At 52.7% G+C, this 57,671-nt stretch carries 51 protein-coding genes (2 of these 51 cut by a window edge); 35 read left to right on the top strand and 16 right to left on the bottom strand.

The features are described from left to right. From dnaA to ACQ0MK_RS16650, 11 genes are all read left to right on the top strand, one after another. On the top strand, nt 1–1,377 hold the 3' portion of the coding sequence (gene dnaA / locus ACQ0MK_RS16700; protein WP_430473566.1) for a chromosomal replication initiator protein DnaA. It extends 183 nt beyond the left edge of the window; the window shows 1,377 of its 1,560 coding nt (coding positions 184–1,560); its start codon lies beyond the left edge, outside the window; it ends in the stop codon at nt 1,375–1,377. A 325-nt stretch (nt 1,378–1,702) separates the two neighbouring features. Next, nucleotides 1,703–2,821 carry a DNA polymerase III subunit beta gene (gene dnaN / locus ACQ0MK_RS16695; protein WP_350042137.1) on the top strand — a complete coding sequence of 373 codons (1,119 nt, stop codon included), beginning with the start codon at nt 1,703–1,705 and terminating at the stop codon, nt 2,819–2,821. Nucleotides 2,822–2,884: 63 nt separating this feature from the next. Continuing rightward, nucleotides 2,885–4,045: a DNA replication/repair protein RecF gene (gene recF, locus ACQ0MK_RS16690; RefSeq protein WP_350161062.1), complete on the top strand. Its 1,161-nt coding sequence runs from the start codon at nt 2,885–2,887 to the stop codon at nt 4,043–4,045. A 19-nt stretch (nt 4,046–4,064) separates the two neighbouring features. Next, nucleotides 4,065–6,521, top strand: coding sequence for a DNA topoisomerase (ATP-hydrolyzing) subunit B (gene gyrB / locus ACQ0MK_RS16685; protein ID WP_430473565.1), 2,457 nt, complete (start codon nt 4,065–4,067; stop codon nt 6,519–6,521). A 289-nt stretch (nt 6,522–6,810) separates the two neighbouring features. Beyond that, on the top strand, nt 6,811–8,148 hold the full coding sequence (locus tag ACQ0MK_RS16680) for an ABC transporter substrate-binding protein (RefSeq protein ID WP_430473564.1): 1,338 nt from the start codon (nt 6,811–6,813) through the stop codon (nt 8,146–8,148). Beyond that, nucleotides 8,145–10,154 carry an ATP-binding protein gene (locus tag ACQ0MK_RS16675; protein ID WP_430473563.1) on the top strand — a complete coding sequence of 670 codons (2,010 nt, stop codon included), beginning with the start codon at nt 8,145–8,147 and terminating at the stop codon, nt 10,152–10,154. Before ACQ0MK_RS16680 ends, ACQ0MK_RS16675 begins: the two co-directional genes overlap by 4 nt. Beyond that, complete coding sequence (locus tag ACQ0MK_RS16670) at nt 10,151–11,509, top strand: sigma-54-dependent transcriptional regulator (RefSeq protein WP_430473562.1); 1,359 nt, start codon at nt 10,151–10,153, stop codon at nt 11,507–11,509. The genes ACQ0MK_RS16675 and ACQ0MK_RS16670 overlap by 4 nt, the downstream gene beginning before the upstream one ends. Nucleotides 11,510–11,719: 210 nt before the next feature. Then, the gene (locus ACQ0MK_RS16665) at nt 11,720–13,075 is read left to right on the top strand and encodes an extracellular solute-binding protein (RefSeq protein ID WP_430473561.1); all 1,356 of its coding nucleotides are present in this window, start codon (nt 11,720–11,722) and stop codon (nt 13,073–13,075) included. 139 nt (nt 13,076–13,214) lie between these two features. Next, on the top strand, nt 13,215–14,945 hold the full coding sequence (locus ACQ0MK_RS16660) for an ABC transporter permease (protein ID WP_430473560.1): 1,731 nt from the start codon (nt 13,215–13,217) through the stop codon (nt 14,943–14,945). Next, the gene (locus ACQ0MK_RS16655; RefSeq protein ID WP_430473559.1) at nt 14,942–16,069 is read left to right on the top strand and encodes an ABC transporter ATP-binding protein; all 1,128 of its coding nucleotides are present in this window, start codon (nt 14,942–14,944) and stop codon (nt 16,067–16,069) included. Before ACQ0MK_RS16660 ends, ACQ0MK_RS16655 begins: the two co-directional genes overlap by 4 nt. Before the next feature lie 78 nt (nt 16,070–16,147). Continuing rightward, complete coding sequence (locus ACQ0MK_RS16650) at nt 16,148–16,819, top strand: histidine phosphatase family protein (RefSeq protein WP_430473558.1); 672 nt, start codon at nt 16,148–16,150, stop codon at nt 16,817–16,819. Nucleotides 16,820–16,994: 175 nt separating this feature from the next. Here ACQ0MK_RS16650 and ACQ0MK_RS16645 read toward each other — a convergent pair whose 3' ends face one another. Further along, complete coding sequence (locus ACQ0MK_RS16645) at nt 16,995–17,270, bottom strand: helix-turn-helix domain-containing protein (RefSeq protein WP_430473557.1); 276 nt, start codon at nt 17,268–17,270, stop codon at nt 16,995–16,997. 149 nt (nt 17,271–17,419) lie between these two features. On the opposite strand from ACQ0MK_RS16645, the gene ACQ0MK_RS16640 reads away from it, so the two are divergent. Then, nucleotides 17,420–18,526 carry a Fic family protein gene (locus ACQ0MK_RS16640; protein ID WP_430473556.1) on the top strand — a complete coding sequence of 369 codons (1,107 nt, stop codon included), beginning with the start codon at nt 17,420–17,422 and terminating at the stop codon, nt 18,524–18,526. An 11-nt stretch (nt 18,527–18,537) separates the two neighbouring features. Here ACQ0MK_RS16640 and ACQ0MK_RS16635 read toward each other — a convergent pair whose 3' ends face one another. After that, nucleotides 18,538–18,816: a hypothetical protein gene (locus tag ACQ0MK_RS16635; RefSeq protein ID WP_430473555.1), complete on the bottom strand. Its 279-nt coding sequence runs from the start codon at nt 18,814–18,816 to the stop codon at nt 18,538–18,540. Nucleotides 18,817–19,132: 316 nt separating this feature from the next. On the opposite strand from ACQ0MK_RS16635, the gene ACQ0MK_RS16630 reads away from it, so the two are divergent. From ACQ0MK_RS16630 to ACQ0MK_RS16595, 8 genes are read left to right on the top strand one after another with little or no spacing between them, the layout of a single operon-like run. Beyond that, on the top strand, nt 19,133–19,603 hold the full coding sequence (locus tag ACQ0MK_RS16630) for an NUDIX domain-containing protein (RefSeq protein WP_430473554.1): 471 nt from the start codon (nt 19,133–19,135) through the stop codon (nt 19,601–19,603). After that, nucleotides 19,600–21,246 (top strand): phosphotransferase, encoded by a 1,647-nt coding sequence (locus tag ACQ0MK_RS16625; protein ID WP_430473553.1) that lies wholly within the window; start codon nt 19,600–19,602, stop codon nt 21,244–21,246. The genes ACQ0MK_RS16630 and ACQ0MK_RS16625 overlap by 4 nt, the downstream gene beginning before the upstream one ends. Continuing rightward, a complete protein-coding gene (locus ACQ0MK_RS16620; RefSeq protein ID WP_430473552.1) occupies nt 21,239–22,126 on the top strand; it encodes a GAK system ATP-grasp enzyme in 888 nt (295 codons plus the stop codon). The genes ACQ0MK_RS16625 and ACQ0MK_RS16620 overlap by 8 nt, the downstream gene beginning before the upstream one ends. Further along, nucleotides 22,123–23,241 (top strand): HprK-related kinase B, encoded by a 1,119-nt coding sequence (locus tag ACQ0MK_RS16615; protein ID WP_430473551.1) that lies wholly within the window; start codon nt 22,123–22,125, stop codon nt 23,239–23,241. The genes ACQ0MK_RS16620 and ACQ0MK_RS16615 overlap by 4 nt, the downstream gene beginning before the upstream one ends. Next, a complete protein-coding gene (locus ACQ0MK_RS16610) occupies nt 23,238–24,215 on the top strand; it encodes a histidine phosphatase family protein (RefSeq protein WP_430473550.1) in 978 nt (325 codons plus the stop codon). Before ACQ0MK_RS16615 ends, ACQ0MK_RS16610 begins: the two co-directional genes overlap by 4 nt. A 2-nt stretch (nt 24,216–24,217) precedes the next feature. Continuing rightward, nucleotides 24,218–24,901, top strand: coding sequence for a histidine phosphatase family protein (locus ACQ0MK_RS16605; protein ID WP_430473549.1), 684 nt, complete (start codon nt 24,218–24,220; stop codon nt 24,899–24,901). Nucleotides 24,902–24,905: 4 nt separating this feature from the next. Continuing rightward, nucleotides 24,906–26,312 (top strand): metallophosphoesterase, encoded by a 1,407-nt coding sequence (locus ACQ0MK_RS16600; RefSeq protein ID WP_430473548.1) that lies wholly within the window; start codon nt 24,906–24,908, stop codon nt 26,310–26,312. Further along, a complete protein-coding gene (locus ACQ0MK_RS16595) occupies nt 26,309–26,584 on the top strand; it encodes an amphi-Trp domain-containing protein (RefSeq protein WP_430473547.1) in 276 nt (91 codons plus the stop codon). Before ACQ0MK_RS16600 ends, ACQ0MK_RS16595 begins: the two co-directional genes overlap by 4 nt. Before the next feature lie 75 nt (nt 26,585–26,659). Here the strand turns inward: ACQ0MK_RS16595 and ACQ0MK_RS16590 are convergent, their stop codons facing one another. Continuing rightward, complete coding sequence (locus tag ACQ0MK_RS16590; RefSeq protein WP_430473546.1) at nt 26,660–27,862, bottom strand: M24 family metallopeptidase; 1,203 nt, start codon at nt 27,860–27,862, stop codon at nt 26,660–26,662. Nucleotides 27,863–27,955: 93 nt separating this feature from the next. On the opposite strand from ACQ0MK_RS16590, the gene ACQ0MK_RS16585 reads away from it, so the two are divergent. The 6 genes from ACQ0MK_RS16585 (at nt 27,956) to ACQ0MK_RS16560 (ending at nt 34,593) form a co-directional block, all read left to right on the top strand. After that, nucleotides 27,956–28,126: a hypothetical protein gene (locus ACQ0MK_RS16585; RefSeq protein ID WP_430473545.1), complete on the top strand. Its 171-nt coding sequence runs from the start codon at nt 27,956–27,958 to the stop codon at nt 28,124–28,126. 87 nt (nt 28,127–28,213) lie between these two features. Further along, a complete protein-coding gene (locus ACQ0MK_RS16580; RefSeq protein ID WP_430473544.1) occupies nt 28,214–30,133 on the top strand; it encodes a transglycosylase domain-containing protein in 1,920 nt (639 codons plus the stop codon). 183 nt (nt 30,134–30,316) lie between these two features. After that, nucleotides 30,317–32,320, top strand: coding sequence for a transglycosylase domain-containing protein (locus ACQ0MK_RS16575; RefSeq protein WP_430473543.1), 2,004 nt, complete (start codon nt 30,317–30,319; stop codon nt 32,318–32,320). Between the two features lie 223 nt (nt 32,321–32,543). Next, nucleotides 32,544–33,044 (top strand): hypothetical protein, encoded by a 501-nt coding sequence (locus tag ACQ0MK_RS16570; protein WP_430473542.1) that lies wholly within the window; start codon nt 32,544–32,546, stop codon nt 33,042–33,044. A gap of 137 nt (nt 33,045–33,181) precedes the next feature. Beyond that, nucleotides 33,182–33,892, top strand: coding sequence for a transposase (locus ACQ0MK_RS16565; protein ID WP_430473541.1), 711 nt, complete (start codon nt 33,182–33,184; stop codon nt 33,890–33,892). A gap of 59 nt (nt 33,893–33,951) precedes the next feature. After that, the gene (locus ACQ0MK_RS16560) at nt 33,952–34,593 is read left to right on the top strand and encodes a hypothetical protein (protein ID WP_430473540.1); all 642 of its coding nucleotides are present in this window, start codon (nt 33,952–33,954) and stop codon (nt 34,591–34,593) included. A 287-nt stretch (nt 34,594–34,880) separates the two neighbouring features. On the opposite strand, the gene argE is transcribed toward ACQ0MK_RS16560, so the two are convergent. Genes argE through ACQ0MK_RS16540 form a run of 4 tightly spaced genes read right to left on the bottom strand, consistent with a single transcriptional unit; the run spans nt 34,881 to nt 39,194 of the window. Further along, entirely contained in the window at nt 34,881–36,059 is a 1,179-nt protein-coding gene (argE, locus tag ACQ0MK_RS16555; RefSeq protein WP_430473539.1) for an acetylornithine deacetylase, read from the bottom strand. Between the two features lie 23 nt (nt 36,060–36,082). Next, the gene (locus ACQ0MK_RS16550; protein WP_430473538.1) at nt 36,083–37,585 is read right to left on the bottom strand and encodes a tripartite tricarboxylate transporter permease; all 1,503 of its coding nucleotides are present in this window, start codon (nt 37,583–37,585) and stop codon (nt 36,083–36,085) included. A gap of 17 nt (nt 37,586–37,602) precedes the next feature. After that, nucleotides 37,603–38,145 carry a tripartite tricarboxylate transporter TctB family protein gene (locus ACQ0MK_RS16545; RefSeq protein WP_430473537.1) on the bottom strand — a complete coding sequence of 181 codons (543 nt, stop codon included), beginning with the start codon at nt 38,143–38,145 and terminating at the stop codon, nt 37,603–37,605. Nucleotides 38,146–38,204: 59 nt separating this feature from the next. Continuing rightward, complete coding sequence (locus tag ACQ0MK_RS16540; protein WP_430473536.1) at nt 38,205–39,194, bottom strand: Bug family tripartite tricarboxylate transporter substrate binding protein; 990 nt, start codon at nt 39,192–39,194, stop codon at nt 38,205–38,207. A 358-nt stretch (nt 39,195–39,552) separates the two neighbouring features. On the opposite strand from ACQ0MK_RS16540, the gene ACQ0MK_RS16535 reads away from it, so the two are divergent. Then, nucleotides 39,553–40,458: a LysR family transcriptional regulator gene (locus tag ACQ0MK_RS16535; RefSeq protein WP_430473535.1), complete on the top strand. Its 906-nt coding sequence runs from the start codon at nt 39,553–39,555 to the stop codon at nt 40,456–40,458. Between the two features lie 105 nt (nt 40,459–40,563). On the opposite strand, the gene ACQ0MK_RS16530 is transcribed toward ACQ0MK_RS16535, so the two are convergent. Next, nucleotides 40,564–41,193, bottom strand: coding sequence for a LysE family translocator (locus ACQ0MK_RS16530; protein ID WP_430473534.1), 630 nt, complete (start codon nt 41,191–41,193; stop codon nt 40,564–40,566). A 26-nt stretch (nt 41,194–41,219) separates the two neighbouring features. Next, nucleotides 41,220–41,936 carry a M48 family metallopeptidase gene (locus tag ACQ0MK_RS16525; protein ID WP_430473533.1) on the bottom strand — a complete coding sequence of 239 codons (717 nt, stop codon included), beginning with the start codon at nt 41,934–41,936 and terminating at the stop codon, nt 41,220–41,222. 275 nt (nt 41,937–42,211) lie between these two features. Here ACQ0MK_RS16525 and ACQ0MK_RS16520 point away from each other — a divergent pair, with 275 nt between their 5' ends. The 3 genes from ACQ0MK_RS16520 (at nt 42,212) to ACQ0MK_RS16510 (ending at nt 46,318) form a co-directional block, all read left to right on the top strand. Then, complete coding sequence (locus ACQ0MK_RS16520) at nt 42,212–43,432, top strand: argininosuccinate synthase (protein WP_430473532.1); 1,221 nt, start codon at nt 42,212–42,214, stop codon at nt 43,430–43,432. A gap of 81 nt (nt 43,433–43,513) precedes the next feature. Beyond that, nucleotides 43,514–44,260, top strand: a complete 747-nt coding sequence (gene truA, locus ACQ0MK_RS16515; RefSeq protein WP_430473531.1) for a tRNA pseudouridine(38-40) synthase TruA — start codon at nt 43,514–43,516, stop codon at nt 44,258–44,260. A gap of 354 nt (nt 44,261–44,614) precedes the next feature. After that, nucleotides 44,615–46,318 carry a methyl-accepting chemotaxis protein gene (locus tag ACQ0MK_RS16510; RefSeq protein ID WP_430473530.1) on the top strand — a complete coding sequence of 568 codons (1,704 nt, stop codon included), beginning with the start codon at nt 44,615–44,617 and terminating at the stop codon, nt 46,316–46,318. A 25-nt stretch (nt 46,319–46,343) separates the two neighbouring features. On the opposite strand, the gene ACQ0MK_RS16505 is transcribed toward ACQ0MK_RS16510, so the two are convergent. The 4 genes from ACQ0MK_RS16505 to ACQ0MK_RS16490 form a co-directional block, all read right to left on the bottom strand. Then, complete coding sequence (locus ACQ0MK_RS16505) at nt 46,344–47,066, bottom strand: LrgB family protein (RefSeq protein ID WP_430473529.1); 723 nt, start codon at nt 47,064–47,066, stop codon at nt 46,344–46,346. Beyond that, nucleotides 47,066–47,443 carry a CidA/LrgA family protein gene (locus ACQ0MK_RS16500; protein WP_350161092.1) on the bottom strand — a complete coding sequence of 126 codons (378 nt, stop codon included), beginning with the start codon at nt 47,441–47,443 and terminating at the stop codon, nt 47,066–47,068. Before ACQ0MK_RS16500 ends, ACQ0MK_RS16505 begins: the two co-directional genes overlap by 1 nt. Before the next feature lie 249 nt (nt 47,444–47,692). Further along, complete coding sequence (arsC, locus tag ACQ0MK_RS16495; protein WP_430473528.1) at nt 47,693–48,028, bottom strand: arsenate reductase (glutaredoxin); 336 nt, start codon at nt 48,026–48,028, stop codon at nt 47,693–47,695. 59 nt (nt 48,029–48,087) lie between these two features. Then, nucleotides 48,088–48,795, bottom strand: coding sequence for a regulatory protein RecX (locus tag ACQ0MK_RS16490; protein ID WP_430473527.1), 708 nt, complete (start codon nt 48,793–48,795; stop codon nt 48,088–48,090). Nucleotides 48,796–48,889: 94 nt separating this feature from the next. Between ACQ0MK_RS16490 and ACQ0MK_RS16485 the strand changes: the two genes are divergently transcribed. The 5 genes from ACQ0MK_RS16485 (at nt 48,890) to ACQ0MK_RS16465 (ending at nt 53,973) form a co-directional block, all read left to right on the top strand. Continuing rightward, nucleotides 48,890–49,684 (top strand): ABC transporter permease, encoded by a 795-nt coding sequence (locus tag ACQ0MK_RS16485; protein ID WP_430473526.1) that lies wholly within the window; start codon nt 48,890–48,892, stop codon nt 49,682–49,684. A 245-nt stretch (nt 49,685–49,929) separates the two neighbouring features. Then, a complete protein-coding gene (locus ACQ0MK_RS16480; RefSeq protein WP_430476039.1) occupies nt 49,930–51,087 on the top strand; it encodes an aspartate aminotransferase family protein in 1,158 nt (385 codons plus the stop codon). Between the two features lie 24 nt (nt 51,088–51,111). Further along, nucleotides 51,112–52,029, top strand: coding sequence for an ornithine carbamoyltransferase (gene argF, locus ACQ0MK_RS16475; RefSeq protein WP_430473525.1), 918 nt, complete (start codon nt 51,112–51,114; stop codon nt 52,027–52,029). 206 nt (nt 52,030–52,235) lie between these two features. After that, a complete protein-coding gene (locus ACQ0MK_RS16470; protein ID WP_430473524.1) occupies nt 52,236–53,219 on the top strand; it encodes an Hsp33 family molecular chaperone HslO in 984 nt (327 codons plus the stop codon). A gap of 157 nt (nt 53,220–53,376) precedes the next feature. Next, a complete protein-coding gene (locus ACQ0MK_RS16465) occupies nt 53,377–53,973 on the top strand; it encodes a hypothetical protein (protein WP_430473523.1) in 597 nt (198 codons plus the stop codon). 86 nt (nt 53,974–54,059) lie between these two features. On the opposite strand, the gene ACQ0MK_RS16460 is transcribed toward ACQ0MK_RS16465, so the two are convergent. The 3 genes from ACQ0MK_RS16460 to acs all read right to left on the bottom strand — a co-directional run. Beyond that, nucleotides 54,060–54,914 carry a universal stress protein gene (locus tag ACQ0MK_RS16460; protein ID WP_430473522.1) on the bottom strand — a complete coding sequence of 285 codons (855 nt, stop codon included), beginning with the start codon at nt 54,912–54,914 and terminating at the stop codon, nt 54,060–54,062. A 32-nt stretch (nt 54,915–54,946) separates the two neighbouring features. After that, on the bottom strand, nt 54,947–56,437 hold the full coding sequence (locus ACQ0MK_RS16455; protein ID WP_430473521.1) for a SulP family inorganic anion transporter: 1,491 nt from the start codon (nt 56,435–56,437) through the stop codon (nt 54,947–54,949). 366 nt (nt 56,438–56,803) lie between these two features. After that, nucleotides 56,804–57,671, bottom strand: the 3' portion of a protein-coding gene (gene acs, locus ACQ0MK_RS16450; RefSeq protein ID WP_430473520.1) for an acetate--CoA ligase. 1,076 nt of this gene lie beyond the right edge of the window; 868 of the gene's 1,944 nt are visible here — the last part of the coding sequence; the start codon falls outside the window, past its right edge; the stop codon is at nt 56,804–56,806.

The raw sequence follows: 57,671 nt of genomic DNA, 5'->3' as shown, positions 1-57,671 counted from the left end.
GGTGTCGAAGCCGGTGTGGCCCGTCTGGGTGCACCAACGCGCGCCATGCGTGACTGGGTAACGCAGCACTATCTCGACCGTATTCAGGCGTTTTGGCACGCCGAAGATGCCAATGTGCATTTCGTCGAAATCAACATTGTTTCCGTTTCCAACAGCAATACCCCGGTCAGCAGCCAGGATGACACCGCGTCCACAGCGCGCGGGAATGGTGGATCGGCCGCAACCCAGACCAAACCTGCATCACACCCACATCAGAATACGCATCAGAACACACATCAGACGTCCGGGCACGCCGCCCCGGCCCCGTCGCAAGGATCGGGCCGCAATGCCATTGCCAGCATGTCTGATGATGGCATCTCGGCGGCCCTTGATCCGCGCTACACGTTTGATAATTTCGTCATCGGCAAACCGAACGAATTTGCTTATGCCGCGGCCCGCCGTTTGGCCGAAGCCGAATCGGTGCCGTTCAACCCGCTGTTCCTGTATGGCGGTGTTGGCCTTGGTAAAACCCACCTGATGCATTCGATTGCCTGGCATATCCGCCGGACGCAGCCGCACCGCACGGTGATTTACCTGTCGGCTGAAAAATTCATGTACCGCTTCATTCGCGCACTGCGCGACAAGAACACGGTCGATTTCAAAGACCAGTTCCGCTCGGTCGATGTGTTGATGGTCGATGATGTCCAGTTCATTTCGGGCAAGGATTCGACACAGGAAGAATTCTTCCACACCTTTAACGCACTGGTCGATCAGGGCCGCCAGATCATTGTATCGGCGGACAAATCGCCATCCGATCTTGAAGACATCGAAGAACGTTTGCGGTCGCGTTTGGGATCGGGCCTTGTGGCCGACATCCACGCAACGACCTATGAACTGCGTCTTGGCATTCTTGAATCCAAGGCCGAACGTCAGCGGGTTGAACTGCCGCAACGTGTCATGGAATTCTTGGCCCATAAAATCACGGCCAATGTCCGTGAGCTTGAAGGGGCGCTGAACCGCGTGATTGCGCATTCGCAGCTGGTGGGTCGCGAGATCAGCCTTGAGATGGTTCAGGACATCTTGCATGACGTTCTGCGCGCATCTGAACGCCGGGTGTCGATCGAAGAAATCCAGAAACGCGTGGCCGAGCATTTCAACATCAAGGTCTCGGACATGCATTCTGCCCGTCGTGCGCGTGCGGTTGCCCGTCCGCGTCAGGTGGCAATGTATCTGTCCAAACAGCTGACCACCCATTCCCTGCCTGAAATCGGCCGGAAATACGGGGGACGTGACCATACGACAGTCATGCATGCTGTACGTAAGATCGAAGAACTCCACAGCACGGATCCGTCGCTTTCCGAAGATATCGATCTTCTGCGCCGGATGCTCGAAAGCTGATCAAACATTGCCGAACCCCGGTGTGAAAGCACCGGAACTCCGGCGGTTTGTCGGGCGGGATCTGGCATCGGAAACCGGGTGGATTTTTCCCTGATTTACATAAACAAAACTGCGAGTTACGCAGTATTTGGCGCTTTGCGCGTTTTGGGCGCATTTCGCCCGGGCGACTCCTTTTATTTGCTTGGGTTTAAGCCGTAAAAATCCTTCGATTTCACGACATGCATGTTATAATGCCTCATCCGCGCCCGTAAGGGTGGGGTTCAGGTGAGAAAACTGATTAAAAATCAATTTGTTAAACGACTACTGACAGACGGATAGGACGGGTATGAAGCTGACCATCGAACGCGCGGCTCTGTTGAAATCGCTGACCCATGTTCAAAGCGTTGTCGAACGACGCAATACCATTCCGATTCTCTCCAATATTTTGCTGCGGGCAGAAAACGATCAGCTGTCGCTGACTGCAACGGATATGGATCTCGAAGTGGTTGAAACGACAACCGCCGAAGTCGCCGAAGCAGGTGCAACCACCACCCCGGCACATACCCTTTATGAGATCGTCCGCAAGCTGCCGGAAGGTTCACAGGTGCAGATCGCCCTTGAACCGGGTGCAGGTCGTCTGACCCTTGCTGCGGGCCGGTCCAAATTCAATCTTGCCGTTCTGCCGGTGGATGATTTCCCGGTCATGTCCGGTGGCGATCTTCCGGTAAGCTTTGGTCTTGCTGCTGCGGAATTGCGCGGCCTGATTGATCGTGCTGAATTTGCGATCTCGACCGAAGAAACCCGGTATTACCTTAACGGGATCTATTTCCACGCAACCGACGCCGAAGGTACGAAAATCCTGCGCGCTGTTGCCACCGACGGTCACCGTCTGGCCCGCGTCGAAGCCCCGTTGCCAGATGGTGCGGAAAACATGCCTGGCGTGATCGTTCCGCGCAAAACCATCGGCGAGCTGCGCAAACTGATTGATGAAACCGGCGAAGCCGTCGATATCGCGCTGTCAGATACCAAAATCCGCTTTGGCTTTGGCAAGGCAATCCTGACATCCAAACTGATCGATGGCACCTTCCCGGATTACGAACGGGTTATCCCGTCGGGCAATGACAAGACCCTTGATATCGAATGCAAGGGCTTTGCCGATGCGGTTGATCGTGTTTCTGCGATCTCGATTGAAAAATCCCGCGCGGTGAAAGTTGTTCTCTCGGGCACGACCCTGACCCTTTCGGCATCGAGCCCGGAACACGGGACCGCGTCCGAAGAACTTGAAATCAATTATGATGCCGAAGACATCGAAATTGGCTTTAACTCGCGCTACCTGCTCGACATTGCCAAGCAGGTCAAGGGCGATACGCTCAATCTTCTGATGTCTGATGGATCGTCACCGACTATTCTGCGCGATACTGACGACCTTTCGGCATTGTACGTTCTGATGCCGATGCGTGTTTGACGGTAAGCACGATACGCTGTGGCTGTTCTTGCCAAAAACCTCATGCCAAAAGACGGTGCGTCGATGACAAGCCGTCTTGCAGTTTCCCGTATCCAGCTCAGTGAATTTCGCTGTTACGAAAGCTTGCGGCTGTCGTTAAACAGCGCGCCGGTCGTCCTGACCGGGCCAAACGGGGCAGGGAAAACCAACCTGCTCGAAGCGGTATCGCTTTTGGCGCCCGGTGGGGGCCTTCGCCGGGCAAAGCTTGGTGAAATTGCCCGGAACTTTCCGCCACGTGCGGATGGTATGACGCGCCCTTGGGCGGTGTCGGCGGATGTTGAAACACCTGACGGGGCGTTTCAACTTGGCTCCGGGCTTGATCCTGCTGCCCTTGAACAGGGGCGTGAACGCCGTGCTGTCCGCATCGACGGGCAGGCACAGCGCGGGCAGGCCGCTTTGGGGCGGGTGTGTGCCGCTGTGTGGTTAACACCGCAAATGGATCGCCTGTTTCTCGACGGGCCATCGGCACGCAGACGTTTTCTGGATCGTCTGGTCTATGGCCTTGATCCGGACCACAGCAGCCGGGTTGCGGCCTATGAACACAGCCTGCGCAGTCGGGTAAAGCTGCTGAAAGAAGGCAAGGGCGACGATAAATGGCTGGCCTCGATCGAAGATTCGATGGTCCGCCACGGCATTGCCGTTGCCGTCGCACGGGCTGAACTTCTTGCCCGCCTCAGCCGGGCCGGGACCATGGCGATCGGGCCGTTTCCCGCAGCACGTCTTGCACTGGCGGGGGATCTTGAAAGCTGGCTGGAAACCTGTCCGGCGGTCGAGGTCGAAGACAGAATGCGGGCTGCATTGCGCGACGGACGGTCACGCGATGCGACCTATGGCGGGGCGGTGGTCGGCCCGCAACGCAGTGATTTGCTGGTGTGGCATGATGCAAAGGGCCAATCAGCCGATCAATGTTCCACCGGGGAACAAAAGGCGTTGTTGCTGTCGATTATTATGGCCAATACCCGCTTGCAGACAAAGGCACGCGGGGCTGGCCCGCTGCTGTTACTTGACGAGGTGGTTGCGCATCTGGATGCAGAACGCCGCAAACACCTGTTTGACGAAATCGTGGCGCTTGGCGTCCAAGCCTGGATGACAGGTACGGACCGGGCGCTGTTTGAAGGTTTGGACGGTCGTGCGCAATTTTTCCGCGTGGAAGATGCCACACTGACCCTAGAAACCACTCCGTGAATGCCGAGGTTGTGACGCTATGACCAACGAAACAGAAACTCCGAACACAGAAGAAATCGTGCAGGAGTACGGTGCAGAATCGATCAAGGTTCTCAAAGGCCTTGAAGCGGTCCGTAAACGCCCGGGCATGTATATCGGTGATACCGATGACGGAACCGGTTTGCACCACATGATCTACGAAGTCGTCGATAACGCGATTGACGAAGCATTGGCAGGTCACTGCGATACCGTCTGGGTTCAGCTCAATGGGGACGGGTCGGCAACCATCCGTGATAACGGCCGTGGCATCCCGACCGACATGCACAAGGAAGAAGGCGTTTCGGCCGCCGAGGTCATCATGACCCAGCTTCATGCCGGCGGTAAGTTTGACCAGAACTCCTATAAGGTTTCCGGTGGTTTGCACGGGGTGGGTGTTTCGGTTGTGAACGCGCTCTCGACCCTTTTGAAATTGCGCGTTTGGCGCAATGGCAAAGAACATTATATGGAATTTTCCGGTGGGGACGCGATCAAGCCGCTTGAAGTCGTTGGCGATGCGCCACTGACCGCAGACGGAACACCGCTCAGCGGGACAGAAGTCACCTTCTATCCTGATGGTGGCATCTTCACCATGACCGAGTTTGATCTGCCAACCCTTGAACATCGTTTGCGCGAACTGGCCTTTTTGAACTCTGGCGTGATCCTGACGTTGCGCGATGAACGCCATAGCGAACCGGTTGAAACGATCCTGCATTACGAAGGCGGTATTCGCGCCTTTGTCGAATATCTTGACCGGAACAAAGTCCGTCAGATCGAAGAAGCCATCGTCATTGAAGGCGAAAAAGACGGCATCACCGTTGAAGTCGCCCTGCAGTGGAATGACAGCTATCACGAACAGACCCTGTGCTTTACCAACAACATCCCGCAGCGTGACGGCGGGGCGCATATGGCCGGTTTCCGTGCTGCATTGACCCGTCAGATCAATTCCTATGCCCAGTCCAGCGGCATTGCGAAAAAGGAAAAGGTCGCCCTGTCTGGTGATGACGCCCGTGAAGGTCTGTCTTGTGTCATCTCGGTCAAGGTCCCGGACCCGAAATTCTCGTCCCAGACCAAAGACAAACTTGTTTCGTCCGAAGTCCGCCCGGTTGTTGAAAACATCGTCAATGACAGGCTGGCACAATGGCTTGAAGAACATCCGCAGGATGCCCGCAAGGTTGTCGGCAAAGTGGTCGAAGCCGCATCAGCACGTGAAGCGGCCCGTAAGGCCCGTGAATTGACCCGCCGCAAAGGTGTGCTTGATATCTCGTCCCTTCCGGGGAAACTGGCTGACTGTCAGGAACGCGATGCGTCCAAAGCCGAACTGTTCATCGTGGAGGGTGATTCCGCAGGTGGATCGGCAAAACAGGGGCGTGAACGTGGCTTCCAGGCGATTTTGCCGCTGCGTGGTAAAATCCTCAACGTTGAACGCGCGCGTTTCGACAAGATGCTTTCAAGTCAGGAAATCGGCACCCTGATCACGGCGATGGGCACCGGGATTGGCCGCGATGATTTCAACATCGAAAAAGCCCGCTACCACAAAATCATCATCATGACCGATGCTGACGTCGATGGTGCGCATATCCGAACCCTGCTTCTGACCTTCTTCTATCGTCAGATGCCGGAACTGATCGAACGCGGCTATCTCTATATCGCACAGCCACCGCTTTATCGTGCGAAACGCGGCAACTCGGTCCAGTATCTCAAAGACGACCGCGAGATGGAACAATACCTGACCGCGCAGGGGACCGAGGATGCTGTCCTGACCCTTGGCGGCGGACAGCAGGTTGCCGGTCCCGATCTGGTGCGTATTGTCGAACTTGCACGTAAGGCCAAAGGCTTCCTTGAGCCGCTTTCCATCAAACTGCCGATCTCGGTGCTTGAACAAGCCACCCTTGCCGGTGCGCTCAACCCGGCATTGCTCGATGATGACACCAAACGCCTCGAAGCCGCCCAGACGCTTGCCAAACATCTTGATACGCTCGAAGAAGATTACGATCGCGGCTGGCAGGGTGAAGCCCCGTTGGACGAAATCGTTCTGTGGCGCATGCTGCGCGGTGTTGAACAGCGCCACGTGATTGATGGCAATATCCTGCGCTCGGCCGAGGCACGGGCCATCGCCAACATCCTTGGCGAGTTGCGTGAACTCTTTGAAAAGGGTGCGGAATTCGTTGCCAAGGACAAAAGCTGGAAAATCAACGGCCCGGTCGATCTGGTCAATGCGGTGATGGAATTTGGCCGTCGCGGCATCTCGGTCCAGCGCTATAAAGGTCTGGGCGAAATGAACCCGGATCAGCTGTGGGAAACCACGCTCGATCCGAATGTTCGATCGCTTCTGCAGGTCCGCGTTAACCATGCCGATGAAGCCGAAGAAGTCTTCTCGACCCTGATGGGTGACGTGGTTGAACCGCGCCGCGACTTCATTCAGTCCAACGCGCTGAAGGTTGCCAATCTCGACGTGTAAAATTCTAGAAGTGTGAATTGACGCATAAAGTTAGAAACACGACAGATAAATTTAGAATCTGTGACGCGTAAAATTAGAACCAAGGGTGCAAGAGATACGCACCCTTGGTTTTTTTGTCGATAAGACCAGCCTTAAAACAAAACTGTTCGAAAAAGGTCGCCATGAAGCGGCTTCCTTTATAGTATCTGGCAACTAGGCGGGGTTGCCCCTGCCTGAAAAACATAAAAACAAATGCCAAATTGGGAGGCGCGAACAGGGGGCTATCACCCTGTTCGTGAACATAAACGCAATGCGTTCGAGACCAGCGAATTCGTTTCGCGTTGTGGTTCGGTTTCTTGTCGGTATGGTGGCATTGATTTCCGTATCCGGCACGGCTGCAGCGTGCGAAATAACCATTCTGACGTCATATCCGTCGTCATTTTACAAACCATTCATCGACTTGTTTGTTAAGCAAACGGGAATGTCAGATGTTTGTGTTCAGAACAAAAACACCATCGGACTGATCTCGCATGTCCGCGAAAATCGTCGACCCATTCCTGATATTGTCTGGGCAAGTTCCCCGGTTGCTTTTGAACTACTCGATCAGCATGGCGCGCTGGCGCATTTCCCCGACAAGCTAAGTGCCTTTTCTGATATGGCCGGGATCATACCCGATTCACCGAATGGCTCGCGCTTTGGGTTTGCACTGTCCACCATCGGGCTGATGTCGCGTGAAGATCAAGCAGCACTAGAGACGGTCGAAATCGCCGATCTGGCATCGCCTGATTATTCGGGACTTCTGGGGATGAGTTCTCCGTCGCGCAGCGGGACAACTCATCTGTTTGTTGAAAGTCTTCTCCAGCAATATGGCTGGCAGGAAGGATGGGCGTTGCTCTCCCAAATTGGGGGTAATCTGGCAACCGTCACGGCGCGCAGTTTCGGAGTGCGCGATGGTGTGGCACGCAGCCGCTTCCGATATGGCATCGGAATTGATTTTCTTGCCCGGGCAGAGTTCCCGTCTGGCGAAGGTCTCGCCTTCCGGTCTTTTGCCCCTGGTTGGTATTTCCCTGCCAGCGTGGCCGTAACCGTCGTTGGTGCGCATAACGCGCTATCGCTTCGGTTCGTTGATTTTCTTAGAAGCTCGACTGCGCAGGAGTTGCTTCTGGCCCCTGAAATTGGGCGCATTCCGATCAATCCTGCGCTTTGGAGCAGGGCGGGTTTTTCACCAACGGTACAAGAACCGCACCATCGTCTTGATTTGGAATTGGCAGCACAGCGTATGGTGGTGGTCAACGCACTTTATGATGACATGATCACTCATCGCCTTCTTGAGCTTAAAAAGCTCTGGGTGGCGTTACGCAGGCTCGAAAACACACCGGTTATCACACAATCAGATTCGATGCGTTCGCTACTTGGCGCCGTACGCGATTCACTTGAAATTGTGCCCGTTGCGGCTTTTATGGCCAATGAAAGCAGCTTCGAACAAGCTTTCTCGGCTGCCGGGCCACCGGAGAATGCGCTTGCGGGGCGCTTGCGGATACAAGACAGCTGGTCGAACGATTTCAGTCAACGTTTCAAAACGGCGCGCGAATTGATTGCCCGGATGGACGCGTTTCAAAACCATCTTGATCCAGGGGCATTGGAATGAAGTGGCGCTTGAGCAGTCTGCGCGCCAAGCTGACTCTGTCGGTCGTGGTGATCGCCAGCGTTTCAGTGATTGCAACAGCGATTTCAAATCTTACCCTTGGTGGTGTCAGTCAAACTGTTGCCGATCTCGCATCTGATAATCTGTCCGTCACAGCAACAAGTGCGCGGTTTGCCGAAATTGGGCAAGTCATAAGGGTCGACACGCCGCGATTGGGAAGTGCATCTACCCAATATGCCCGTCAGGAAGCGCTGGATCGTCTTCAGGTCCATTTTCAGGATTTGAACCGTCTTAGTCAGGAACTTGCCACCTACGCGCCGGATCTTACCGAAACACTTGCACAGCTTCTTGACGCCCTGATGATGAATGTGGAGAAACTTGATGCCAATGTCGCGAGCAAGTTTGAAATGCGTGATGATTTGGGGCGTCAAGTCGCGCGGATCAATCGTCTGCATAGTGATTTCCTGCTCGAAGTTGACCCGCTGCTCATTGATGCCAATTTCAATGTAACTTCAGCGATTGATCGCAGTTTTTCATCTCATGATCAACAATTGCAAACCGATGCTGTCGTCAATGAAGTGCGTTTTACCGAGGCGCTGGGGCGTTTACATGCAGCCTGCAATCTGATTGTCGGGTTGATGTTGCGCGCAGTCGGTGAAGACGATTTCAGTGCGATCGAGCAACTCCGGCTGCGTTTGCTTGAAAGCATCTCCGAAGCTAATGAAAACCTCCCATCCTTGCAGCAAAATAGCAGTTCGATCACCTTGCTTCAAATTTGGTATGAAATTGCATCTTATGGTGAAAGCCCGCGTGATCTGCTTGAACTCAAGCTGCGTAAAACAGCGCTTTTGCGTCAAAATGCCCAGTTGCAGAATGAAAATGCAGTGTTGCTTGAAATTTTGGGGGGGATGGTTGCCGATACTGTCCGTGAAAGCGGTCAACGTACTGAAAACGTATCGTTGCAGATTAAACGTGAAGTGAGAAGTGGACAGCTTTTTGGACTTCTCGCCGGCATTGCGACGGTCGGCCTGTTGGTCCTGTTTTCCGTATTCTTTATCCGTGGGCAGTTGCTACAGCGTTTGATGAGGGTTTTGTCCTCAATGCAAATCATTGCCGATGGTAACTTTGCGCATCGGGTTCTGGTGGAAGGCAAGGATGAGATTGGTCAACTTGCCGATACTGTCCGATTGTTTCGTCACAAGTCACAGGCGCTTGAGACCCATGCCGAAGCATTAGAGGCCTCCAACAACGAGCTGCGCAACGAGGTCACCTTGCGTCAGCAAGCCGAACAGGATTTGCGCGAAACTCAGGCCGAGTTGTTGCAGGCTGCTAAACTGGCGGCTTTGGGGCAGTTATCTGCCAGCATCGCCCACGAATTCAACCAGCCTTTGGCAGCGCTAAGTTCCTATAATCACAATGCATCCCTTTATCTGGAACGCGGCGAGCATGACAAATGCCAAGAAAAACTTGAAGACATCGACAGGCTGGTTAAACGGCTGTCGAAAACATCTAATCATCTTAAAAGTTTCGCTCGGCGTCCGCAGGAAGCTGTAACAAAACATGATGCGATAGAAGTTCTGGAAAATGCGCTATCCCTGTTTGAGGGGCGGATCACGCAAAATGGCGTCAGACTTGATCGAAACTATCCCGATGGATCGGTCTATGTTCTGACCGATCCGGCAAAACTTGAACAGGTTCTGGTCAATCTGCTTAGCAATGCCCTCGATGCCGTTGAAAGGCAGAGCAGCCCGACCGTTCGACTGAAGATCGCCGAAACGGATCGTCAGGCTGTGATTTCTATTGAGGATAATGGTATCGGGTTTACCCCAGATGTGGGTGACAAACTGTTCGAACCCTTCTTTACCACCAAGCCACCTGGCAAAGGGCTGGGACTGGGTCTGTCCATTTCGTTCAATGTTATTCGTGACCTCGGTGGACGCCTTAAGGTTTTACCGGGCAAAGATGCACAAGGTGGAACGACTGCAAGCGTGGAGCTGTTTAAAACGTGAAGAATGACAGTGTAAAATCACCGGTCTTGTTGATTGATGACGAGGCGGAAATTCGACGGGCGTGGGAAGAAACCCTTCATCTGAATGGATTCACACCGCACCCCTTTGAAGATGCGCAGCAGGGGGTTGCATCCCTGCAGGCAGATTGGCCGGGGGTGGTTCTGACAGATCTGCGCATGCCGGGCATGGATGGTTTTGGTGTTCTTGATGCGGTTAAACGTATCGACCCGAAAATTCCGGTTATCATTGTCACCGGACATGGTGATATTCCCATGGCGACCAAAGCGGTCAAGTCTGGAGCATATGACTTTATCGAAAAGCCAGCCGATCCTGAAATGTTGCTTGCAGTGGTCAGGCGTGCTGCGGAATTGCGGCGTCTTGTTCTTGAAAACCGCTGTCTGACAAGCCGCAGCGATGATGGTTATCAGATTGAAAATCACATAATCGGCAATCATCCAAAAATCGACCGCTTGCGACAGCAAACCGCAGTGGTTGCAAGTTCGGACGTTAATACGATCATTTATGGCGAAACCGGCACGGGTAAAGAACTGGTCGCCCGGGCGTTGCATGAACTTGGTCCGCGCAAGGGGGGGCCATTTGTTGCAATCAATTGCGGTGCTTTGCATGAAACCTTGATCGCAAGTGAACTGTTTGGCCACGAAAGCGGTGCGTTTACCGGGGCTGATCGTCGCCGTATTGGAAAGCTTGAACAGGCAAGCGGCGGCACGCTGTTTCTTGATGAAATCGAAAGCATGCCATTGGGACAGCAGACTCAGCTTTTGCGAGCGTTGCAGGGGCAGGTCATCGAGCGGCTCGGGGGTAAATCACAGATCCGGATTGATGTGCGTGTGATTGCTGCAGCTAAGGAAGATCTCGAACTTGCTGCCGAGAAAAATACATTTCGTGCGGACCTCTATTACCGGCTTGCTGTGACAACTCTAACCATTCCACCATTGCGTGAACGGGGCGATGATATCGCTTTGTTGTTTGTCCATTATGTTACCAAAGCATGTCGCAAGCACGGACTGCCTGTTCCCGATATTTCAGAAATCAGTCTTGATGATCTAAGTGGAAAATCCTGGTTGGGGAATGTTCGGGAACTGGTTAATGCTGCGGAGCGCTATGCGTTGCAGCTTGAGAATGCCGGTATGGGATCGGCGACGATGAATACCACGACGGCCTCTTTACCTGACCAGATCGACGCCTTTGAGAAAAAGGTGATTTCATTTGCATTGCAACGATGTTCCGGCCGTATTCAGGAAACGGCCGACCATCTCGCAATCCCCCGGAAGAAACTTTATTTGCGAATGCAGTATCATAATATCGACAAACGGGATTTTGCGGATACTCAATAAAATGTGTCAAAATCAACACATGAATTTGATCTGCTGGGTTAATATTGACCCAAATATCCGGTGTAAGAGAAAAAACAAAATCTTGAATTGTATTTTAATATCAATGATTTAATTGAGAATTAAAGGCGATTTCCTCCTTGGCATAACCGTTGCAATTGTTTTGACGCCGACCCGTGTCGGTCAATGAACAAACCAAATAGGGAGGAACCAATGTCCAAGATGGTTCACAAGACTTTGCGTCGCCTGGGAACAGGTGTTGCGATGGCAGCAATGCTTGCAACTGCAACCGCGCATGCTGCGGATGACAAACTTGTCATCGTAACGTCCTTTCCGTCTGATCTGACGGACGTTTTCAAAAATGCCTTCATGAAGGAAAACCCATCCGTATCGGTTGAGGTTGTTAATAAAAGCACCTCTTCTGGGGTTAAGTACCTGATTGAAACATCGGGAAATAACCAATCTGACATCTTCTGGGCTTCCGCACCGGATGCCTTCGAAGTGCTAAAGGAAAATAGCCTTCTTTCCAAGTATGAGTCAGGCGTTGGTGGTGTTGCCAAGGAACTGAACGGATATCCGATTAATGATCCAGACGGCTATTATTCCGGATTTGCGCTTTCGGGTTATGGCTTCATGTGGAACGAACGCTACATGGATGCTTATGATCTTCCGGAACCGGTAGAATGGGACGATCTGACTAAGCCCGTCTATCATGGTCATGTCGGTCTGTCTGCGCCGTCGCGTTCCGGTACCACCCATTTGACGATTGAAACCATCCTTCAGGGTGAAGGTTGGGAAAAAGGTTGGCAAACCATTCGCGATATTTCTGGTAACGCCAAAACCGTCACCGAACGTAGCTTTGGTGTACCTGATGGTGTGAACAGTGGTTCGTTCGGCATCGGGATCGTGATTGATTTCTTTGGCTTCTCGTCGATGGCATCGGGCTTCCCAGTTGATTTCCGTTATCCGAGTGTCACCGCCCTTGTCCCGGCGAATATTGGTGTTATCGCTAATGCACCAAATTCTGAACCGGCAAAGAAATTTATCGACTTCCTGATGTCAGAAACCGGACAGGGATTGCTGTTTGATCCGAAAATTATGCGTTTGCCGGTTAACGAAGCTGCTTATGTGAATGCTCCCGAAGGGTTGCCGAACCCGTTTGATGGTTCGATCAAATCCGAAGTCGCATTTGATACGGCTGTCTCGCAGGGCCGCTATAATGTCGTCAACTCGTTGTTTGATGTCATGGTCACCTATCGTCTCGATGATCTTCGGGCTGCGACAGTTGCCATTCAGGAAGCAGAAGTTGCACTGGCCGAAAGCGGTGCAGCCAACCCTGAAGCAACCAAACTGATCGAAGACGCAAAGGCATTGCTCCACACCCTGCCGGTTGACGAAGCCAAGGCAAACGATCCGGAATTTGCCGCAATCTTCAAAAGCAAACGTAAAAAGAAAACTGACAAGATTGAAGGCCGTCAGGCAGAAATCGAACAGGAATGGGACAACCAGGTCGTTCAGAATTATCAGAAGGCGGCAGAACTCGCCAATACTGCCCGTTTCATGTTCTGAGGCAATTGACTTCCTGGTGTCATGCAATGTGACTTGGTAGCCGTTGGGGGTATGCCAAGAGCTTGCATGATGCTTACCCTCCCTGCCAGAGAGAGTGAACTCTGGCAGGGACCAGATTTCCCGACACTGGAGAATACTTATGTCATCCGCCGCTTTTGCGCGACCGGTGCGTTTCTCTTCGCTTGGTCCATACATGGTTGCTGGGATTGTGGTCCTGTTTTTAGGGGCTTTCCTGTTGGTGCCGGTTCTGAAGGTCATTCAGGTCGCCTTTCAGGATTCCGCCAGTGGATCGTTTACGCTGGTAAACTTCCAGGACTTCTTCAACAGCGCACTTTTCCGCCAATCCTTCTTTAACTCGGTTTATGTATCGGGCATGTCTGTCGTCTTTGCGTCGGCATTTGCGCTGCCCCTTGCCTATTTTACGACTCGGTTCAACTTTTCCGGTTCGGTAATTATTCAAACACTGGCCTTTGTTCCGTTGATCATGCCGCCCTTTATTGGCGCTGTTGCAATGCAATTGCTGTTTGGGACAAATGGCAGTGTGAACCTTCTTTTGCGTGACTGGTTTGGGATTAATATTCCGTTTATGGAAGGTCTCAACGGGGTGATCTTTGTTCAGTCAATCCACTATTTCCCATTCATCCTGATCAATCTGAGTGCAAGCCTGCAAAACATTGATCGTTCGATGGAAGAGGCTGGTCAAATGCTGGGCTCAAGTGGTTTTCGCCTGTTCCGTCGTATCGTCTTCCCGTTGGCAATGCCGGGTTATATTGCCGGTGCGTCACTCGTTTTCGTCAAAGTGTTCGATGATCTTGGCACGCCGCTTTTGCTGAACGTTAATACGATGCTTGCTCCGCAGGCCTATTTGCGGATTTCATCCATCGGGATCTCGGATCCGATGGGATATGTGATTTCCTGCATTCTGATTATTTTCTCTGTCTTCGCCATGTGGGTCGCTTTCCTTGGCATGCGTGGGAAAGACTATTCGACGACGCAAAAAGGTGGTGGTGGTCTATCCAAACGTGATCTGCGATCACATGAAGCGATACTTTGCTATGTCGTGATTTTTTCGATCCTCGGCATTGTTCTTGCTCCACATCTTGGTTTGGCGCTGCTGTCATTTGGTTCGGTCTGGTCCTTTAGCGTTCTGCCCGACAGTTTCACGACGGCTCATTACGGCACAGCCTTTACTTCAGCCTGGACTTTCATCAAGAACACCCTGATCTATGCCGGTCTTGCAGGGGTGATTGATATTGTTCTGGGTACTGCGATTGCCTATGTCGTGATGCGGACCAATGTAATCGGGCGCAAATGGCTTGATTACTTAGCGATTTCTGCGCTTGCGGTCCCCGGTGTCGTGTTGGGTATTGGTTATCTGCGTGTCTTTTATGGCGTGGAAATGCCAATTACCGGGCAGCCGATGGCAACCTGGTGGGGGATTATTGTCATAGCCCTTGCCGTACGTCGTTTGCCATATGCATTGCGGTCTTGCACGGCTGCCTTGCAACAGGTTTCCCCATCGCTGGAAGAAGCATCCGAAAACCTTGGGGCATCAAAGTTCCGGACAGTACGTCGCATTGTCATTCCATTGATGGCCAGTGGTCTTGTGGCCGGTTTCGTGACCAGCTTCTCGACAGCTGCGGTGGAGCTTTCTGCAACCATCATGCTTGTTTCAACCGAAAATGACGCACCGCTTGCCTATGGACTTTATCTGTTCATGCAGTCGGCTGCCGGTCGTGGCCCTGGTGCTGCGCTTGGTGTCATGGCGGTCATTATCGTCGGTTTGGCAACCTACCTTTCACATCGGATGGTTGACCGTGCACGCCAGCAACGCAGCAGCATGGAACAGGCCGCAGGAGATGCAGCATGACCATAGCAAACAATCCGTCCAATAATCGTCGCGCACAGGAGGCCGACACCATGACCACGATGCAAACTGAACCGGTTCAAATCGACATTGAAAACCTCTCTTTGTCGTTTGGTGAAACCGAAGTTCTCAAAGGGGTGAACCTGGCCATTCGTCCGGGAGAATTCTTTGCTTTTCTCGGACCATCGGGCTCGGGCAAGTCGACCCTGTTGCGTGCGATTGCCGGCTTTGGTCCAACTCCCAAGGGCCAGATTAAACTTGATGGCCAAGACATTGTTGGTTCCGTGCCTTGGCAGCGTAATGTGGGTATGGTGTTTCAAAGCTATGCCCTTTGGCCGCATATGACTGTGGCCAAAAATGTCGCCTTTGGTCTTGAAGAACGCAAAGTTCCGTCATCTGAAATTGGGCCAAGGGTCCGTGCTGCATTGGAACTTGTTGGTATGGGTGACTATGCTGAACGCTTCCCGTCCCAGCTATCGGGGGGGCAGCAACAACGCGTGGCACTGGCCCGCACGATTGTTGTCGAACCGCGCGTTCTGCTTTTGGATGAACCGCTCTCAAACCTTGATGCAAACCTGCGTGTTCAAATGCGTCAGGACCTTTTGAAATTGCAGCGGCGTCTGGGTATCACCACGATCTTTGTGACCCATGATCAGGAAGAAGCTAACACGATTTGTGATCGCATTGCCGTAATGGCAGATGGTGTTGTTCAGCAAATCGGTCGCCCAGATGAGGTTTATGACAACCCTGCCAACAGTTTTGTGGCGAAATTCCTAGGTACTGCAAACATCCTTGACGGGGAGATTGTCCCTGCTGCAGGCGGTAGGTGTTTCGATTGTGGTGCCAACCTTCGTATACCGGTTGGGCCGGATGAAACTCCGGGCAAGGCACGACTGGTGGTTCGGCCCGAAAGTATCGAGTTCAGCAACGAAGGCGCAGAAGACACCCTTTCTGGTTCTGTCGTATCGGCTGAGTTCCTTGGCGGGATGGTGCGTTATGTCATCGATATCAACGGTCAGGAACTACTGGTCGATGAACGTCATACTCGTGGGAAAAAGCGGATGCAAAGCGGCGAGCAGGTTGTTCTGAAACTTGATCCTGTGCAGGCAGTTCTGATCCGCGATTGATGTTAATAAACCCAGGCACCGAACGAATCAAATCGTTCGGTGCCCTCTTTGTGTGACCTGTATTACGAAGGTTCGAAAATGTCAGAAACAAAACTTCCGACCATTTTGCTCGTCCGGCATGGAGAAACCCAATGGAACACCGAAGGACGCTTGCAAGGGTGGCAGGATGCGCCATTAACACTTAATGGCTTTCGTCAGGTTTGCGCGGTTGCTGAGAACATCCGTGAAATGTGGGTTGGTCTGCAAAAAAATGGCAGTGTTAAGTACCACACCAGTAGTCTCGGTCGAGCCCGGCAGACGGCTTCGCTTCTTTCCGATTGTTGGGGAATCCCATATGCAGATTTCGCAACCGACGATGCCATAAAAGAACGTAACTACGGCCAATGGGAAGGCATGACTTTGTCGGAAGTCTCGCGGAGCCGATCAGCGGAATTTGAAGCGCATCAGAATGATCCTTGGGGCTATCTGGTGCCGCGTGGGGAAACCAAACTTGAATTGCTCGCACGTATTGATGCATGGCTTAATCAACTTCCAACCGACCAAGCGCATGTTGTGGTTACACACAGCGGTTGTTTTCGCCTGATCCGTGGCCTTTATGTCGGCGCGTCACATGCAGATATGGACAGTTATCGCGAGCCGCAAACAACGACCTACCTGCTTGAGGATGGACTAAGCTATGAACAGGCTATGCCCGGGAGTCTGATGACCAAGTTCAAATTGAACTCTAAAACTTTAACCGTACAGATTTAAGCGAAACATTTGGATCACCACATCTTGTAAACTGATCCATAAAACTAAAAACGGGCCAGCATCGCGCGGGTCCGATTTTGTACGTCTATTGTGATGAGACGTCTAGGTTGTGACACGCATGTCAGCCCCTTTTTCATTCTGAGCCTGATTCTGAGAGGTTTCACTGATGCTTCTCTTAGCGGGGGAGCCGCTTAGGATCTTCGAGCTCCTGCTCTCGTATCAAGTCTTCCAATGTTGGTCGTCGTGGGGTTGCTGCTTCCGTTGTTAGCCTCAGGTCGAGTATGGCTAATAATGTCTCGATCTTTCTGATTCCCAATTCATGTAATTTTCCATTTTCGAGAGCGTTCAGGGTTGAACGGCTGACACCGGCTTCTACGGCAAGATCTACTTGCCGCACTCCCTTTGCCCTTCTGTGATTTCGGATCGTCTCGCCGATATCGTAAATGTTCATTACCCAAACCAATGTCTAGTATTTTGGACATTCTGCCTGAAATAGCGGAAAATGTCTAATATATTGGACAATTATTTTCCTGTTTTAGGTATTCCCATCATTAATTGAGCCGAATACGATGTTAAATCGGCTCACAAGGGAGTTTTATGATGGGCAAATGGAATTGGCAGTACCGGGATTGGCCCAACTTCACTTGGGATAGGCAGCAGACCCAAGCTCGCTTACCTTCTGTTTATCATAAACAGGGATACGTGGCCGGATTGGTCAACTCGCTGAACGGCAGACGAGCCTTAATCACCAAAGCACTTACCGAGAACATTGTTGCTTCTTTTGCAATTGAGGGCGAGTACCTCGACGCAACTGATGTATCCAATGAAATCGAGCGCGGGTTTGGCCAACCTTCCTCTTACGAGAAGACCAAAAGTGTCGGGCTACTGGAGGGAAACGCCGCTGCTTTAATATCAAACATTTTTGACAAGTCCTCTGAAGTCCTTACTCCGCATCGATTAGGGGTGTGGCAGCGCTGTATGTTCGAGAGGACCTACTCATCGGCTCAAATCGGTCAACCGGCAACATGGCGGACCGAAGATATCCAGGTTGTTTCTGGTGGCAGGGGCAACCGGAAGATTCACTTTGAGGCTCCCGGTCCATTACGTGTTCCAATCGAGATGGAAGCATTCTTGAAATGGTTTTTTTCCAGTCGGAAAAGCAAAGAAATAGACCCCGTCTCGCGAGCAGCTTTGGCACATCTGTGGTTCGTGACGGTGCATCCATTCGAAGATGGTAACGGCAGGAGCGCACGCGCGGTTGCTGACCTGGCACTGTTTCAGTCAGACAAAAATGCTGTCTTGTACCCAATGGCGCCTTACATTTTAGCCGACCGAGAGAACTATTACAGAGTGTTGGAGCGAACTCAGTCTTCCGGTTTGGATGTAACGGAATGGATGATCTGGTTTTTCAAAACTTTGGAAAATGCGCTCGACGGGGCGATAACCAGATTAAGCTGGAGTATTGAAGCGAATAACCTCGTGACAATGCAGCCAGAAAATCGACTTCTGACACAACAAGTTAGAATTCTTGTTTTGCTGCATGATGATGCGGATCAAAATGTCATAAGTGCATCACAATATGCTGCGATTAATAGCGTTAGTAAGGCGACAGCGACGCGCCACCTTACTGACCTGGTCGACAAGGGCTATCTATGCGTTTGCGAAGGACGCGGCCGTTCGACGAAATACCGTTTGTCAGACAAATAATTGATCAGGCATTAGACCCTTCCAAAATCTGGTATGCCCTGACGCATGATTTCGCGAAGGGTCAGGGAATAACGAGAGGGGCGACTGTCTCCTTTTGGACGACGAACAATCTTCATCTCGCCACCCGTTTCATCAAACTCGATGATCCCGACTTGATGAATGTCCAGAGCGTCAATCGCAGCATTAATTTCTTCTGATGGCCAACGGAACGAGTTGTTTCTGCAAAGCCATACGTGGCGGAAAAAGCTCGAGCGATAATCGATATCTGACAGCAGTGTGAATTGACGCATAAATCCGGAATTTGTGACGCATAAAACCAGAAAGCCGGAGATGACGGAATATCATCTTCGGCTTTTTCTTTTGTCATCCTCACGTATCAATAATAGCGCGGTCTTAGCGCCTTCGCACACACCCTGTACGGCGTTAGCCGTGCACAGAAAACATCTCGTCCATAATCAGTTTCATGTAGGTCACGTGTCCAAAGACGGTCGGGTTATGGGTCGAATGCGTGTTGTTATAATTATGTGACAGCGGGTTCTCCCCTTTTTTGCCTGGCTTGGGGATGATATTTGTCATTGCTGCCCCACCGACAGGAGGAATGCGGCAATGAAGGAAAACCTGACGCCGATGATCCGGAACTGCGCACGCGCGGTGATCATCCGTGATGGCGCTATTCTTCTGCTGTGTAAACAAAGCCCGTCTTACGGCACGCGGTATGCATTGCCCGGTGGGGCACAGGAAGAACATGAAACGCTGGAAGCCGCTCTGATACGTGAATGCCAGGAAGAGATAGGGACCACTGTAGCGGTGTCCGGTCTGATGCACGTGGCGGATTTTTTCAAGTCTCGTGGCACCTCTATTGAAATAAATAAGCATACGGTTGAGTTTCTTTTTTCATGCTCGGTCCCCAACAATTACGCGGCAACCAATGGGCCAGCACCCGACAAAAACCAAAAGAACGTCTTCTGGCTGCCGCTGGGTGAATTGGCAACTGCACCTCTTTTCCCTGAAGATCTGCGTCCGTTGCTAAATGCATCGGCACCACAACAACCGTTTTATCTTGGGCGGATCACATGACATCAGCCTTATCCGCCCCAGTGCGCGACAATTTCCGCTTTCTATGGATCGAGGCAAGCACACAAGTCGCAGAGCTCCGTGATGCATTGGAACAGGGATCGGTCGATTTAGCGCGCAAGGTCGTCGACCGAAGCGGCTATGCCGATAATCTGAAAATGCGTGTGCGAGACGGCTGTATCACCGCCATCATGCAGATGCCAAAATCAAGCCCGGATGCATTGATGCTGCGCGCAGTGGAATCCATTGCGATTGATTTGGGACGGCTGACGCGGCTGTGTCGCGAGTGTGTGGCGCAATATGAAACGCTTGAACATGTTCCGCGCCGAAAGCGCCGCCACCACGCAGCCCTTCTGGCCTATGTCGAACAGGGCCTCCAACTGATCGAACAGGCAACGGACGAAGCTGATACCTCAACAGCGGTCAAGGCCATCAAGGTCAAGACCAAGATCGACGAAGATTACAAACAGCTTATTCGTGCCTGTAATGCCGATCTGACAAAACGCAAAGACCCGACGGTCGTGATTGCATCGATCTTCATGGCGCAGCGCATCGAAGAGATGGGCACGATCATTCAGGATATGGGCGATGCGATCATATCGGCCAATATGGGTCAGCAATTGACAGCAGATCGCTACCGGTCTCTTTCGGCAACTGTAAAGCGCCTGCGCGGGAACAGGAAGGCCGGTGACATCACAATCGAACCGCTTGCCCAAACCCGGTCGGGAAGTGCTATTTCCGGTGTTGCCGATATTGGTGCGGACGATGACAGCTATATCGCGGTGTTCAAGGATGGCAAACGCCGGAAGCTTAAGGAAGAACGTCAAAAGGTCGATCGGTGGAACGCGATATATCCCGGTTTGGCGCCAAAGATTTTATCGTTTCACAAAAAACAGGATCAGGCCGCACTGCTGATCGAACATTTGCCGGGACTGACATTCGAGAAAATCCTGCTGCAGGAAGATCCGGCTCTGTTGGACGAGGCCCTAAAGGAATTGAAAAAAACGCTGCGTGCGGTTTGGCGTAAAACACATGCCGAAAAACCAATCGCCGCGCAATATATGACCCAATTGGCAAAGCGGATGGATGCTGTTTACGACATCCATGCCAACTTCAAGGACGATGGGTGTGTGATTGCAGGTCATTCCGTTTTGTCGTTTGATGACCTGATCAAAGCCTGTGCTGCGCGTGAAGCCAAACTCAAAAATCCATACACGGTTCATATTCACGGCGATTTCAATTTCGATAACATCATTTACGATGACGAAACCCGCTCCATACGGTTTATCGATCTGCACCGCTCGACGGATATGGATTTCTTGCAGGATGTTTCGGTTTTCATGGTGTCGGGCTACCGGCTTCAGGCACTTGATGCGGAACGCCGCAGAAGAGTTCATTATGTTATCTCTGACTTCTATGGGTTCGCCCGCCGTTTCGCGCTTAAAGCCGGAGATGATACCTTCCAGCTTCGGCTTGCTCTTGGCTTGGCGCGTTCTTTTGCCACATCGACACGGTTTATTCTGGATCAATCACTGGCACGCAGCATGATGACCCGTGCGCGGTTTTTGCTGGAACGTGTCGTTGCCTCAGACCCAAGAAAACCCCAAGACTTCACCGCCCCGATCGAGGACCTGTTCATTGATTAACAAGAAAATCGCCGTTGTCGGCATTCCCGGAAAATGGTCGACCGAGGCCCTTGCAAACGCGTTGGAGGAAAAAACCGGTTTCCGTCTTGTCGTCGATATGGCCGATGTGACCGCCGATCTTGCGGCCGGGACGGTGATGGCCAAGGGCGTCGATCTAACGGGCCTTGACGGTGTGGTGGTGAAAAAAATCACGGAAATCTACAGCCCGGACGCGCTTGACCGACTTGAGCTGTTGCGCATTGCCGAAGCAGCCGGCGTGCGGGTGTTCAGTCCGGCTGTAAATATTCTGCGCCTGATAAATCGGCTATCCTGCACGGTAACCCTGCGTAATGGCGGCATTCCGATGCCCAAAACCCGGGTGACCGAAAATGTCGATGTTGCCATCGCGGCTGTCAAAGCATTCGGGTCTGCCGTGTTCAAACCGCTTTATTCGACCAAAGCACGCGGGATGACGGTCATAGACTCCATCCAACCCGATGCGGAAATCTTTGATGCAGTCACCGCGTTTAAGGCGGAAAACCCGATGATGTATATCCAGCAGAAATTGTCGCTGCCGGGTCAGGACCTTGGTCTGGTATTTCTCGGCGGTGTCTATCACGGCGCCTATGCACGGGTGGCCAAAAACGATGCCTGGAACACAACGATCAACAGCGGTGGAAAATATGCACCGTTTGAATGCGATAAGGATGTGATTGAAATGGCGCGCCGCGCACAGGCCCTGTTTGACATGGACTTCACCACTGTCGATGTTGCGCTGACCGACCAAGGCCCGATTGTTTTCGAAGTCTCTGCCTTTGGTGGTTTTCGCGGTGCAAAGGAAGGCATCGGTATCGATGCCGCCGCCCTTTACGCCGACTACGTTCTGGATGCTGTGTCATGAGCAATCCTGATACCCGAATGATGTCAAAAGACATTGCCGCGCAACTGGCAGAAGGCGTAAGCCTTCAGCCGGGCAGCCTCTTGCTTGACCTTCCTGATATGACAATCCGGCTGCGCTCCAATTCCACAGCCCTTCTCGAAAAATTGCGGGCGTATTTTAAACATACCGTGATCGATAAGGGTGACGCGACCGTCGAAATTCATGCGTTCGATTGCGCGCCCCCGGACCTTGGGCTTCACTATACCGACTGGCTGCGCGAAGCCGGAAAAACCGGACGTAAAGATGCGGTTTTTGACCTTTCCGATGGTCGCGTCGTCAAAAAGGTACGTACGGGCATGATGTTCCTGCAAAGTTTTGATCACAGGATTGCTGCGGGGCCTTGTCTGGAAAACGACAATCAGGTGATCAATTTCATCAACGCCCAATATATGAGCATGCTGCAACACAACGGATGGTCTATCTGTCATGCCGCCGGTTTGGTTCGCAATGGGTTGGCACTTGGGTTGGCAGGGTTTTCTGGCGGCGGTAAATCAACACTGATGTTGCACATGCTTAATGAAAGCGGCACGGCGTTCCTTAGCAATGACCGCCTGTTCGTCCGGCGCACCGATGACGGTGTCATGGCGGCGGGTATTCCAAAACTGCCCCGGATAAATCCCGGTACGGCGCTGAACAATCCACGTCTTGGCGATATCGTCACCCCTGAGCGACGCGATGAACTGGCTGCATTGCCCTTAGCGGAACTTTGGGACATCGAAGAAAAGTATGACGTCGATATCGAGAAAACCTATGGCCCGGATCGCATCGCAGCGCGGGCACCCTTATGTGGGTTCGTCATTCTGAATTGGTCGCACAGCGCTGATGACCCGACCCGGATCACGGAAGTCGATCTGAATGATCGGCGCGACCTTCTTGCTGCAGTCATGAAATCGCCCGGCCCGTTTTATCAATTGGCCGACGGTTCCATGCATGCCGGTAATTCGGTTCTGGATGAAGAATCCTACCTGTCGACTTTCCAAAATGTGCCGGTTTACGAAGTCACAGGCCGCGTGGATTTTGATCAGATCGCCAAACACTGTCTGGACAGGCTTTTTAACAAAGGCCCGCAAGCATGACCCGTGAATTGCTGATATTGCGCCACGGCAAGGCAAAAGACCCGGAATACAATATTGCTGATCGCGACCGGCCCCTCAGGACCAAGGGAAAACGTCAGGCGCAGCGCATGGGTGCCTGGCTGCAAGAACATGATTTGTTGCCCGATGTAACCATTTCTTCCCCGGCGGAACGTGCCCATGTCACGGCGCAAAAAATGCTTAAGGCCGGTGGTAGGCACGCCCATGATATTGCGGTGGATGACAGAATTTACAATGCATCTGTGGCCGCACTGCTTGACGTGCTTGCCACGTATCCAACCGCCCCGAACAGAGTAATGATTGTTGGGCACAATCCGGGCCTGGAAGGACTGGTGCATCATCTTGCTTCATTGTCTTTGCCCGGTACAGATGATGGGCGGCTGCTTAAAACCGGTACGCTTGTTCATCTGGCCATGCCCGATGACTGGCGGAAATTGTCCGGTGATTGCGCAAAAATCGTTCATTATATTCGGCCCGAGACATTGCCAGATGGGTTTCCCTACCAAACCCCGAACGGCTTGGAATGGCGCGACCGGCCAGCCTATTATTACACCCAGTCTGCCGTGATCCCATATCGCCAAACGGAACGTGGGCTCGAAATTCTTGTGATCACTTCCAGCAGTAAAAGCCATTGGGTCGTGCCCAAGGGAATACATGAACCGGGATTAAGCGCCCAAGATTCCGCCGCCCAAGAAGCCCAAGAAGAAGCAGGTGTATTAGGGCGCGTGCACGCGGCTGCAATCGGCAGCTATACATATGAAAAATGGGGTGCTACGTGCCGCGTGAACGTTTATCCGATGGAAGTAACGGGCGAACTCGCCCCCGAGTTATGGGAAGAAAGTCACCGTCAGCGCCGCTGGTGCGCACCTGATGAGGCCGTCCTGCACATCAAGGAAGACGCGCTAAAGGCGATCATTCTGGATTTTGCGGCGTCACGCGGTGAGGGGAACTCATAATCATGGCCCGACATTTTGCAGCACTTATTCGCCACGGCGATTACCATCAAAGACCGGGCGCACCCAGCGCACATCAGCCCTTCGCCCTGACAGAGCGTGGTGCGCGTCAGGCATACGAAGCCGCCGGGATTCTGACCGATATGGCAACAACGCTTGGGGCCGATATTCATCCCCGGATCGACAGTTCACAAATGCTGCGTGCCTGGGCCACCGCCGACATTATGCGCACGGCCCTGAACGGTGATTTTTCGATAAGCTGTCATGATGCGCTGGCTGAACGAAGTGTCGGTGCGGCGGCAAACCTGCGTGTTGAGGAAATCAAAGAGATCATCGACGCCGACCCAAGATTTGAGCCATTGCCCGAGAACTGGAAATCTGACAGCCATTTCCGTCTCCCCCTTCAAGGGGCCGAATCATTGATGCAATCTGGCGAACGGGTGGCGGCGCATTTGACTGAACGTATGAATGGTTTACCTGCGTGCGACACCATCAAGATCTTTGTCGGTCATGGTGCCGCGTTCCGTCATGCCGCACACCATTTGGGGGCCTTGGCATTTGACGATATCGCACGCCTGAGCATGTATCACGCGCGTCCGGTGTTGCTTGAATATGCGCCAGACGGGACGTGGCGTCATGCCGTAGGCGATTGGAAAATTCGCAGCACTGCGGAACCGCTATTGGATTAAGCCGATGACAGAACCGACCAAACATCAAAATCCGCAGATCGACGTTGCGTTGCCTGAGTATAAAGGCCCTTGGCCGTCATGGCTGTATCCGGAACTTCCCCGTGAAGCCCGCGACTGGACCTTTGGCGGCGATAAATCGTTTGGCGAAGAAAACGGGGATCGCAATTTGCTGCTGGGCGAGCTTGACCGGCTTACAAAGCGCAAATTGTGGACATGGCCAAAGCGCCCGGTTCTGTTCTTTTCCGATTTACATGCCGATCGAAAAGCCTTCGTTGCGTCACTGGTCGCATCGGGCGGGGTGCGTCGTACGGGTCCGGGGGTGATGAATTTCCGCCTGACCAAGCTTGGTCGGCAGGCGACATTCATTATTGGTGGCGACTGTTTCGACAAGGGGCCGCACAATCTGAAACTTCTGCGCGCGGTACGGCGTTTGATTGAACTTGATGCGCGGGTTCGTATTCTGGCCGGAAATCACGATGTCCGAAACCTCCTTGGCATGCGGGTTGTCGGTGCAGATGTGGATCACCGCAACGACCATTTTTTCCTGCGCCTTGGCCCCAAGGTGGTGCCGTTGCTCGTTGAAATCCGCGATGACTATTTGACCGGGCGCGATGCATTTTCCGGTATTCCCGACGAACAAGAATGTCGCCGCCGTCTTATGCCCGGTCCTGACTGGTTTGATGCCTTTCCCAAAATTGCCGCCGCCGATCTTTCGCCCAAGCAGATCGAGGTCGAACTCAAGCGGATTCGCAATAAGCGCAAAAGCTTTGAACCGGCCTGCCATGCTGCCGGACTTTCGATGCGTCACGCTTATGCTGCGGTGATGAAATGGCGTGAATTATTTTTGGAACCTGATGGCGAATTCAACTGGTTTTTCAAACGTATGCGACTTGGGTATCACGTCGGCTCTTTCATGTTTGTGCATGCCGGGTTTGACGACGAGATCGCAGACCTTCTGCATGCGGACGGGGTAAAGGCACTTAACCGGCAATTTCGCGATGCCCTGTCTGGTGAACCGTTTGATCTGTATTACGGGTCAATCGCCAATACCGTCCGGACAAAATACCGCCCGGTCGACCGTCGATTAAGCCGGAAGGGTGTGGAAAAACTGCATGACAGCGGCATTCACGCCATCATACATGGCCATCGCAACTTGCTCGATGGTCAGCGGATCATGCTGCGGCGTGGTCTGATCAACTTTGAATGCGATTCAACCATCGACCAACATTCGCGCCATAAAGAGGGGCTGACAGGGTCTGGCGCTGCCGTCACGGTCGTCCACCCGGAAGGCTATATTTTGGGGATTAGCACGGATTTTCCCTATGCCAAGGCCTTTGATCCGAAACGCACACTGACCGCGCTGAGTTCTGTGCTCAAGTTCGAAGACAAAAGCGGAAAAACGGACCGATGAAACAGATCAAGAAAAAGTTCAGACACGATTCTTTGCAGGATGCAGATTCGATCAAGGCGATCTTGAAAGCCATCACCACCGGACTGGGTAAGGGGAAGGTCGTGCTCAGCGATGATCAGGATGAAATCATCCTCAAGCCCGAAGGCCTTTTGAATCTGAAGGTTTCCGCCTCTCAGGACGAAGACAGAAGCAGTCTGACCCTACGCGTCAGTTGGCACGCTGATCGTGATGTTCCCAAAAACCGAAAACTGGTCGTTGGCGAAACCAAGTAAGCCCCGCCTGGATATAAGAAAACGGGCCCGCATTTGCAGGCCCGTTTTTATATGCGGTCTTAAATCAGGGGGTACTTACCCCACTACGTTGAATTCCGGCCCGTATGGATAGCCGGTGATGTTTTCATTGCCATCTTCGGTGATGACCAGAATGTCATGTTCGCGGTAACCACCCGCACCGGGTTGGCCCTCTGCAATGGTCAGCATCGGTTCCATACTGATCACCATGCCCGGTTCCAGAACGGTGTCGATATCTTCACGAAGCTCCAACCCGGCTTCACGCCCGTAATAGTGCGACAAAACGCCAAAGCTATGCCCGTACCCGAATGTGCGATATTGCAGCAAATCGCGTTCGGCAAAGAAATCATTGATCTTGTGCGTGACCTCGGCACAGGACGCACCGGGTTTTAGTAACGACATGCCATATTCATGTGCGGCCACATTGGCGTTCCAGATTTCAAGGCTGGCATCATCAACGGTGCCGACAAAAAGCGTGCGTTCAAGGGCGGTGTAATAGCCCGAAATCATCGGAAATGTGTTGAGTGATAGAATATCGCCGCGCTGTAATTTACGCGCGGTGACCGGATTGTGTGCCCCATCGGTATTGATCCCCGATTGGAACCAAACCCACGTATCGCGGTATTCCGCATCCGGGAAGCGTTTGGCAATTTCAAGTTCCATCGCATCGCGTCCGGCCATGGCAACATCAATTTCGCGCACCCCTTCTTTGATGGCGTCTTTGATGGCATAGCCACCAATATCGGCAACCTCGGCACCGGCACGGATCAGGGCGATCTCAGCAGGTGATTTATGCATCCGCTGGCGCATGGTTGCAGGCGCGATATCAAGACTACGTGCCGGTGTCAGGAATTCATCAAACAGCGCTTTTTGCGCCAAAGTGATGTGATCGCCTTCAAAGCCGATCACCTTGCCCGGTCCCGTGACCGATAAAATGGCCCGCCAGTAATTGTTTCGCTGCCAGTCGGTATAGGTAATGTTATCGCCATGACAACGGCGCCAAGGCTGTGCCGCATCAATACCCGCACTGATCGTCACACTTTGGGATTTTGTGACCACCAACGCATAGGGGCGACCAAACGCGCAATACAGAAAGCCGGAATAATAGGCGATATTGTGCATCGATGTGAAAACACAAGATTCAACGCCAAGCTTGTCCATTGCATCGAGTAACCCGGCAAGGCGCGCATCATACTCCGCCTCTGCGAACGGCAGGCTGCGGTTTCCCTGGTGAAAACGGTAAAAATCCGGGCGATCCATACGCAAAATCCCTCTTTTGGGCGTTACCGCAAAGGGGGTGGGTGACCTCCCCCTGTCTTGGTAACGACAAAGCAAGATCCCGGCGTTCAGGATATGAATGATGATGAAAAATCGGGCGTGCATTTCGCACTGGCGACGCCATCGCCAACCCATTTTCCCATCTTTGGCGACATGAGCCGGTTTTACAAGGAAAATCTAATGGGTTTGTCAAAGTCTAGGTTTGTTCGCGTCTCGCCAAATTGGTTTGCCGAATTTATGCTGTAAAACCCCGCGTTAAAGTATTTTCTTAACAGCTTGGCGGTTTACTGTTGGGGAATACGATAAAACACGGGCAATTAACGGATATCTGGCGTGGCAGACGAAGACGAAGACGAAGAGCATAGCGGCGGACAATCAGCTGCCCAGTCAGCAATGCGGCGCATTGCCGATAAAGAACTGCGATCCATTCGCCGACGCATTCGCCGGCGACGGTCGCTTCTGATTGGCTTATGTGTGTCGATTATCGCACTTGCCGTCTTTGGTGTGAGCTACTCCATCCAGTCGAACCTTGATCTAAGCCGCAACATGATCCGAAGCCCGGAAGTCCGTATTCTGGGCTATGACGGGGCCCTGCTTGAAACGATTGGCGGGCGCTATAGTCAGGATGTGTCGCTGACAACCTTGCCCGAACGGGTGCAAAACGTGTTTGTCGCCGCCGCCGATCCCGGTTTCTATGACCATATGGGGGTGTCGGGGGCCGATTTTGCCCGCATCTTTAGCGGCACAGCCGGATCGGGATCGACCATCACGATGAAGGTCGCGCGCAGCTTCTTTAAAAACAAGGCCAATGGCCCCGGCCGCCATTTGCAGGAATTCCTTGTCGCCCTGTGGCTGGAATGGAGCTTTAACAAGAAAACCATTCTGCGAAGCTATCTTGAACGCTCTTATATGGGGCGGGGGATTTTTGGCATCACGGCGGCTGCCCGCATCTGGTATGGCGGCCCGTATGAGCGCATGACCCTGCATCAAACGGCCGTTCTTGCCGCCGCCATGAGTGATCCTGAAAAGTTCGATCCGCTGTATAACCCAAGCGAAACTGCGGCCGAAGCAAACGAAATTCTTGCCAAGCTTGGCCGCTATAAATTCATCGAAGCAAACCGTGTTTCGGCCCTGACCCTGGTCAGTCCGAAACTTGATGTGCAATATGAAGAAAACGTGCTCTCGGGCTATGTTGTCGACATGGTACTCGAAGAAGTGGCCGATATCGTTGGCTATAGCAGCCGCGACATTGATGTCGTCACCAGCATTGATCTTAAAGTCCAGAATCTGGCCCAGGACGTCGTTCGCGAAGTTACTAATTTGCGCCTGAAACCGCGCGGTGCGGATGAAGTCGGCCTGATTTCAATCAGCCCCGAAGGCCGCATTCGCGCCCTGATCGGCGGCACGGATTATTCCCCGTTTCAGCGCAACCGCGTCACCGATGTCCGCCATCCGGCAGGCCGCATGGTGAAAATCGCCACTTACTATTATGCGTTAAATGAAAACAGCGATCCGGCCCAATGGGTGCGCGATAACCGCATGGCGGTTGGTGGGTGGCGCCCGATCAACCCGGATCGCGAATATAAAGGGCAAATTTCCCTGCGCGAAGGGTTTGTCCGCGATGTGAATACCGTGCCAACCAATCTGGCCGATCATTATGGGTTGCTCAATGTCCGGCAATATGCCCGCGATATCGGGATCACAAGTCCGCTTTCGACCGATATCCGAACCGTGGTCGGCCTTGATCCGGTCACCGTAAGCGATATCGCCGCCATCCATGCCTTGCCGCAAAATTCCGGCAAGCCGGTTCAGATGACGCTGATCAACAAGGTTTCCTTTAGCGATGATAATGACGCAGAACCGGTTTATCAGCGCGTCGATACGACACAGCTCAAACGCCTGACCGACGAAGCAATTCAGGCATCTTATGTGCTCTATGCCAGCGTTACCGACCCGCAAGTCCGCCTTGATCGCCCGTTTGCCGGATATGGCACCGTGGCCGGTGGGGGAACCGATGCATGGTATGTCGGGTTCTCGTCCGATTTGATTACCGCTGTTTGGGCGGGCAATGATAAACGCCAACGCATGGACGTGCGCGGTGACGTAGAACTTGCGTCTTTGTGGCGGTTATTTATGCTGGATGCCCATGACGGATTACCGATCCGTTCGATGGTGCGTGCATCATCTCAACGGCGTCGCGATGGCGATGGTGTAAAAGACCTGTGGAAACTGGGTTTGAACGACAAAAATTGAAAAAATAGTCACTAACAGTCACTAAACGGGGAGACGGGGGACTCCCTCCTCGGTTGGGACACACGACATATAAAGTACGCCAGATAAGGCGCCCACCTGCTGCCTTGGCAAACCCCGTTGCGGTTTTGTCAAAACCGACAGGTGTGCATACCCTATGTCTGGACCAGACCGATAGGTGCATCTGTGGCCCAAAGAGAATTCAAAAGACGGACAAGCGTTCGCAAAGGTTCATCGGGAACCAAGAAAAAGAAAAAACGCGTCAGCAGTTCGGGTAAAGGCGGCGGCGGTCTTTTTGCGCGTCTGGGCGATATGATCCCGGGCCCGGAAGCCATTGCCAAATTCATCGTACTGGGCAGCATCTGGGTTACTGTGCTGGGCGGGGGTGTTCTTGCCTATTATGGCTATGGCCTGCCCGATAAAATAAGCTTTGACGTTGCGAGTGAACGCAAACCATCGATCCGCATCATCAGTATTGATGGTGCAACGCTTGCTTCTTATGGCAACCGTTATGGCAACCCGGTCGAAGTCCGCAACCTGCCCGAATATGTCGCACAGGCTTTTGTCTCGATCGAAGACCGTCGCTATTACGATCATTTTGGCATTGATGTCGTCGGGATCATGCGCGCGACCTGGGCCAATCTGACCTCTGGCCGGATTGTCGAAGGTGGTAGCACCATCACCCAGCAGCTTGCCAAAAACCTGTTCCTGTCACCTGAACGAAGCTTTGGCCGCAAGATCGAAGAAGTTCTTCTGGCGATCTGGCTTGAATTCAAATTCGACAAACAACAGATCCTGTCGCTCTATCTCAACCGGATTTATTTCGGATCGGGCCTGTATGGCATTGATGCCGCCGCCCGCCATTATTTCGGCACCGACCCGCGCCGCTTGAACCTCTATGACGCAGCTGTTCTGGCCGGTCTGCCAAAGGCACCCAGCCGCTATAACCCGATGGTCGATCCGGTCATCTCGGCCGAACGGGCCAATCTTGTGATCGATGCGATGGTCTCCACCGGCGCACTGACCAAGGCACGCGGTGATCGTGCCAAGCAGTTCCGTGTGCGCACCGCCCGTAAGGCCCAGACAGGCCCCGGGGTGCGTTATTTCTCGGACTGGGTTCTGGATCGTGTACGCGATTATGTCGGCTATGTAGATGAAGACCTTCTGGTGCATACGACCCTTGATTCCCGTTTGCAGGAAATGGCCGAATTCAGCCTTGAACGTACATTGGAAAGCAACAGTGCCAAGGCAAAAAAAGTCTCGCAAGGTGCCATGTTGGCCATGACCCCGGACGGGGCGGTGCGCGCCATGGTTGGCGGACGGGATTATTTTGAAAGTCAGTATAACCGCGTGACACAGGCGCGGCGTCAACCGGGATCGGTGTTTAAACTGTTTGTCTATCTGGCCGGTCTGGATAAGGGGCTGGGGTCCAATGACTGGATGCGCGACGTTGCCATTTCGATCAACGGGTGGGAGCCGCGTAACTTTGACCGTCAGAACCACGGCACCATGTCGATCCGTGATGCGGTGGCAACCTCGAACAATTCCATTGCCGTTCAGATGGCGATGGAAGTCGGTCTGGACAAAGTCATCCAGAAGGCCCGTGATATGGGGGTTTCATCCACGCTCAAGGCTGAACCAAGTCTGGCCCTTGGCACCAGCGAAGTGTCGATGCTTGAACTGACCGGGGCTTACGCGATTGTCGCCAATGGCGGCTTTGCCGTCTTCCCGCATGCGGTCAGCAAGATTGTCGGGCGTGGTGGCGAAATCCTGTATGAACGCACAGATGATTTCCCCGGTCGATTGATGAACCCGCTTCATGCCGGTGAAATGAATAATATGCTGGCTTCCGTCATTGCCAAGGGCACCGGACGTAACGCCATTATTGACCGTCCGTCTGCCGGTAAAACCGGAACCACATCCGATTACCGCGATGCCTGGTTCATCGGCTATACCGCCGAACTGGTTGCCGGTGTCTGGATGGGCAATGACGATGGCAGCCCGATGGATGAAGTCACCGGCGGGCAGCTTCCTGCAACGCTCTGGCATGATTTCATGCTCCATGCCCATCAAAACCTGCCGGTACGGTCCTTGGGCAAAGCCGCGCTGGCCCGCTCGAAAAAAGTCGGCGAGGATGATAGCTGGCGCGACTTTACGGCGGGTTATAGTTCAGGCAATACCAAGCAGTAACCTGCATGGCGAACCACGCACCTCTGTAACACACAACAGGCATCCAATCGGGTGCCTGTTGTTTTATGGTCAATCTGTACAAACACAAAAAAGACCGGCATCGTTGCAAGTTAGGATTGTGGTCACGGCAGATATTCGTACGGGTGAGCGTCGTTTACTGGAATATGTTCTCGGGCCGATAGTTGCGGTATCGGGATGAGAGTTTAAGGGAAAGGTGATTGGTTTGTTCGGACGTTTGTTTGCTGCGCTGTTATTGATCTTCATTACTTTGCCGGGGGAGGCTCAATCTGAGGAGCGCTATGTGAATATTGAAGGAGAAGAAATGAAGTTGGGTGACTTATATGATCATCCTGACGAGTTTGGCGGATTTTACGGGGTTTATGGAGGAGGTGTTTCCTATTTTATTCTTGGTTTAATAAATGGATTGGTTTTGGGCGAAGGAGAGGTTTCTCTAGATGATAATGGTGGGAAATATGTTATATGGTTTTCCAAAAGTGAATTAGATTATAAAAATCTAATATCATCTCTAGGCGGAAATGAAGATTTTAATCGTGGAAATATTGATGCTTTTGTGAGTTCAAATAGATCTTGCGCAATTGTTGGTCTTTCTGATTTGGATGGGATGGTTATAAATTTTTCGATGGTTGTTACAGACGGTAGTTATTATAATTATTACAAATGCTTGGTTATTTACTTTAAAAAATATTCTGATTTATTTAGATAAATCTGGTGGGGATGGTTTTTGTTTCACCATTCCTAAAAAGGGGACAGATTGGACTAAAAAGGGGACAGATTTATTTTTGTAAAAAGGGGACAGATTTATTTTTGAGCGATATACTCCCCTTTTTAAGGTTCATCCAAATGCCCCGCACCGGTCGGATCATCCTCCCCAACTTTCCCCATCACGTTGTCCAGCGTGGCCATAACCGGCAGGCGGTGTTCGCATCGGATGGTGATTTTCAACAATATCGTGATGATTTACGCACGGTCAGCAAGGCGCTTGATGTCAAGGTTTACGCATTCTGTCTGATGACCAATCACGTTCATTTGCTGCTCGACCCCGGTGACGAGGCGGCCAATCTGGCAAAGCTTATGAAGACCCTTGCCGGGCGGATGACCCGCTATCGCAATAAGCTCGAAGGTCGATCAGGCACCCTTTGGGAGGGGCGCTTCAAGTCAAGCCCGGTGCAGCTTGATGGCTACTTTCTTGAATGTTGCCGTTATATCGACCTTAATCCCGTGCGGGCTGGCATGGTATCCCATGCTGCGGATTATGCCTGGTCAAGCTATCGCTATCGCTCCGCCGATAACGTAGACCAATGGCTCGCACCTTTGGCAGGGACAGATCAATGGGGCGAGGGATCGGCTTTTCAGAAGCGTTATGCCAGCTTCGTCAATGAAGGTATTTCCGAGGAACGTTACGACCAGATCCATGCTGCGATCCAACGTAACCAGTTAACCGGAAACCCGAAATTTGTTGATGAAGTTGCCGGGATTATCGGCAGACGCCTGGAGCAAAGAGGACCGGGACGACCGCGCAAAAGCAGTGAAGCTTTTGATGTTCAAAAATAAGTCTGTCCCCTTTTTTGGTCCCCTTTTTTGAGTATTAGATTAGGAACTGAGGTGATCGAATGAATGCAACGGCATTTACAGCCAAGGCATCCCTTACCGCAATTCTCCTGTCTGTATTGATGATTGGCGGAGGATTCCGAACAAGCTTGGCAAACGGAATGGACGGGAAAATCCCCGTCTTTTCTCTCGATAAGTCACCAATCGGGCGGGATTTCCCCGCTGTGTATTTCGTCTTCGATTTCAAGAGTGAGAAGAACAGGCAAGTAGCAGAACTGGTGTACTCAAACTGTCAGTTAAACGTATGTGAAGCTAAGTTTCATTATAATGAAACTTATTCAGAAGTGTTAAAGATAGACAAAAGAGCACGTTCTACATCTTGGGATTTTCATATTGATTTCTTCGATTTCACGAAGAAATCGGGAGCATATGACGGAAACAATCAAAGTCAGTTTCTTTTGTACCGCATGTATATCAATGCAAAAATGAATAAAGACTTTGGTGTTGGGTATATTGGGATAGCTTCTTGCAAAGAGCTTGATTTATGTCGCTATATTGAAGATGTGGTGGATAAAAAATCAATCGACTTTAAGTTCTATGAAAATAACATGATGATGCTTTCAAAGTATAAATTAGGAAACGAAGTTATTTTTGATAGTATTAGTGCGGCATACTCATTTGTGAAATCTCTCGACACCAAATAATACTAGACTGGCCGGTTTGCAAAAAAGGGGACTGAAAAAGGGGACTGAAAAAGGGGACAGATTTATTTTTCTTCTTTCTGCGCGAGCCCAAAAAAAGACCGGCATCGTTTTCACGCGCCGGTCCAAGTTTGGTTTGCTTGCGGCTGCACCCCGTGGGGGGGATGTGATGCAGCCAGGGAGTTCTCACCTGTCGGGCGCTTGAGGTTCAGGGGGCTTTCGGTGTGAAAAGCTCCCTTATGTTTCGCGGCCAGATGGCGCTGAGGGTGACGCAGCGCCGCGGTGAGATATCAGGCAGCTATTGCCTGATCTGTGAGCGCCTCAAGGAAGTCCAGACATTCCTCGATTTGCGAAATTTCAATAAATTCATTGGGCTTGTGGGCCTGTTTGATGCTGCCCGGACCACAAATGATCGACGGGATATTGCCCTGTTTTTCAAACACGCCGCCTTCCGATCCGTAGGATACCTTGCCTGAAATCTCCGGGATAACATTGCGCACATACTCAAAGCCTGCGGCTTCGGTGCAATCACCCATCCCCGGATAGGAAAAGATCTTCTCAAAGCTAAACCCGGTATCGTCGGCCTTTGCCTTCATCTCGGCATCAAGCGTTTCCATGATCGTGGCCTGCAGATCGGCAATCACCGCTTCGGCGTCATGATCGGGCAGATGGCGGATTTCAAAGGTGAATTCGCAATATTCCGGGGTGACGTTGGTGGCCGTCCCGCCGCTGATGGTGGTGGTCAACATCGTGCTGTGCGGCACGGTGAAGTCTTCATCAAACGGGCCGTTTTCTTCAAAATCACGTGCCTGTTGCGCAATCAGATTGATCGCACGGCTGGCATATTCAATGGCATTGACGTGATTGGGCGCAAACGAGCTGTGCCCGGCGGTTCCGGTCACGCCAACCCGCATGGAATATTTGCCCTTCTGGCCATTAATAACCTTCATGTCGGTCGGCTCCCCGATCACTGCCAAACGTGGCGGGGTCTCCATCGCGGCCAGATGATCAACCATCGAGCCAACCCCGATGCAGCCGACTTCTTCGTCATAAGACAGGCAAAGATGGAACGGGATCGCAAGATCACGTTTGACCAGATCAGGGATCATCGCAAGCGCGCAGGCTGAAAAGCCCTTCATATCCGCCGACCCACGACCAAACAGCTTGCCGTCGCGTTCGGTCAACTCGAACGCCGGGCTGATCCAGGTGGTTTCAAGCGCCGGGACAACATCGGTATGACCCGAAAGCGCGATGCCCGGAACCCCTTTGGGGCCGATGGTCGCCAAAAGGTTGGCCTTTTGACCGGTTTCGTCATGAAACAGCGTGGATTCAATGCCATATTGCGCCAGATAGTCGCGGACAAAATGGATCAGACCGAGATTCGAGTTTTTGCTTGTGGTGTCAAACGCAACCAGCTTGCCAAGAAGATCAATGGCAGTGTGAAGACGCGACATGTTGGGTTTGGACATTTCTATTTTTCTCGTTTCTCGGATCAGGAAGCGGTCGATGCAGATGCATCACGCTTTTCACGCCATTTCTTCCATTCGCGGCGAATGGTCAGAATGACGAACAGAACAGTCAGGGCAAAGAAGCCCCATGAAATCCATGATTGGAAGAAGACACCAAGATCACCGCGCGAAATTGCCAATGACCGACGCATATTGTCTTCGAACATCGGACCAAGGATGAAGGCAATCAGGAAAGGTGCAGCCGGGATGTTAAGCAACATCATGGCAAAACCAACCACACCCATCACCAGAAGGACGGTAACGTCAAACGGGCTGGCCCCGATCGAATAGATGCCATAAACGCACAGGATCAAAATACACGGCAGCAACAAAGTCTGGGGAATGCGCGATATTTTGGTAAAGGCACCTGCCGTTGCTTTGCCTGCAATAAACAGGAAGACGGAACTAAACAGGATGCCAACAAACAGCGCATAAACCTCGCCAAGGTTATTCTGGAATAAAAGCGGGCCGGGGGTCAGGCCATGGATCATGAACGCACCCAGCATCACACCGGTAATCACATCACCGGGAACGCCAAGGGCTAAAAGCGGGATCATGGTCGCACCGCAGGCACCGTTATTGGCTGATTCCGATGCCGCGACACCTTCAAGTTCGCCTTCGCCAAACTTATCGCCGTTTTTCGATGTCCGGCGGGCTTCGCTATAGGAAAAGAACGCAGCGGTCGATGGGCCAATACCCGGAATGGCGCCAAGAACCACCCCGATCAGTGACCCGCGACAGATCGATTTAAGCGACCCGCGGAATTCCGAAAGTGTCAGGCGGTTATCGCCAAGTTTCATCGCTTCGGTGTTTTCTTCTGACCGGAACACAATCATTTTGATCAGTTCAGGCAGGGCAAACAGGCCAATCAGAACCGGCACCATACCAAGACCCGATTTCATGTCCTCAGAAAGGGCGAAACGGTAAGACCCATAAATATCTTCGCCAACCGTTGCCAGCAAAAGACCAAGACAGGCCGAAATGATGCCTAAGACCAACGATCGGCCTGAAATACTTGCCACAATGGTCAATGAAAACGCCATCAGCATAAAGAATTCCGGCGGACCGATCCGAAGCGCAAACATCGCCAACGGCATGGCAAGGAAGAACAGCGAAATGTTCGAAATAAAGTCGCCAATACAGCTTGATACCAGCGCCATATTCAGCGCCTTGCCACCTTTGCCAGCACGGGCCAGCGGATAGCCATCAAGAACCGTACAGGCTGCTGATGCAGTCCCCGGTGTTTTGATCAGAATGGCCGAAATCGACCCGCCATAGGTCGACCCTTTATACAGGGCAACCAAAAGAAGGATGCTGGTAACCGGGGGCAGATAAAACGTAAACGGCAATGCCAATGTTACGGCCATTGTTCCGGTCATGCCCGGGATGGCGCCAATAATCACACCGCCCCAAATCCCGGCAAACATCGCCAGAAAGTTCGGGAGCGTTGCCACAGACTGGAAGGCAAAAAGCAATTCATTCCACATAACGATGGGGCTTTCGATCAGATCAGGGTTACGAGGTCAGAAACGTTGCCAGAAGTGCTGTCAGAAAACAGCATGCCTTCGGGGAAGGGCGTATGGGTGACTTCGGTAAAAAGCAGATACAGCAGAACCGGGAAAATGATCGTCAGGCCAAACATCCAGAACTTGCGTTCAAAATTGCCGGTCATGATGAACAAAACGCCCAGCAAAAGAACGGTTGCCGGGACAAAACCAATCACCGGCGCGCCATAGACAAAGGCGCCAAACAAAACCAAAAGGCCGACAAAGCGCGCTATTTGAACCTTATGATGGTTCAAACTGCCGCCAAATCCGGTGACTTGCTTGCGGCTGGCTTCGCGCATTTTGGGAAAGGACAGGACAAGGGCTGAAATACCCATGACAAGGCCAATGATGGCAACGACACGCGGCCACATATTTGGCGGTGGCGCAAATCCGGGGATAAAAGACGGAACCTTCACATAGATCGGGATCAGAACGAACAGGACAAGGGCAAAGAACGCCGTTGCGACCAGTCCAGCATAGAAATCGCGATTTTGGTTCATGGTTCCGTCTCGCATCAAAGTCTTGGATCAACAAACGCAACTTATCTTAAGTGCGCGTCTTACTGGATGTAGCCGAACTTCTGGGCCATGCCGTTGTAAAGTTCGAACTGGCTTTTGACGTAAGCGGACGCATCTTCATCACCGATGACCGAGATCGAACCGCGTTTTTTCGCCAGATCAAGCCACTGTTCGTTGGTCGAAACATTACCAAGAACATCGGTCCATTTTGCAACGACGTCTTCAGGCAGACCTTTTGGTGCATACAGACCGCTCCAGCCGCCAACCTGACCAGCCTGGGTGTAACCAAGTTCTTTGGCCGTCGGGACGTCTGGAAGGGCTTCCATACGTTTTGGCGAATAGACCATCAATGCGCGCATTTTACCGGCTTCGATGTGGGGCATCAAAGAACCAGCGGCAATGGCCAGGAAGTCAACGTGACCGCCAAGAAGAGCAGCGGCAAGGGCAGAGCCGCCTTTATATGGCACGAGGGTGGATGCGGTCAGTGGATCAAGATCAAGGTCAGACAAAAGCGCCTGAACCGTAAAGCCGTCAATCGCGGTGGGGCCGGATGCGGCATAGGTGGTTGCACCGTCGCTGTCTTTGATTTTTGCGATCAGGTCATCAATGGTTTTAACGTCTGAATTTGCATTCACGGCCAAAATCATCGGGGTGGATTCAAGAATGCCAAGGAAGGTGTAATCGTCCCAGCCAACCGGGCTATCGGCATAAACAGCCGGATACAGCGCCATGCCAACGCGCGACAGCAAAAGGGTATAGCCATCCGGCTTCTGTTCGGTCACGAAACGCGCACCGTTCATGCCGCCATTGCCGGTCTTGTTAACAACCACGATTGGCTGACCGTCGGTATAGTTACGCGCGGTTTCAGCAAGTGCGCGACCTGCCAGATCCGATGCGCCACCGGCACCATACGGCACAACAAGGGTGATTGCTTTTTCAGGATAGGCATCTGCTTGGGCGGTCGAAATCATGGTGGTTGTCGCTAGGATGGCGGCAGCTAGGCCGGCTGCTTTTTTGAGCTGACGAAACATTTTCATGTCTCCCTGTTTGGTGGTGGCACGATTGCCGGAGCTCTGACTTTTCTTTTTGTGCCTTCATCCATAGACAAACTATAACCCATGACGCAAAAAATTAATTCCAGTATAACTAATTTACATACTGAACAGCCATGAGCTGATATAAAAAGGCTTGAGCTGATAAGAAAAAGCCCTGAGCTGACTGGGGAATTATCCCTGAGCCGATTAGGAGCAAGCCTTGAGCGGATGGAGAAATTAACCGCGAGCGACAAGCCCTGAACGGCGCGATAGAAAACCTTGAGCCGCGAACCGAAAAATCCTAAGCCGCCAAGCCACGCGCCATGTGCGAACAGACCACCATCGGAGTCCTCGAATGAAACTGCGCGAGCTTGAAAGCTTCAACGCCTTTATGACCTACGGCTCGGTCACCAAGGCGGCACAGGCAATGAATGTCAGTCAGCCGATGGTCAGTCGCTTGCTGAACAACTTTGAAAAATCCGTTGGGTTTTCTCTGTTTATCCGCAAACGAAACCAGTTGGCCGCCACCACCGAAGCCCAACAGTTTCACGCAACGGTGTTACGATCCTTGAACGCGTTTCGCGAAGTCGAAACCCAGGCCCGCGCGATTGCCAATGATCAGTTGGGTTCGATCCGCATTGCCGCTCAGCCGATCTATGTCGACACGTACCTTCTTGATGTGGTGGCAAAGTTCAAAACGGCTCACCCCAATGTGTCGGTCAGTGTCACCGACACCGGTCTTGAAGGCATGCTTGATATGCTGGCAACCCGCGAATGTGACCTTGGCATTGGCATCACCCTTGATCTGCAAGACCCCAATGTCGTGATCACGCCGCTTGCGCAATCCCGTGCGGTTTGTCTGATGCCGGTTGATCATCGGCTGGCCGGGTTTGAAACGATTGATATTGATCTTTTGCGCGGCGAAGACTTTGTCGAACTGTCCATCGGATCGCCCTTGCGCACCAAGATCGACTATATTTTCCAGATTGCCGGTTGGCCGCGCAAAATCGCGGTCGAAGGCCGCACCATCAGAACCATCTCGCGGCTGGTCGAGCGCAATGTCGGCATCGCAGTTAGTGATCCGTTTGCTGCCCTGCTGGTGGACAAGGACAAAGTCGTCGCCCGCACCCTGACCCCGGCCATTGAATGGGATGTTGCGCTTTTCACCGCATCGCGCGAACTCAGTGCGGTCGAAAAAAGCTTTCTGGCATTCTTGCGCGCCGAACTTCCCAATTTGCGTGCGAGTGGCTGTATTGTATGAGGATTTATTTGACGGTTTCGACGGCGTTTCTGCGGGACCGGATCATTCTTCAAAAATGGAGCAGTCCATTATTCACTAATTTTGAATAATGGGCGTGATTATTCATTAACGATTGTCAAAGGCCAGCTTGGCGGCAAGGCCCAAAAACACGCAACCGGTAAAGATCTGAAAGCCGCGCGCGATCTTGGCCGACCTTGATAAAACAGCCCCCAGTTTCCCGGCAAATCCGCCGACCAGACAATTAATAATCGTCCCGCCGATATTTAAAATCAGCCCGAAAATCAAAAACTGCCCCAAAACCGATCCCCGTGATGCATCAACAAATTGCGGGATGAAGGCGAGCACAAAGACAATGATTTTCGGGTTCAAAAGGTTCACCACAATCCCGTCACGCCATGCGCTAAAGGCGCTGGAACGCTTGGTTTTCGCCGGTTCTAGCGTCTGGGTTCCGGCGCGAAACGCGCCAATCGCCAACCACACCAGATAGGCAATCCCGGCCCAGCGCAGGACTTCCAACGCAACCGGATGGGCGGCCATCAAGGCGGCCAGACCAAGACCGGCCAAAAGGGTATGGATCATTGCCCCGGTGGCAATCCCGAAACTGGCAGCATTGCCTGCTTTTGGGCCGGATTTAATCCCCTGTCCCAGACAAAACAGCATGTCATTGCCCGGCGTCATATTAAGCGCCAGAGCGGTCGGGATAAAAATCGCCAGCGTTTCAATCGGGATCAACATCAATGGGCCTCTAACACTTGGGTTTGCTAGCTTCCTTCACCATAACGGTGCAGGGCAGAGCCGTTTCTTTTAAGCCAATGTTGCTGTTTTTTCGATGGCCCATACAGCTCTTCGACCACGGCCCAGAAGCGGGCAGAGTGGTTAAGCTCCTGCAGATGGGCGACTTCGTGGGCAACCACATAATCAAGCACATCTTCAGGGGCTAAAACGAGTCGCCAGCTAAAGGACAGATTGCCATTTGATGAACAACTGCCCCAGCGCGTGCGGGTGTCTTTCAGCGAGATGCGATTGACTTTTTTGCCAAGTTTTTCGGCATATTCATGGGCGCGCGGGGCGATTTCAAGTTTGGCCTGTTTCTTGAGAAAGTCGGTCACGCGGCGATTGGTATATTCGGGCAAACCCGAAACCCAGATAATACCAGCCTCGGCCCAGACACCGCGCTTTGCCTCGGGCACGGCGCGAATGGCGTGGTCTTGGCCCATAAAGGGAATCCACGCACCGGGGACAAATTGCACCCGGTCTGGCAGACGTTGAATATGGGCTGTGACCCAATCGCCATGCTGAAAAAGCATCGAAATCGCGGTTTTGCGCGATACCCCGTTGGGGACAACAATTTCCACCCCGTCAAAAGCCGGATCGATGCGCAATTTGAGTCGCGACGCGCGCGCACTGGGCCGCAATCGCACCGGCAGCGGTCCGATTTTGGGCATATCGATTTCGGTTTCTTCGGTATTTATGAGCATTCGGAGTGGTTTTTTCCAAAAGCGATGCAAAATTTTACAGGTTTTTGTGCCTTTTTGGCATCCAGCCCAATCTTGGGCCTTGCCCCCTGATAGTGTTTTCCTATACTCCGCGCTCAAGGTCTAGGGCTCTTTATGCAAGCTGCCGTGCATTTTGCATAAAGAGCCGCCGGGTGCGCCCGGGACCGAACGCGACAGTTGCGTTGCAAACCCCACAGGACGCAGGCCGATCCGTGCCGCGCCCTGAATTACATCGGAAGAAGAAAGGCGTCACTCCAATGAGCGATCAGGTCAAAAAGGTAGTCCTTGCCTATTCAGGTGGGCTTGATACTTCCATCATCCTGAAATGGCTGCGCGAACAGTATAACTGCGAAGTCGTGACTTTTACCGCCGATCTCGGCCAGGGCGAAGAGCTTGAGCCAGCCCGTAAAAAGGCAGAGATGTTTGGCGTAAAACAGATCTTTATCGAAGATCTGCGCGAAGAGTTCGTGCGTGATTACGTCTTCCCGATGTTCCGTGCCAATGCTCTGTATGAAGGTGTTTATCTGCTCGGAACCTCGATCGCGCGTCCGCTGATTGCTAAACGCCAGATCGAGATCGCCAAGGAAGTTGGTGCCGATGCGGTTTCGCACGGTGCAACCGGCAAAGGCAACGATCAGGTCCGTTTCGAGCTTGGCTATTATGGCCTGAAGCCGGACGTCAAAGTGATTGCGCCTTGGCGTGAGTGGGAACTGAATTCCCGTACCGCTTTGCTGGACTTCGCCCGGAAACACCAGATCCCGATTTCGGCCGATAAAGCCGGTGGCGATGAGCCGCCCTATTCGACCGATGCCAACCTTCTGCATATTTCTTATGAAGGTAAGGCGCTGGAAGATCCGTGGACGAAGCCGAACGAAAATATGTTCATGCGCACGGTTTCGCCGCAAAACGCACCTGATGCGATCACCACCATCGAAATTGAATTCGAAAAAGGTGATCCGGTTGCAATCAACGGCGAACGGATGAGCCCGGCCACTTTGTTGACCGCCCTTAACGAGGTTGCTGGCAAAAACGGTATCGGTCGTCTTGATCTGGTTGAAAACCGTTATGTCGGCATGAAGTCGCGCGGCGTTTATGAAACACCGGGCGGCACGATCTTGCTGACCGCGCACCGCGCAATGGAAAGCATCACGCTGGACCGCAACGCTGGTCACCTTAAAGACGAGCTGATGCCGCGTTATGCCGAGATGATCTATAACGGGTATTGGTGGTCGCCAGAACGTCAGGCATTGCAGCGCCTGATCGATGATACCCAGCGTTCGGTAAATGGTACGGTCCGCCTTGATCTGTATAAAGGCAACGTAACGGTTACCGGTCGTAAGTCACCAAATTCGATCTATTCCGAAGAACATGTCACGTTCGAAGCAGACACGGTTTATGACCAGCATGATGCAGAAGGCTTTATTAAGCTCAATGCCCTGCGTCTGCGTCTTGGCTATGGCAATGACGATCTGAAATAATCGCGCATTCTGTGTGTGATGCGAAACGAGGGGCATTAATGCCCCTCGTTTTCGTTTCCAAGCCCGGATATAAGGCATCCTATGCAACGCTATAAATGCACCGTCGAATATGATGGCCGCCCCTACCACGGCTGGCAATATCAGGACGAAGTGATTTCGGTTCAGAAGGTTTTTGAAACCGCAATCGAAGACTTCGTTGGGGAATTTGTGCGCGTTTATGTTTCGGGGCGGACCGATGCCGGGGTGCATGCGCTTGGTCAGGTGGTGCATTTTGACCTGCCAAAATACTACCCGGCCGAGGCCGTGATGAATGCGATCAATCATTACCTCAAACCGGCCCCGGTTGCGGTCAAAGTTTGCGATGAAGTAACCGAAGATTTCCATGCCCGTTTTTCATCGAAAAAACGCTATTACATGTATCGCATTATCAATCGCCGCGCCCCGCTAACGTTTGAAGCAGGCCTTGCATGGGGCATTTATAAGCCGCTTGATATTGATGCAATGAACGAAGCCGCCCAGCATTTGATCGGCACGTTTGATTTCACCAGTTTCCGGGCCAGCGAATGTCAGGCCAACAGCCCGGTCAAGACGCTGGAAAAGCTTGAAGTCACGCGCAGCCACGAAAACCCGCTTGAAATCCGTGTCCACACCGAAAGCCGGTCATTCCTCCATCATCAGGTCCGCAATATGGTCGGAACACTGGTTCTGGTTGGCAAGGGCAGCTGGAAGCCGATTGATGTGAAACACGCGCTTGAGGCCTGCAACCGTGCCGCAGGTGGCCCGACAGCACCGGCAGATGGATTATACTTCGTTAAGGTCGATTACTAGGGTCTGAACCCTAACCTTTTGAACGGGATTGCGTGCCTTTACCGGTCTGATGTTTTTTCTTCAATAGACAATCTTCATATCCAAATTGACAAGCTGTGTGCTTTGACAGGGCATGGTTTTTGTGTGTTTGGCGCGTGGTCATGTTCGGTTGATGTTTATTGAACCGTTAAAGACTAGATCAGAACCTATTCAATAGTATGGTGTTAAGTCCTATACAACAGGATTAATCCTGTTATTTTATACTTTATAAGGAAGCCAAATTCCGGCGCTAAGACCAAAAGGAAATGTGCCTTAAAATCCATGATTGTTATCCGAAATTTTGATTTAGGTTGCAATGGCGAATAGAGAGTGATCATGTCTAAGAGTCTGATTTTGAAAGTTGCCTTGGCTGCCGTCGCCATCCTTATCGGGGGTGTTATATTGCTTGGTGTGTTGATCATGCAGCGTGTTGATCAACAAGTTGCCAGCGATAGTCTTGCGTCGCAAAAACTTAATCTGCGTGTTGCAGCATTGTTGCTGCAGGATGCCAATCCTGACTTCACCATGACGATTACAAAAGACGGTGAAACATCAAAGCTGGTGATGCCGGAAATCCCGGATTTGTCATCACACGCCTTAATTGACCGGATCGGAACGGCAACGGGCCAGACGGCCACGGTATTCGCCTATGTTCCCGCCGAGAAAGACTTTATCCGCGTTTCGACCAACATCATCAAACCCGATGGCAACCGCGCGGTTGGCACGATGCTTGGCAAAGGCAGTGCTGCATATGCGCCAATCATGTCGGGCAATACATTCCGTGGCGAGGCCTTAATTCTTGGCACCGAATATGTCACCCAATACAGCCCGATCATGACACCGGCTGGTGATGTTCTTGGTATCCTTTATGTCGGGATCAAAAAGGCGGAAGTCGCAGCCGTTGCAGGCGAGATCGAAGCCCGGATTGCAATTGTTGGCGTGATCGTCGGGGTTGTATCCGCACTTCTTCTCTTGTTGTTGCTCCGTTGGCAGCTTGGACCACTCGCCGTTCTCAGCCATACGATTTCGCGGTTTGTGGATCGCGATTTTAGCGAGGAAGTTTCCTTTACCGAACGTAAGGACGAGATCGGCCTGATCGCAAGTGGTCTGGTGCGGTGGCGTGAAACGGCAGCAAAGATCGGCGAAGCCGAAGAAGCACGTGTTGCTGCTGAAAAGCGTTCTGAACAAGAAAATATTGCGCAGCGTAACCGTCTTGCCGAAGACCTTGAACAAACCATCGGGCAGATTGTTTCATCGGTCCGTGCGGCAACGGGTGGCATGTTGAAATCCACCGAGCAAATGCGCAATTCTGCAAATCATTCGGTTCATCAAAGCCAGAAGGTGTCAGAAGCGGCCAATGATTCGGCACGCAATGTTCAGACGGTTGCTGCGGCGACCGAAGAACTATCTGCATCCATTAGCGCAATCGGCGGGCAGGTAAGTGAATCAACTTCGATTGCCGAGGCTGCTGTAGGAGAAGCATCAAGGGCCAATGAAATGGTCGGTGGGCTTGCCGAGGCTGCAGAACGCATTGGTCAGGTTGTTAGCCTGATTAACGATATTGCATCGCAGACCAACCTTTTGGCCCTGAATGCAACAATTGAAGCGGCCCGTGCGGGTGAAGCGGGCAAAGGCTTTGCCGTTGTGGCGCAAGAAGTTAAAAATCTTGCCAACCAGACGGCCAAAGCGACCGAGGAAATTGCCCAGCAGATCGGGGCAATTCAGGGTGAAACCAAGGTTACGGTTGAAGCCATCGAAAAGGTCACCCAGACAATTTCGTCAATCAGCGAGATTGCCAACGGTATTTCGTCTGCCGTGTCTGAACAAAACTCGGCTGTGAACGAAATTGCCAATAGCGCAACCAGTGCCTCAACCGGATCGACCGAAGTGGTCGCCAACATGGATGAGATCCATCAGGCTGCCAGCAGCAGTGGTGCTGCTGCGGGTGAGCTTGACACCACTGTTGGTGATCTGGCGAAACAGATCGATACCCTGCAAGGAACTGTTTCAGAGTTCCTGACCAAACTGCGTGCAGGTTAATGCGTTCTTTCGGGTGAGCTTCGGCTCACCCGAATATCCAATGCCATAAAAACGGAATGGTGATTGCGGTGGCCATGGTATTCAGCCCCATGGCCAAACCGGAAAAGGCCCCGGCGGTTTCATTGACCTGAAACGCACGGGCAGTCCCGATCCCGTGTGATCCGACCCCCATGGCAAATCCCCGCGCACGCCAGTCTTTTAAACCCGCCATATTCATCACCATCGGGCCCAATGTCGCACCGACAATGCCGGTTGCAATCACGCAAACAGCGGTCAGGGCCGGAACCCCGCCAATTTCATCGGCAATGCCCATGGCAACCGGGGTGGTGACCGATTTTGGCGCCAAAGATGCCAGCGTTTCCGGGCTTGCCCCCAAGGCCCATGCCAAAAGAACCGTGCTTGCACTGGCGACCAATGATCCAAACAAAACGCCAAAGACAATGACGGGCATCGCACGTTTCAGGGTTTCGGTCTGACGAAACAGCGGGACGGCGAGGGCAACCGTTGCCGGACCAAGCAGGAAGTGCACGAACTGCGCGCCTTCGAAATAGGTGGCATAGGGCGTATCGGTGATGTTCAGCAGAAACGCGATCAGGGCGATGGCAATCACCACCGGATTGCAGATCGGGTTGCGGTTGCTTTTCTGATACAGCCAGAACCCGATGGCATAGGCAACAAGGGTGATGGTTAACCCGGTCAGTGGTTTGGCTGATAGATAGACCCAAAGCTGTGTGATGTCGGTTTCCATTACGAGGCATCCTTTGCATTGGTCGCAGCGGACGCATCGGTTGGTTTGGGCAGCAGTTTGGACATCAACATCGCCGTGAGAACAATCGCGAGCAAGGTCGATACGATCAGGGCCGCTGCAATCGGCAGCCAGTCGCCCTTAAGGCGGTCAATCTGGGTGACAACGCCGACACCGGCAGGCACAAACAGCAATGAAAAATGGATCAGAAGGTTATCTGCCGCGTCGGTCAGGACTTTGGGCGGCTTGCGGCTGATCAACAGGCCAAAGAACAACAGCACCAGCCCGATCACCGGGCCGGGAACGGGCATGTCGAACAATTCCGATATGACTTCGCCAAATAATTGGCAAACGAGGATCAGGGCGAATGCGGCAATCATCAATGGCCTCCCGATATGTGGTCTTGTTTTGCGTTTCTATCGCATAGACATAATGGCATCGGGAGCGTTCTACTTTAACTAATTACGAAAAACGCCCATGCCGAACGGGCACAGGCGTTTGAAATTGGCGGTGTTTCGCGATCTTAGCTGATTGCCGGTTGTTTGCGGGTGGATGCCCGCCTGCGCAGGCATGACGACAAAATCGTTCGCCGTCGTTCCCGCGAAGGCGGAAACCTGTCGCCCTTGGTGTTACAAAATTTCCAGAACGCTTTCTGGCGGTCGGCCAAGGGTTGCTTTGTCACCATTTACCACAATCGGGCGTTCAATCGCGCGCGGATGGGCACAAAGGGCTTCGATCAGATCATCACCGCGCAAATCAGCAATGCCTTCTTCCCTGGCTTCTTTCTTGCGCAGGATGTCTTCGGGTTTCATGCCGAGCATATCAAGAATGCCCGAAAGCTCCTGCGGGGTGGGTGGCGTATCAAGATAGGCAATCACATCAGGCGTGATGCCCTGTTCTTCAATCAGTGCCAAGGTCTGGCGGGATTTTGAACAGCGTGGATTGTGATAGATGCGGACCATCATGTCTTGAGTCTCCGTATCGGGGAAAAGATGTTTGTTGATAACGGGCATTGGCCGATCAATCAAATGCCGTCGATCATGGACAAAAGATCGCTCAGTTCGTCAAGGTCGCTATTGATGATGCGGGTGGCGGTGTCATAGCCAAATCCCTGGCGGGCGAGGGCGGCCATATCCTTGTCGCGTTTTTCTTCGCGAATATCGGGTCGGCGCCACGGGCCAAGGCGGCGGCGTCTGGCATAGGCGGCGGCCGCGGCAATATTGGGATCGGTGCCGCGTACATCTTCATATGCGGCCTGTTCGGCCTCGGCCTTTAAGTCCGTGATGGCCTGATCAATTTGATGGGCGGCGATGCCGCGTGCGGATAAATCAGCAGCAATCACCCGGATGGCCTTGCCCTTACGCAGCAATGATCGCGCACGGCCCTTGGCATAGGCATCATCATTGATGAAACCGGCTTTCTCGCAGGCCGATAGAACCGAATTCATCCATTGAACGGCTTCGTCGGGATCGGTTCCATATTCGGCCGCCGAAATACGGATTTTGCCACGCATCAGTTTTTCAAGCCGGGCACGCGAGGCGGTAAACCGTTCGAGATACCAGGTGGCATAATTCATCAGATAGTCGCGAGTGACTTTGCGCGGTCGTTTGGGATCGCGTTGCGTGTTCTTTGAATTTTTGGCCCCGGAACTGGCAAAACGGGCGTTGCCGCCAAGCTTTTTTTCAGGCTCTAACGCCACTGTTTCCGGGCCTTGACGCTGTTTATCGTTCATATCAGCCGTCATGAATGAATACGCACCCTTGCAACAAGTACCCCACTCTCCCTATTTTACGCGCAAATGTCTGCATTTTTCCGAAGGAAATTTCATGAACGAATTAGCCCCACGTCAACTGGGTGCGGTGAACTGGCTTGGCCTTTGGACACTTTATGCCAAAGAAGTCCGCCGGTTTCTGAATGTGCATCTGCAAACTGTTGCGGCACCCGTTGTCACCAGCTTGCTGTTTCTTGCCGTCTTCCTGCTGGCCCTTGGCCGTGCGGTTGAAACGGTAAACGGTATTGCGTTTTCCACCTTCCTGGCACCCGGCCTGATCATGATGACAATGGTGCAAAATGCCTTTGCCAACTCATCAAGCTCGATCACGATTGCAAAGGTGCAGGGCAATATTGTCGATGTTTTGATGCCGCCGCTTTCGGCGGGTGAACTGGTTGCCGGATTCGCCTTTGGCGCGGTGACGCGTGGTGTGGTTGTCGGCGTGGTGACGGCGATTTTCATGGCTTTCTTTGTCGAGCTTCGCATCCATAACATCTGGGCGATCCTGTATTTCGGGATTTCGGCATCCTTGATGCTTGCCCTTGTCGGGATTGCCGGTGGTGTGTGGGCCGAGAAGTTCGATCATATCGCAGTTGTGACCAACTTTGTCGTCACCCCGTTATCGTTCCTGTCAGGTACGTTTTACAGTGCGCAAAGCCTGCCGGAAGCCGGTCAGGTGTTGGTGCATTTTAACCCGTTCTTTTACATGATTGACGGGTTCCGTTATGGCTTTACCGGGATTTCCGATGGCACGATCATGACCGGCGTCATTGTGATGGCAGCGGTGAATGCTGCCCTTTGGTTGCTGTGCTATCGCATGATCAAAAGCGGTTATAAGCTTAAGGCATAACACCGCCATATTGTGCCGTTTGGCACCACAGCGAACAAAAAGGACAGCAGCCTTTGATGGATGCTGTCCTTTTTCATTTTCAGTGTCATGTGCGAAACTACGATCTAAGTGCTTTTTGCGACGTTGACAGGGATAGCGAATCTCTTGATACTCCCCGGCTTCCCGGTATTCTGCCGGCATTGACCAAACGGTCAAGAACCAAGTTTTTACCCGAAATAAGGAATGAAAAAGTGATTACTCCCGTCATGCCGACCTATGCGCGGGCCGATTTGGCCTTTGAGAAAGGTGATGGACCTTATCTCTATGCGCAGGGCGGCCGACGATTCCTTGATTTCGGGTCGGGTATTGCGGTCAACACGCTTGGCCATGCGCACCCGCACCTTGTTAAAATGCTGACCGAGCAGGTTGGCAAGCTTTGGCATACCTCGAACCTGTATCGGATTCCCGGTCAGGAAAAGCTGGCCGAACGGCTTGTTGCCAACAGTTTTGCCGATACGGTGTTTTTCTGTAATTCGGGGGCCGAGGCCAACGAAGCCGGCATCAAGATGCTCCGGCGGTATCAGCATGTGTCGGGCACCCCGGAAAAGAACCGCATTTTGGTTGCGACCAATGCGTTTCATGGCCGTACCCTTGGCACGCTGACCGCAGGTTATAGCGATAAATACCGCGAAGGTTTCGGTCCGATGCCCGAAGGGTTCGACCGGGTGGCTTTTGGCAATCTGAACGAATTGCGCGATGCGATCACGCCCAATACCGGCGGGATCCTGATCGAGCCTATTCAGGGGGAAGGCGGCATTTGCCGTCCGCCAGAAGGGTATCTTGAAGGGGTGCGCAAGGCAGCCGACGAGTTCGGCATGCTGGTGATGTTTGACGAAGTTCAAACCGGCATTGGCCGAACCGGTAAACTGTTTGCCTATGAATGGTCGGACATGGTGCCTGATGTGGTTTCCTCGGCCAAGGGTCTTGGCGGCGGGTTCCCGGTCGGGGCGCTTCTGGCCAGTGAAAAGGCGGCTGTTGCCCTTCCGGCAGGCATGCATGGCACGACATTTGGAGGCAATCCGCTTGCGATGGCGGCGGCCAATGCGGTGCTGGATGAAATTCTGAAACCCGGTTTCATGGATCATGTTCTGGACATGAGCCAGTTGATCCGCGACGGGCTTGATGCCATTGCCCGGAAACATCCGGGCTTTATCGAAGAAGTACGCGGCATGGGCCTTTTATTAGGTATGAAAACCGTGCCGACCAATGTTGATGTTGTTGCCAAATTGCGTGAGTTGAACCTTTTGACGGTTCCGGCAGGCGACAATGTGGTGCGCCTTTTGCCGCCGCTTAACATCACGAAATCCCATGTCGACGAGGCGCTGGCAGCTATTGACGCGTGCGCGGCAGCCCTGACGAAATAAGGGCGCAGGAAGGAAGACGAACTTATGACCGATATTCGCCATTTTCTGGATCTCGACAAATTATCGTCGGGAACGTTGCAAGATATTATCGCCCTTGGCGATTCCGAAAAGGCAGGCAAGGCCCCGTTTGGGGACAAGCCGCTTGCGGGCAAGACGCTTGCACTGATTTTTGAAAAACCATCGACCCGTACGCGCGTTTCCTTTGAAGTTGGCATGCGCCAGCTTGGCGGCGATGTTGTTATTCTTGATTCCGATAGCACCCAGCTTGGCCGCGGTGAAACCATCGCCGATACCGCACGCGTTTTGTCGCGGTTTGTTGATGCCATCATGATCCGCACCACCGATGAATCCAAACTTCTGGAACTGGCGAAATATGCCACGGTGCCGGTGATCAATGGCCTGACCGATCAAAGTCACCCGTGCCAGATCATGGCCGACCTTATGACGATCAAGGAACATAAGGGTAAGCTTGAAGGCCTTAAAATCGCATGGGTCGGCGATGGTAATAACGTTCTGACATCCTTTATTCACGGGGCGTCGAAATTTGGCTTCTCGCTTGATATGGCGTGTCCTGCGGGTTATCGCCCAAATCAGGGCTTGATTGAAACCGCCAATGCCGAAGGCGGTAAAGTCCGTTTGACCGATCTTGATAGCGCGCTTGAAGGGGCCGATGTGGTCGTGACCGATTGCTGGATTTCGATGGGGGATGAAGATTACGATTCTCGCATGGAAGCGCTTGCACCCTATCAGATCAACGCCAAGACCATGGCACAGGCCAAGGATGATGCGATCTTCATGCATTGCCTGCCTGCGCACCGAAATGAAGAAGTCACCGATGAGGTGATTGATGGTCCGCAGTCTGTGGTCTTTGACGAAGCGGAAAACCGTCTGCATGCGCAGAAAGGGGTTCTGCTATACTGCTTCAACGGCTTGCCATCCTGATTGCGGTGCCTAAATAAGGCATGTCGAATTTGAAGGGCGGCTTTGGCCGCCCTTTGTTATGCTGTCAGGCACTTGATGAAAGCGCCTCGACAATCCGGGGTTGGTCTTGTTATACGGCCCCAAACACTCAGGGTCAGGACCCATTAATCTGATTGACCATTCCGATCAAATTAATGAGCCGTGCCCCTCACAACCGGAAGCCGAACATGCAGATCGCTGTCGATTTTTGCCAGCCTTTCACGCTGGATCATTCCAATATCCGTGGCCGCTTCACGCGCCTTGGCCCGACCGTGCAGACCATCATCGGTCAGCACAGTTACCCGTTACTTGCCAACCATCTGTTGGCCGAGATCATTGGTCTTGCGGTTCTTTTGTCGTCAGCCCTGAAATATGAAGGGTTGTTCACCCTTCAGACATCCTCAGACGGCCCGATCAGCATGCTGGTGGTCGATGTGGATAGTGACGGCAATATTCGCGCCTGTCTTCGGGTCGATGAAGAACGCCTCAATGCCATGATCGCAGCGGAAGAAGGCGGCGAAGATGCGCTTCGCGGTCAGGTTCATAAACTGATGGGCAGCGGGCATATCGCCTTTACCGTCGATCAGGGTGATGAGCATGAACGCTATCAGGGGATTGTATCGCTTGAGGGCGAAACGCTTTCGGAATGTGCTGAATCCTATTTCCGTCAGTCCGAACAGCTTGAAACCAATTTCAAACTCGAAGTTCACCGGGGTGAAGCCGGTACCGATTGGTGGGTTGGTGGATTGTTCTTACAGCGCATGCCCGTCAGTGCATCGGGCGATGCCGCGACCCCGGAAGAGGCCGAAAAGGTTGCCGAAGACTGGAACCGTTCGACCATTCTGATGTCGAGTGCGACCGAGACCGAGCTTGTCGATATTTCGCTGTCGGCGCATGATCTGATCTGGCGTCTGTTCCATGACGAAGAACCGCGTGTCTATGAACAGGCCGCCCTTCAGTTCAAATGCCGCTGTTCGCGTCATAAAATCGAAGGCGCGCTTGCAAGCTATCCGCTTGAAGAATTGCTGGCGATGCGCGAAGCCGATACCGGCGAAGTCGGCGTATCGTGCCAGTTCTGCAACACGCGATATGGCTTTAACGAAGCAGACCTTCGGGCGTTCAAGGCAAGCGAGGCGGATGCTGGAGCCGAGACTGAAGGCAAGAGTTCCTAAAAGTTTCAGGGTCTTAAAGCGCTTTTGCGCTGTCATAGCCTTGCCTTAATCATCAAGCAACGTCACCATGGAACCAAAGGGCCGTGGTGGCGTTATTTGTATGGCGAGTCATACACTTTTTTGAATATAGATCTGCGTGGCAGAGGAGTTTGAAGTCATGAAGCTATTGTCCATCAATGGTTTGCGTACCGCACTGGCCGGGGCTGCGATTGCGCTTTTGGCCGCATGCACAAGTGGGCCGGTCGCGACCTATCCGGATGTGACATGGCGCCATTTGCCGCCGATCGTTTTTGCTGCCGGTCCGATTGAAAAAGTCGCGGCCTGGAACGGGTCGCCGGACGGATCGATTGCATCGGATGTGCCCTTTAGTCTGGGCAAAATGGCAATGAACTGGCCCGATGACCGCATTCAGACGGCCGGGACCAGCGATATGCTGCGCTATTCCGTGACCGAAGCATCGATCACGTCAGACAGCCTTAAAACCACCAAGGGCATCAAGGGCGTTTTTACCGATGATCAGTCCGACAAGATTGATCTGAAGGTTGCCGCCAAGCTTGAACTTCTTGATGCCAATGGTGTTCAGAAGGGCGAAGTGCAGGCGATGGCAGCCCGGTCGCGTACCTTGTCGGAATCGATGTCGGTTTCTGAACGCGAACAAGCGATCTATGAAGAAACATCTGCCATTTTGATGGATCTGGACCGCGAACTTGAACGTCAGATCAACGCCAATCTCGGGCGCTTCATGCTGCGTTAATTACGCATTGTCTATTTGTATGACAAAAGCCCGGCAGGTCATCTGCCGGGCTTTTTATTGTCTGATGATTGTAAAAATAAGCGCTGTTAGCGGAACATCATCACCGGAACGTGGCAGGAGCGCACCATTTCGGTGGTGGTGCTGCCAATGATCAGGTTGCGGATGCGTGAATGGCCATAGGCCCCCATGACCAGAAGGTCGATATTGTCGGTTTCGATCTTGGCCTTGATCACGTCTTCGGGTTCGCCTGATGCAAACCCGGCATCGACGTCATATCCGGCCTTGCGCAGGATTTCGGCCGCCTGATCAAGCTTTTCCTGCAAGGCATCAGATGGCTTGCCAACAGTCAGAAGCACGCAAGGGAGGCCGGTAAACAACTTGCCCGATGCGATGTGGCGCACGGCCTTCATCGCACTTTCGCCGCCATCAAAGGCAATCAGGAATTTATGGATCGGCTTGAATGCACGCGAGGCGACCAGAACCGGTTTGTGGGCGGCGCGCACCACCCGTTCAAGGTTGGAGCCGAGATGCAGCTTGGCGAAATCGGCGGCTTCACCGCGTTTGCCAATCAGAATCAGATCGGCGTCGCCTTCAAACTCGGTCACGCTGTCAATCAGATCACCATGACGAAGCTTGGTTCCGACCTTGGCAAGGCCTGCTTCTTCAAGTCCGGTCTTGGCGTCTTCAAGCAGCAAACGGCCGCGCTTGAGTTCAAGCTTGTTTTTCTGTTCATCGAGATCAGCCAGTTCGGCCAGCAAGGCTGAGCGCGCACCAAGCTTGAGATTACCGCTTAGGTCGGCGGACTCGGAGCCAACGCCGCGACGGCCCAGCACATGCATCAAATCAACCGAGGCATCGGTGCGCTCCGCAACCCAACGGGTCAGGTCACAGACACTTTGCGAATAACTTGATCCGTCTATCAGTGCGATCAGATGTGTCATGGATCGTTTCCCTTTTCCCTTGCCCTGTGGGCTTAGTGGCCCATCAGGCGTTCAAGCGCGCCGGGCTTGTCGTGGATGGCCAGTTTATCGACGATTGTCTCGCTGGCTTCATTGAGACCGATCAATTCGACCTCGGCCCCTTCACGGCGGAATTTGAGCACGACCATGTCGAGTGATGCAACACTTGAAATGTCCCAAATATGCGCGTGGCTGACATCGATGGTGACCTTGTCCAGTGCTTCCTTGAAGTCAAAGGCGGCGGTAAAATCATCCGCCGAGGCAAAGAACACCTGTCCTTCGACCAGATAGGTTCGATGGCTGCTATCTTCTGAAAGCGTGCTGGACACGCGGAAAATCTGGGAAATCTTCCAGGCAAAGAAAATGCCCGACAAAAGGACACCGACCAGAACCCCGATGGCAAGATTGTGGGTGCCGACAACCGTAACCACGGTGGCCAGCATGACGATGGATGAACTGCGCGGATGTTCGCGCAGGTTCTTGATCGACGACCAGCTAAATGTGCCGATGGATACCATGATCATGATGGCAACAAGGGCGGCCATCGGAATGATGCTGACGATATCGCTCAACACGACAATCATGAACAGCAGGAAAATTCCGGCAACAAAGGTCGACAGACGCCCGCGACCACCGGATTTCACATTGATCACCGATTGGCCGATCATCGCACAGCCCGCCATGCCGCCGATAAAGCCGGTGGCAGTATTGGCGATACCCTGACCAATGCATTCGCGGTTCTTGTTGGACGGCGTGTCGGTCAGATCATCGACAATCTGGGCGGTCATCAGGGATTCCAGCAACCCGACAACCGCGACTGCTGCCGAATAGGGCAGAATGATCATCAGGGTTTCAAGATTTAGCGGAATATCGGGGATCAGGAAGATCGGCAGGGTCGAGGGCAGTTCGCCCATATCACCCACGGTGCGCAGATCGGCATTGATGAACAGCGATATAACCGTCAGGACAATGATGCAGACCAGCGGTGAGGGGATGACTTTGGTGATGCGCGGGAACAGATAAATGATCGCAAGGCCACCCGCGACCATGGCGTAGGTCACCCAGGTCACATTGGTCAGTTCGGGCAATTGCGCCATAAAGATCAGGATGGCCAGCGCATTGACAAAGCCGGTCATTACCGATTTGGAGACAAACCGCATGACATAACCCAGTTTGAAAATCCCGGCGACAATCTGCAACAGGCCGGCAAGAACTGTTGCGGCGAGGAGATATTCAAGCCCGTGTTCGCGCACCAGCGTGATCATCAGAACCGCGGTTGCAGCCGTGGCGGCCGAAATCATGCCCGGACGCCCCCCGACAATGGCGGTGATCACCGCAATCGAGAAAGAGGCATAAAGCCCGACCTTCGGGTCAACCCCGGCGATGATCGAAAAGGCGATGGCTTCGGGGATCAGGGCAAGGGCCACAACGATCCCGGCCAGAATGTCACCACGGATATTGCCAAACCATTCGGTCCGCAATCGCGGAAGGAAATCGGTGTTCACAGACTTATCTCCAGTCGAAATTTGCATATTGCCGCGCTATCTGGCGAACAAAGAACATATAGAATTCAGGAATTTGGGTAGGCCGAACGCTGTTTCGTCACTGCCATGCGTGTAACATCGGCGCTGAAAAAAATCAGACCGGTCGCAGGCAGGAATTTATCGAAACAGTTCTTACATCGGCCTCATGTCCATAATAAGGATAAGCAAAAAATGCTGCATCGCAGCGCCGTTTACTTATAGCAATTCCAGAACCAGCACAACCGGGAATATCGAAACGCGTCGGGAAAGGGCATGTGCGCGAACGGCAAAGGCCCCGGTGCAACTGCATCGGGGCCTTGTAAAATCAACGGGTTGATGCCAGACGGGTTAGCGGTTCTGACGGTTATCGATCAGATCATCGACAACGCCGGGATCGGCAAGGGTCGAGGTATCGCCAAGCTGGTCATATTCGTTTGCGGCAATCTTGCGCAGGATACGGCGCATGATTTTGCCCGAACGGGTTTTCGGAAGACCCGGCGACCATTGCAGGAAGTCGGGGCTGGCGATTGGACCGATTTCTTTGCGGACCCATTTAACCAGTTCAAGACGCAGCTCTTCGTTTGGTTCTTCGTCGGCATTGAGCGTGACATAGGCATAGATTCCCTGACCCTTAATGTCGTGTGGAACGCCAACCACGGCGGCCTCGGCGACTTTTGGATGAGCAACAAGCGCACTTTCGACTTCAGCCGTCCCCATGCGGTGACCCGATACGTTGATCACGTCATCGACGCGGCCTGTGATCCAGTAGTAGCCATCATCATCACGGCGGGCGCCATCGCCTGTCGTGTAGACATTGGCAAACGTGCTGAAATAGGTCTGGATAAAGCGTTCATGATCGCCGTAAACGGTACGCATCTGGCCCGGCCAGCTATCCTTGATCACAAGGTTGCCATCGGTCGTGCCTTCAAGTTCCTTGCCTTCATTGTCATACAATGCCGGCTGCACACCAAAGAACGGCAGGGTTGCCGAGCCCGGTTTCAAATCGGTTGCACCCGGAAGCGGGGTGATCAAAATCCCGCCGGTTTCGGTCTGCCACCAGGTATCGACAATCGGGCACGTGCCCTTGCCGACATGCTGGTTATACCATTCCCAGGCTTCGGGGTTGATCGGTTCCCCGACCGAGCCAAGGATACGCAAGCTTGAAAGATCGGCCTTGTTGACCCAGCTTTCGCCTTCGCGCATTAGCGCACGGATG

Origin of the sequence: Thalassospira lucentensis (genome assembly GCF_050516545.1) — a bacterium.
Classification (GTDB): Bacteria; Pseudomonadota; Alphaproteobacteria; order Rhodospirillales; family Thalassospiraceae; genus Thalassospira; species Thalassospira lucentensis_C.
Note: the sequence above shows the minus strand (reverse complement) of the source record. Positions and strands in the feature narration are given on the sequence as shown.

Bases quoted from the DNA above. Each gene is read 5' to 3' on its own strand.
- ACQ0MK_RS16560 (WP_430473540.1), top strand. From the start codon at position 33,952: ATGAATGCAACGGCATTTACAGCCAAGGCATCCCTTACCGCAATTCTC.
- ACQ0MK_RS16485 (WP_430473526.1), top strand. From the start codon at position 48,890: ATGAACGAATTAGCCCCACGTCAACTGGGTGCGGTGAACTGGCTTGGC.
- ACQ0MK_RS16510 (WP_430473530.1), top strand. From the start codon at position 44,615: ATGTCTAAGAGTCTGATTTTGAAAGTTGCCTTGGCTGCCGTCGCCATC.
- argF (WP_430473525.1), top strand. From the start codon at position 51,112: ATGACCGATATTCGCCATTTTCTGGATCTCGACAAATTATCGTCGGGA.
- ACQ0MK_RS16665 (WP_430473561.1), top strand. From the start codon at position 11,720: ATGTCCAAGATGGTTCACAAGACTTTGCGTCGCCTGGGAACAGGTGTT.
- ACQ0MK_RS16465 (WP_430473523.1), top strand. From the start codon at position 53,377: ATGAAGCTATTGTCCATCAATGGTTTGCGTACCGCACTGGCCGGGGCT.
- ACQ0MK_RS16470 (WP_430473524.1), top strand. From the start codon at position 52,236: ATGCAGATCGCTGTCGATTTTTGCCAGCCTTTCACGCTGGATCATTCC.
- ACQ0MK_RS16490 (WP_430473527.1), bottom strand. From the start codon at position 48,795: ATGAACGATAAACAGCGTCAAGGCCCGGAAACAGTGGCGTTAGAGCCT.
- ACQ0MK_RS16525 (WP_430473533.1), bottom strand. From the start codon at position 41,936: ATGCTCATAAATACCGAAGAAACCGAAATCGATATGCCCAAAATCGGA.
- recF (WP_350161062.1), top strand. From the start codon at position 2,885: ATGACAAGCCGTCTTGCAGTTTCCCGTATCCAGCTCAGTGAATTTCGC.
- ACQ0MK_RS16480 (WP_430476039.1), top strand. From the start codon at position 49,930: ATGCCGACCTATGCGCGGGCCGATTTGGCCTTTGAGAAAGGTGATGGA.
- dnaN (WP_350042137.1), top strand. From the start codon at position 1,703: ATGAAGCTGACCATCGAACGCGCGGCTCTGTTGAAATCGCTGACCCAT.
- ACQ0MK_RS16460 (WP_430473522.1), bottom strand. From the start codon at position 54,914: ATGACACATCTGATCGCACTGATAGACGGATCAAGTTATTCGCAAAGT.
- gyrB (WP_430473565.1), top strand. From the start codon at position 4,065: ATGACCAACGAAACAGAAACTCCGAACACAGAAGAAATCGTGCAGGAG.
- ACQ0MK_RS16630 (WP_430473554.1), top strand. From the start codon at position 19,133: ATGAAGGAAAACCTGACGCCGATGATCCGGAACTGCGCACGCGCGGTG.
- ACQ0MK_RS16645 (WP_430473557.1), bottom strand. From the start codon at position 17,270: ATGAACATTTACGATATCGGCGAGACGATCCGAAATCACAGAAGGGCA.
- ACQ0MK_RS16615 (WP_430473551.1), top strand. From the start codon at position 22,123: ATGAGCAATCCTGATACCCGAATGATGTCAAAAGACATTGCCGCGCAA.
- ACQ0MK_RS16650 (WP_430473558.1), top strand. From the start codon at position 16,148: ATGTCAGAAACAAAACTTCCGACCATTTTGCTCGTCCGGCATGGAGAA.
- ACQ0MK_RS16675 (WP_430473563.1), top strand. From the start codon at position 8,145: ATGAAGTGGCGCTTGAGCAGTCTGCGCGCCAAGCTGACTCTGTCGGTC.
- ACQ0MK_RS16520 (WP_430473532.1), top strand. From the start codon at position 42,212: ATGAGCGATCAGGTCAAAAAGGTAGTCCTTGCCTATTCAGGTGGGCTT.
- ACQ0MK_RS16635 (WP_430473555.1), bottom strand. From the start codon at position 18,816: ATGCGTCAATTCACACTGCTGTCAGATATCGATTATCGCTCGAGCTTT.
- ACQ0MK_RS16610 (WP_430473550.1), top strand. From the start codon at position 23,238: ATGACCCGTGAATTGCTGATATTGCGCCACGGCAAGGCAAAAGACCCG.
- ACQ0MK_RS16655 (WP_430473559.1), top strand. From the start codon at position 14,942: ATGACCATAGCAAACAATCCGTCCAATAATCGTCGCGCACAGGAGGCC.
- ACQ0MK_RS16540 (WP_430473536.1), bottom strand. From the start codon at position 39,194: ATGTTTCGTCAGCTCAAAAAAGCAGCCGGCCTAGCTGCCGCCATCCTA.
- ACQ0MK_RS16660 (WP_430473560.1), top strand. From the start codon at position 13,215: ATGTCATCCGCCGCTTTTGCGCGACCGGTGCGTTTCTCTTCGCTTGGT.
- ACQ0MK_RS16550 (WP_430473538.1), bottom strand. From the start codon at position 37,585: ATGTGGAATGAATTGCTTTTTGCCTTCCAGTCTGTGGCAACGCTCCCG.
- argE (WP_430473539.1), bottom strand. From the start codon at position 36,059: ATGTCCAAACCCAACATGTCGCGTCTTCACACTGCCATTGATCTTCTT.
- ACQ0MK_RS16585 (WP_430473545.1), top strand. From the start codon at position 27,956: ATGAATGATGATGAAAAATCGGGCGTGCATTTCGCACTGGCGACGCCA.
- ACQ0MK_RS16680 (WP_430473564.1), top strand. From the start codon at position 6,811: ATGCGTTCGAGACCAGCGAATTCGTTTCGCGTTGTGGTTCGGTTTCTT.
- ACQ0MK_RS16640 (WP_430473556.1), top strand. From the start codon at position 17,420: ATGGGCAAATGGAATTGGCAGTACCGGGATTGGCCCAACTTCACTTGG.
- ACQ0MK_RS16595 (WP_430473547.1), top strand. From the start codon at position 26,309: ATGAAACAGATCAAGAAAAAGTTCAGACACGATTCTTTGCAGGATGCA.
- ACQ0MK_RS16565 (WP_430473541.1), top strand. From the start codon at position 33,182: ATGCCCCGCACCGGTCGGATCATCCTCCCCAACTTTCCCCATCACGTT.
- arsC (WP_430473528.1), bottom strand. From the start codon at position 48,028: ATGATGGTCCGCATCTATCACAATCCACGCTGTTCAAAATCCCGCCAG.
- ACQ0MK_RS16535 (WP_430473535.1), top strand. From the start codon at position 39,553: ATGAAACTGCGCGAGCTTGAAAGCTTCAACGCCTTTATGACCTACGGC.
- ACQ0MK_RS16605 (WP_430473549.1), top strand. From the start codon at position 24,218: ATGGCCCGACATTTTGCAGCACTTATTCGCCACGGCGATTACCATCAA.
- ACQ0MK_RS16590 (WP_430473546.1), bottom strand. From the start codon at position 27,862: ATGGATCGCCCGGATTTTTACCGTTTTCACCAGGGAAACCGCAGCCTG.
- truA (WP_430473531.1), top strand. From the start codon at position 43,514: ATGCAACGCTATAAATGCACCGTCGAATATGATGGCCGCCCCTACCAC.
- ACQ0MK_RS16500 (WP_350161092.1), bottom strand. From the start codon at position 47,443: ATGATTGCCGCATTCGCCCTGATCCTCGTTTGCCAATTATTTGGCGAA.
- ACQ0MK_RS16505 (WP_430473529.1), bottom strand. From the start codon at position 47,066: ATGGAAACCGACATCACACAGCTTTGGGTCTATCTATCAGCCAAACCA.
- ACQ0MK_RS16530 (WP_430473534.1), bottom strand. From the start codon at position 41,193: ATGTTGATCCCGATTGAAACGCTGGCGATTTTTATCCCGACCGCTCTG.
- ACQ0MK_RS16545 (WP_430473537.1), bottom strand. From the start codon at position 38,145: ATGAACCAAAATCGCGATTTCTATGCTGGACTGGTCGCAACGGCGTTC.
- ACQ0MK_RS16625 (WP_430473553.1), top strand. From the start codon at position 19,600: ATGACATCAGCCTTATCCGCCCCAGTGCGCGACAATTTCCGCTTTCTA.
- ACQ0MK_RS16600 (WP_430473548.1), top strand. From the start codon at position 24,906: ATGACAGAACCGACCAAACATCAAAATCCGCAGATCGACGTTGCGTTG.